Annotated in this window: 53 protein-coding genes (1 of these 53 cut by a window edge); 26 read left to right on the plus strand and 27 right to left on the minus strand. The window is 73.0% G+C overall.

Annotated features, from left to right (window positions below):
- Positions 1 to 136 precede the first annotated feature (136 nt).
- Positions 137 to 1,123 carry a carbohydrate kinase family protein gene (locus tag AB0C87_RS22145; RefSeq protein WP_345186179.1) on the minus strand — a complete coding sequence of 329 codons (987 nt, stop codon included), beginning with the start codon at positions 1,121 to 1,123 and terminating at the stop codon, positions 137 to 139.
- A gap of 204 nt (positions 1,124 to 1,327) precedes the next feature.
- Complete coding sequence (locus AB0C87_RS22150; protein WP_345186114.1) at positions 1,328 to 1,690, minus strand: iron-sulfur cluster assembly accessory protein; 363 nt, start codon at positions 1,688 to 1,690, stop codon at positions 1,328 to 1,330.
- A gap of 235 nt (positions 1,691 to 1,925) precedes the next feature.
- On the opposite strand from AB0C87_RS22150, the gene nadA reads away from it, so the two are divergent.
- A complete protein-coding gene (nadA, locus tag AB0C87_RS22155) occupies positions 1,926 to 3,080 on the plus strand; it encodes a quinolinate synthase NadA (protein WP_345186111.1) in 1,155 nt (384 codons plus the stop codon).
- 27 nt (positions 3,081 to 3,107) lie between these two features.
- On the opposite strand, the gene AB0C87_RS22160 is transcribed toward nadA, so the two are convergent.
- The 4 genes from AB0C87_RS22160 to AB0C87_RS22175 all read right to left on the minus strand — a co-directional run bounded on the left by AB0C87_RS22160 (position 3,108) and on the right by AB0C87_RS22175 (position 5,819).
- Positions 3,108 to 3,677, minus strand: coding sequence for a hypothetical protein (locus tag AB0C87_RS22160; protein ID WP_345186108.1), 570 nt, complete (start codon positions 3,675 to 3,677; stop codon positions 3,108 to 3,110).
- A gap of 3 nt (positions 3,678 to 3,680) precedes the next feature.
- Positions 3,681 to 4,598, minus strand: coding sequence for a zinc metalloprotease HtpX (gene htpX, locus AB0C87_RS22165; RefSeq protein ID WP_345186106.1), 918 nt, complete (start codon positions 4,596 to 4,598; stop codon positions 3,681 to 3,683).
- Between the two features lie 136 nt (positions 4,599 to 4,734).
- Positions 4,735 to 5,013, minus strand: coding sequence for a hypothetical protein (locus AB0C87_RS22170; RefSeq protein ID WP_345186102.1), 279 nt, complete (start codon positions 5,011 to 5,013; stop codon positions 4,735 to 4,737).
- The gene (locus tag AB0C87_RS22175) at positions 5,010 to 5,819 is read right to left on the minus strand and encodes a PspA/IM30 family protein (protein WP_345186099.1); all 810 of its coding nucleotides are present in this window, start codon (positions 5,817 to 5,819) and stop codon (positions 5,010 to 5,012) included. The genes AB0C87_RS22170 and AB0C87_RS22175 overlap by 4 nt, the downstream gene beginning before the upstream one ends.
- Before the next feature lie 133 nt (positions 5,820 to 5,952).
- Between AB0C87_RS22175 and AB0C87_RS22180 the strand changes: the two genes are divergently transcribed.
- Both AB0C87_RS22180 and AB0C87_RS22185 read left to right on the plus strand, forming a co-directional pair.
- Positions 5,953 to 6,528 carry a DUF3043 domain-containing protein gene (locus tag AB0C87_RS22180; RefSeq protein ID WP_353833723.1) on the plus strand — a complete coding sequence of 192 codons (576 nt, stop codon included), beginning with the start codon at positions 5,953 to 5,955 and terminating at the stop codon, positions 6,526 to 6,528.
- Between the two features lie 106 nt (positions 6,529 to 6,634).
- Positions 6,635 to 7,636 carry an aldo/keto reductase family protein gene (locus tag AB0C87_RS22185; protein ID WP_345186093.1) on the plus strand — a complete coding sequence of 334 codons (1,002 nt, stop codon included), beginning with the start codon at positions 6,635 to 6,637 and terminating at the stop codon, positions 7,634 to 7,636.
- 65 nt (positions 7,637 to 7,701) lie between these two features.
- On the opposite strand, the gene AB0C87_RS22190 is transcribed toward AB0C87_RS22185, so the two are convergent.
- Both AB0C87_RS22190 and AB0C87_RS22195 read right to left on the minus strand, forming a co-directional pair.
- Positions 7,702 to 7,899 (minus strand): hypothetical protein, encoded by a 198-nt coding sequence (locus AB0C87_RS22190; RefSeq protein WP_185023425.1) that lies wholly within the window; start codon positions 7,897 to 7,899, stop codon positions 7,702 to 7,704.
- Between the two features lie 37 nt (positions 7,900 to 7,936).
- Entirely contained in the window at positions 7,937 to 8,818 is an 882-nt protein-coding gene (locus tag AB0C87_RS22195) for a thioredoxin domain-containing protein (RefSeq protein WP_360579277.1), read from the minus strand.
- Positions 8,819 to 8,884: 66 nt separating this feature from the next.
- Here AB0C87_RS22195 and AB0C87_RS22200 point away from each other — a divergent pair, with 66 nt between their 5' ends.
- From AB0C87_RS22200 to lipB, 8 genes are all read left to right on the plus strand, one after another.
- On the plus strand, positions 8,885 to 9,829 hold the full coding sequence (locus tag AB0C87_RS22200) for a bifunctional adenosylcobinamide kinase/adenosylcobinamide-phosphate guanylyltransferase (protein WP_360579279.1): 945 nt from the start codon (positions 8,885 to 8,887) through the stop codon (positions 9,827 to 9,829).
- Positions 9,830 to 9,845: 16 nt separating this feature from the next.
- Positions 9,846 to 10,604: an adenosylcobinamide-GDP ribazoletransferase gene (locus AB0C87_RS22205; protein WP_360579281.1), complete on the plus strand. Its 759-nt coding sequence runs from the start codon at positions 9,846 to 9,848 to the stop codon at positions 10,602 to 10,604.
- 25 nt (positions 10,605 to 10,629) lie between these two features.
- Positions 10,630 to 12,162 (plus strand): leucyl aminopeptidase, encoded by a 1,533-nt coding sequence (locus AB0C87_RS22210; RefSeq protein WP_353835905.1) that lies wholly within the window; start codon positions 10,630 to 10,632, stop codon positions 12,160 to 12,162.
- A 151-nt stretch (positions 12,163 to 12,313) separates the two neighbouring features.
- Positions 12,314 to 13,705, plus strand: coding sequence for a dihydrolipoyl dehydrogenase (gene lpdA / locus AB0C87_RS22215; RefSeq protein WP_345187815.1), 1,392 nt, complete (start codon positions 12,314 to 12,316; stop codon positions 13,703 to 13,705).
- A gap of 36 nt (positions 13,706 to 13,741) precedes the next feature.
- A complete protein-coding gene (gene sucB / locus AB0C87_RS22220; RefSeq protein WP_360579283.1) occupies positions 13,742 to 15,238 on the plus strand; it encodes a 2-oxoglutarate dehydrogenase, E2 component, dihydrolipoamide succinyltransferase in 1,497 nt (498 codons plus the stop codon).
- A 127-nt stretch (positions 15,239 to 15,365) separates the two neighbouring features.
- Positions 15,366 to 16,253 (plus strand): TIGR01777 family oxidoreductase, encoded by an 888-nt coding sequence (locus AB0C87_RS22225; protein WP_345174737.1) that lies wholly within the window; start codon positions 15,366 to 15,368, stop codon positions 16,251 to 16,253.
- Positions 16,254 to 16,337: 84 nt separating this feature from the next.
- Entirely contained in the window at positions 16,338 to 17,075 is a 738-nt protein-coding gene (locus tag AB0C87_RS22230; protein ID WP_360579285.1) for a peptidase E, read from the plus strand.
- 37 nt (positions 17,076 to 17,112) lie between these two features.
- Positions 17,113 to 17,826 (plus strand): lipoyl(octanoyl) transferase LipB, encoded by a 714-nt coding sequence (lipB, locus tag AB0C87_RS22235; protein WP_345174733.1) that lies wholly within the window; start codon positions 17,113 to 17,115, stop codon positions 17,824 to 17,826.
- Here lipB and AB0C87_RS22240 read toward each other — a convergent pair.
- Positions 17,808 to 18,308, minus strand: coding sequence for a DUF1877 family protein (locus AB0C87_RS22240; protein WP_360579286.1), 501 nt, complete (start codon positions 18,306 to 18,308; stop codon positions 17,808 to 17,810). The two genes, lipB and AB0C87_RS22240, sit on opposite strands and share 19 nt — an antisense overlap.
- Before the next feature lie 205 nt (positions 18,309 to 18,513).
- On the opposite strand from AB0C87_RS22240, the gene lipA reads away from it, so the two are divergent.
- Both lipA and AB0C87_RS22250 read left to right on the plus strand, forming a co-directional pair.
- Positions 18,514 to 19,440: a lipoyl synthase gene (lipA, locus tag AB0C87_RS22245; RefSeq protein ID WP_345174728.1), complete on the plus strand. Its 927-nt coding sequence runs from the start codon at positions 18,514 to 18,516 to the stop codon at positions 19,438 to 19,440.
- Between the two features lie 46 nt (positions 19,441 to 19,486).
- Entirely contained in the window at positions 19,487 to 20,182 is a 696-nt protein-coding gene (locus tag AB0C87_RS22250) for a DUF4191 domain-containing protein (protein ID WP_345174726.1), read from the plus strand.
- A 64-nt stretch (positions 20,183 to 20,246) separates the two neighbouring features.
- On the opposite strand, the gene AB0C87_RS22255 is transcribed toward AB0C87_RS22250, so the two are convergent.
- Positions 20,247 to 20,723, minus strand: coding sequence for an RDD family protein (locus tag AB0C87_RS22255; protein ID WP_360579288.1), 477 nt, complete (start codon positions 20,721 to 20,723; stop codon positions 20,247 to 20,249).
- 154 nt (positions 20,724 to 20,877) lie between these two features.
- Between AB0C87_RS22255 and glnA (AB0C87_RS22260) the strand changes: the two genes are divergently transcribed.
- Positions 20,878 to 22,302, plus strand: coding sequence for a type I glutamate--ammonia ligase (glnA, locus tag AB0C87_RS22260; protein WP_345174721.1), 1,425 nt, complete (start codon positions 20,878 to 20,880; stop codon positions 22,300 to 22,302).
- Between the two features lie 189 nt (positions 22,303 to 22,491).
- Here glnA (AB0C87_RS22260) and AB0C87_RS22265 read toward each other — a convergent pair whose 3' ends face one another.
- Positions 22,492 to 23,661, minus strand: a complete 1,170-nt coding sequence (locus tag AB0C87_RS22265) for a hypothetical protein (protein WP_345174719.1) — start codon at positions 23,659 to 23,661, stop codon at positions 22,492 to 22,494.
- A gap of 196 nt (positions 23,662 to 23,857) precedes the next feature.
- Here AB0C87_RS22265 and AB0C87_RS22270 point away from each other — a divergent pair, with 196 nt between their 5' ends.
- The 5 genes from AB0C87_RS22270 (at position 23,858) to AB0C87_RS22290 (ending at position 26,333) form a co-directional block, all read left to right on the plus strand.
- The gene (locus AB0C87_RS22270) at positions 23,858 to 24,292 is read left to right on the plus strand and encodes an SRPBCC domain-containing protein (RefSeq protein ID WP_345174717.1); all 435 of its coding nucleotides are present in this window, start codon (positions 23,858 to 23,860) and stop codon (positions 24,290 to 24,292) included.
- The gene (locus AB0C87_RS22275) at positions 24,279 to 24,632 is read left to right on the plus strand and encodes a metalloregulator ArsR/SmtB family transcription factor (RefSeq protein WP_345174715.1); all 354 of its coding nucleotides are present in this window, start codon (positions 24,279 to 24,281) and stop codon (positions 24,630 to 24,632) included. The genes AB0C87_RS22270 and AB0C87_RS22275 overlap by 14 nt, the downstream gene beginning before the upstream one ends.
- Entirely contained in the window at positions 24,629 to 25,009 is a 381-nt protein-coding gene (locus tag AB0C87_RS22280; protein ID WP_353832826.1) for a VOC family protein, read from the plus strand. The genes AB0C87_RS22275 and AB0C87_RS22280 overlap by 4 nt, the downstream gene beginning before the upstream one ends.
- A gap of 104 nt (positions 25,010 to 25,113) precedes the next feature.
- Positions 25,114 to 25,455, plus strand: a complete 342-nt coding sequence (locus tag AB0C87_RS22285; protein ID WP_345174710.1) for a PadR family transcriptional regulator — start codon at positions 25,114 to 25,116, stop codon at positions 25,453 to 25,455.
- A complete protein-coding gene (locus AB0C87_RS22290) occupies positions 25,452 to 26,333 on the plus strand; it encodes a hypothetical protein (protein WP_345174708.1) in 882 nt (293 codons plus the stop codon). The genes AB0C87_RS22285 and AB0C87_RS22290 overlap by 4 nt, the downstream gene beginning before the upstream one ends.
- Before the next feature lie 50 nt (positions 26,334 to 26,383).
- Here AB0C87_RS22290 and AB0C87_RS22295 read toward each other — a convergent pair whose 3' ends face one another.
- From AB0C87_RS22295 to AB0C87_RS22305, 3 genes are all read right to left on the minus strand, one after another.
- Positions 26,384 to 27,067 (minus strand): hypothetical protein, encoded by a 684-nt coding sequence (locus AB0C87_RS22295; protein WP_345174706.1) that lies wholly within the window; start codon positions 27,065 to 27,067, stop codon positions 26,384 to 26,386.
- 81 nt (positions 27,068 to 27,148) lie between these two features.
- The gene (locus tag AB0C87_RS22300) at positions 27,149 to 28,342 is read right to left on the minus strand and encodes a helix-turn-helix transcriptional regulator (RefSeq protein ID WP_345174704.1); all 1,194 of its coding nucleotides are present in this window, start codon (positions 28,340 to 28,342) and stop codon (positions 27,149 to 27,151) included.
- A gap of 178 nt (positions 28,343 to 28,520) precedes the next feature.
- Positions 28,521 to 28,697, minus strand: a complete 177-nt coding sequence (locus AB0C87_RS22305) for a hypothetical protein (protein ID WP_345174702.1) — start codon at positions 28,695 to 28,697, stop codon at positions 28,521 to 28,523.
- Positions 28,698 to 28,939: 242 nt separating this feature from the next.
- On the opposite strand from AB0C87_RS22305, the gene AB0C87_RS22310 reads away from it, so the two are divergent.
- Both AB0C87_RS22310 and AB0C87_RS22315 read left to right on the plus strand, forming a co-directional pair.
- Positions 28,940 to 31,075 carry a DEAD/DEAH box helicase gene (locus AB0C87_RS22310; RefSeq protein ID WP_360579292.1) on the plus strand — a complete coding sequence of 712 codons (2,136 nt, stop codon included), beginning with the start codon at positions 28,940 to 28,942 and terminating at the stop codon, positions 31,073 to 31,075.
- A 61-nt stretch (positions 31,076 to 31,136) separates the two neighbouring features.
- The gene (locus AB0C87_RS22315) at positions 31,137 to 31,529 is read left to right on the plus strand and encodes an OsmC family protein (protein ID WP_353832820.1); all 393 of its coding nucleotides are present in this window, start codon (positions 31,137 to 31,139) and stop codon (positions 31,527 to 31,529) included.
- Between the two features lie 12 nt (positions 31,530 to 31,541).
- Here AB0C87_RS22315 and AB0C87_RS22320 read toward each other — a convergent pair whose 3' ends face one another.
- Positions 31,542 to 33,278 (minus strand): glycoside hydrolase family 3 N-terminal domain-containing protein, encoded by a 1,737-nt coding sequence (locus tag AB0C87_RS22320; RefSeq protein ID WP_360579294.1) that lies wholly within the window; start codon positions 33,276 to 33,278, stop codon positions 31,542 to 31,544.
- A 106-nt stretch (positions 33,279 to 33,384) separates the two neighbouring features.
- Complete coding sequence (locus tag AB0C87_RS22325) at positions 33,385 to 35,001, minus strand: alpha/beta hydrolase (RefSeq protein WP_360579295.1); 1,617 nt, start codon at positions 34,999 to 35,001, stop codon at positions 33,385 to 33,387.
- Positions 35,002 to 35,241: 240 nt separating this feature from the next.
- Between AB0C87_RS22325 and AB0C87_RS22330 the strand changes: the two genes are divergently transcribed.
- Positions 35,242 to 36,099, plus strand: a complete 858-nt coding sequence (locus AB0C87_RS22330) for a phosphatase PAP2 family protein (RefSeq protein ID WP_345174693.1) — start codon at positions 35,242 to 35,244, stop codon at positions 36,097 to 36,099.
- Here the strand turns inward: AB0C87_RS22330 and AB0C87_RS22335 are convergent.
- From AB0C87_RS22335 to AB0C87_RS22355, 5 genes are all read right to left on the minus strand, one after another.
- Positions 36,084 to 39,092, minus strand: a complete 3,009-nt coding sequence (locus AB0C87_RS22335) for a bifunctional [glutamine synthetase] adenylyltransferase/[glutamine synthetase]-adenylyl-L-tyrosine phosphorylase (RefSeq protein WP_360579296.1) — start codon at positions 39,090 to 39,092, stop codon at positions 36,084 to 36,086. The two genes, AB0C87_RS22330 and AB0C87_RS22335, sit on opposite strands and share 16 nt — an antisense overlap.
- A 27-nt stretch (positions 39,093 to 39,119) precedes the next feature.
- A complete protein-coding gene (gene glnA, locus AB0C87_RS22340; protein ID WP_345174689.1) occupies positions 39,120 to 40,481 on the minus strand; it encodes a type I glutamate--ammonia ligase in 1,362 nt (453 codons plus the stop codon).
- 126 nt (positions 40,482 to 40,607) lie between these two features.
- On the minus strand, positions 40,608 to 41,435 hold the full coding sequence (locus AB0C87_RS22345; protein WP_345174687.1) for an amino acid ABC transporter ATP-binding protein: 828 nt from the start codon (positions 41,433 to 41,435) through the stop codon (positions 40,608 to 40,610).
- Positions 41,432 to 42,301: an amino acid ABC transporter permease gene (locus AB0C87_RS22350; RefSeq protein ID WP_345174685.1), complete on the minus strand. Its 870-nt coding sequence runs from the start codon at positions 42,299 to 42,301 to the stop codon at positions 41,432 to 41,434. The genes AB0C87_RS22345 and AB0C87_RS22350 overlap by 4 nt, the downstream gene beginning before the upstream one ends.
- On the minus strand, positions 42,259 to 43,083 hold the full coding sequence (locus tag AB0C87_RS22355; protein WP_345174683.1) for a transporter substrate-binding domain-containing protein: 825 nt from the start codon (positions 43,081 to 43,083) through the stop codon (positions 42,259 to 42,261). The genes AB0C87_RS22350 and AB0C87_RS22355 overlap by 43 nt, the downstream gene beginning before the upstream one ends.
- Positions 43,084 to 43,244: 161 nt before the next feature.
- On the opposite strand from AB0C87_RS22355, the gene AB0C87_RS22360 reads away from it, so the two are divergent.
- Positions 43,245 to 44,276 (plus strand): terpene synthase family protein, encoded by a 1,032-nt coding sequence (locus AB0C87_RS22360; RefSeq protein ID WP_360579299.1) that lies wholly within the window; start codon positions 43,245 to 43,247, stop codon positions 44,274 to 44,276.
- On the opposite strand, the gene AB0C87_RS22365 is transcribed toward AB0C87_RS22360, so the two are convergent.
- Positions 44,216 to 45,241, minus strand: a complete 1,026-nt coding sequence (locus AB0C87_RS22365; RefSeq protein ID WP_345174678.1) for a DUF5937 family protein — start codon at positions 45,239 to 45,241, stop codon at positions 44,216 to 44,218. The two genes, AB0C87_RS22360 and AB0C87_RS22365, sit on opposite strands and share 61 nt — an antisense overlap.
- A gap of 54 nt (positions 45,242 to 45,295) precedes the next feature.
- On the opposite strand from AB0C87_RS22365, the gene AB0C87_RS22370 reads away from it, so the two are divergent.
- Positions 45,296 to 46,555: an MFS transporter gene (locus AB0C87_RS22370; RefSeq protein WP_353832814.1), complete on the plus strand. Its 1,260-nt coding sequence runs from the start codon at positions 45,296 to 45,298 to the stop codon at positions 46,553 to 46,555.
- 32 nt (positions 46,556 to 46,587) lie between these two features.
- Positions 46,588 to 48,378 carry an NAD+ synthase gene (locus AB0C87_RS22375; protein WP_353832813.1) on the plus strand — a complete coding sequence of 597 codons (1,791 nt, stop codon included), beginning with the start codon at positions 46,588 to 46,590 and terminating at the stop codon, positions 48,376 to 48,378.
- Positions 48,379 to 48,554: 176 nt separating this feature from the next.
- On the opposite strand, the gene AB0C87_RS22380 is transcribed toward AB0C87_RS22375, so the two are convergent.
- The 3 genes from AB0C87_RS22380 to AB0C87_RS22390 form a co-directional block, all read right to left on the minus strand.
- Complete coding sequence (locus AB0C87_RS22380; RefSeq protein WP_353832812.1) at positions 48,555 to 50,675, minus strand: SpoIIE family protein phosphatase; 2,121 nt, start codon at positions 50,673 to 50,675, stop codon at positions 48,555 to 48,557.
- A 140-nt stretch (positions 50,676 to 50,815) separates the two neighbouring features.
- Positions 50,816 to 51,403 carry a TetR/AcrR family transcriptional regulator gene (locus tag AB0C87_RS22385; RefSeq protein ID WP_345174672.1) on the minus strand — a complete coding sequence of 196 codons (588 nt, stop codon included), beginning with the start codon at positions 51,401 to 51,403 and terminating at the stop codon, positions 50,816 to 50,818.
- Positions 51,404 to 51,430: 27 nt separating this feature from the next.
- Positions 51,431 to 52,993 (minus strand): MFS transporter, encoded by a 1,563-nt coding sequence (locus tag AB0C87_RS22390; RefSeq protein ID WP_345174669.1) that lies wholly within the window; start codon positions 52,991 to 52,993, stop codon positions 51,431 to 51,433.
- Positions 52,994 to 53,146: 153 nt separating this feature from the next.
- On the opposite strand from AB0C87_RS22390, the gene panB reads away from it, so the two are divergent.
- Entirely contained in the window at positions 53,147 to 53,998 is an 852-nt protein-coding gene (gene panB, locus AB0C87_RS22395) for a 3-methyl-2-oxobutanoate hydroxymethyltransferase (protein WP_345174668.1), read from the plus strand.
- Positions 53,999 to 54,078: 80 nt separating this feature from the next.
- Here panB and AB0C87_RS22400 read toward each other — a convergent pair whose 3' ends face one another.
- Both AB0C87_RS22400 and AB0C87_RS22405 read right to left on the minus strand, forming a co-directional pair.
- Positions 54,079 to 54,828, minus strand: a complete 750-nt coding sequence (locus AB0C87_RS22400; protein WP_345174666.1) for a hypothetical protein — start codon at positions 54,826 to 54,828, stop codon at positions 54,079 to 54,081.
- Between the two features lie 10 nt (positions 54,829 to 54,838).
- Positions 54,839 to 55,107: the 3' portion of a hypothetical protein gene (locus AB0C87_RS22405; protein ID WP_353832808.1), read on the minus strand. Its footprint extends 55 nt past the window's final position; the window shows 269 of its 324 coding nt (coding positions 56-324); its start codon lies beyond the right edge, outside the window; it ends in the stop codon at positions 54,839 to 54,841.

Genomic DNA, 55,107 nt, shown 5'->3' on the forward strand with positions numbered 1-55,107 from the left:
GGCGCGGACACCCTGCGGCAGGGCGGGTGTGGCTTCCACACCCCCCGCACCTCCTCGGGGCGCCCACGGCCGCGTACCCGCGGACGCCGGCGCCGGAACGGCGCGGCCTTCCGATGTGCCCGTGTCAGGGGCGCGGCTACGGGGTCGGGCAGACGACGTGCGGCTCGATGTCGGCCGCGGCGTCGGCGCCGTAGGCGGCCGCGAAGCGGTCGAGGAACGCCCGGCGCCCGAGGGTGTACTCCTGCGGGCCGGCGGCTTCGAGGGCGTGCGCGGCGATGGCGTTGCCGACCTGGGCGGCGCGTTCGAGCGGCAGGTCCCAGGCGGTCGCCGAGAGGAAGCCGGCGCGGAACGCGTCGCCGACGCCGGTCGGGTCGACGACGGAGTCGACTTGGACGCAGGGGACGTGGACGCCCTCCTCGCCCTCGCGGTCGATGACGACGCCCTTGGCGCCGAGGGTGGTGACGCGGACGCCGACGCGGGAGAGGATCTCCTCCCCCGACCAGCCCGTCTTCTCCTCCGCCAGGGCCTTCTCGTACTCGTTGCTGAACAGGTAGGCGGCGCCGTCGATGAGGCGGCGGACGTCGGCGCCGTCCATCCGGGCGAGCTGCTGGGAGGGGTCGGCGGCGAACGGGATGCCGCGGTCGCGGCACTCGTCGGTGTGCCGCAGCATCGCCTCCGGGTCGTTCGGGCTCACCACGACGAGGTCGAGGCCGCCGACGCGGTCGGCCACGGGCCGCAGCTCGATGGAGCGGGCCTCGCTCATCGCGCCGGCGTAGAACGTGGCGATCTGGTTCTGGTCCTGGTCGGTGGTGCACAGGAACCGCGCCGTGTGGTGGATCTCGGACACGTGCACCGAGGCGGTGTCGACCGTGTGCCGTTCGAGCCAGGAGCGGTAGTCGGCGAAGTCGTCACCGACGGAGCCGACGAGGATGGACTCCTTGCCGAGACTGCCCATGCCGAAGCAGATGTTGGCGGCGATGCCGCCGCGGCGGATCTCCAGCTCGTCCACCAGGAAGGACAGCGAGACCCGGTGGAGCTGGTCGGGCAGGAGCTGGTCGGTGAACCTTCCGGGGAAGGTCATCAGATGGTCGGTCGCAATGGAACCGGTCACGGCGATGCGCACGGCGTCGCTCTCCTCGTCGTGGTCGTCCGGCTGTTTCACCGGCTGTTCGAACCCGTCAGGCTACCCACCATCGCACCACACATCACCGCCGCACGACAGTTCGCCGCGGGACGCCCGCAGGGCAGCATCGAGGGGCGGCCCCGACCACGGGTCCGGACCGCCCCTCCTGTGCTCGACGCTCGACCGCCGCGCGCTCGGCGCGCGTCAGTTGAAGGAGTCGCCGCAGGCGCAGGAACCCGACGCGTTCGGGTTGTCGATCGTGAAGCCCTGCTTCTCGATCGAGTCGACGAAGTCGATCGTGGCGCCCGTGAGGTAGGGCGCGCTCATCCGGTCGACGCGCACCGACAGGCCGCCGAAGTCCTGGATCTGGTCGCCGTCCATCTCGCGCTCGTCGAAGAAGAGCTGGTAGATCAGACCGGAGCAGCCGCCCGGCTGCACGGCGACACGCAGCGCAAGGTCATCGCGGCCCTCCTGCTCAAGCAGGCCCCTGGCCTTCTCGGCGGCGGCGTCGGTGAGGACGACGCCCTGCTGCGTGGTCTCCTGCGTGGTCTCGCCTGAAACCGTCATGTGTTCAGCTCCCGGGTCTCGCTGCGCCGCGCTAGCGGCGGACTGTCGCTTGTCCTCGAAGACGTCTGTGCCTCTTCCCGTAGGACAACGTACCTCGCCACATGGCCATTCCGCTTCTCGGCCGTCTTTAACGCCCCGGACGGGTGCGGTCTACGTCACACCGCCAACCCCCCGCCGCATATGCCATCATTAGTCGTCAAAGCGACGATAAGTCCCGTCGCGAAGGGAGACCGCCGTGACCACCCCAGTGCGCGACCTACCGCTGCTGCTGCTCGGCAGCGGCGCCGACCCCGCGAGCGAACGCGGCGTGGACTGCCCCGGCGAGCTGCCGGCGGCGTCCGACCCCGCCCTCGTCGAGCGGGCCCGCGCCGCCAAGGCGGCGCTCGGCGACCGCGTGTTCGTGCTCGGACACCACTACCAGCGCGACGAGGTCATCCAGTTCGCGGACGTGACCGGCGACTCGTTCAAGCTGGCCCAGCGGGCCGCGGCCCGCCCCGAGGCGCCCTACATCGTGTTCTGCGGCGTCCACTTCATGGCCGAGTCGGCCGACATCCTGACCGCCGCCCACCAGCGGGTGATCCTGCCCGACCTCGGCGCGGGCTGCTCGATGGCCGACATGGCGACCTTCGACCAGGTCGAGGAGTGCTGGGAGGTCCTGGAGGACGCCGGGATCGCCGACGACGTCGTCCCCGTGACCTACATGAACTCCTCCGCCGACATCAAGGGGTTCGTCGGGCGGCACGGCGGGGTGGTGTGCACCTCGTCCAACGCCAAGCGCGCCCTCGACTGGGCCTACGGCAAGGGCAAGAAGGTCCTGTTCCTGCCCGACCAGCACCTCGGCCGCAACACCGCCGTCCTGGAGATGGGCTTCTCCCTGGACGACTGCGTCGTCTACAGCCCGCACCGCCGCGAGGGCGGCCTCACGCACCGGCGGCTGCGGGACGCCAGGATGATCCTGTGGAGGGGCCACTGCTCGGTGCACGGCCGGTTCACCAAGGAGTCGGTGGACGACGTCCGCGCGCGGGTGCCGGGGGTCAACGTCCTCGTGCACCCCGAGTGCCGGCACGAGGTCGTCACGGCCGCCGACCAGATCGGCTCGACCGAGTACATCATCAAGGCGATCGAGGCCGCCGAGCCCGGCTCGTCCTGGGCCGTGGGGACGGAGCTGAACCTCGTGCGGAGGCTGGCGAACGCCCACCCGGACAAGAACGTGATGTTCCTCGACAAGACCGTCTGCTACTGCTCGACGATGAACCGGATCGACCTGCCGCACCTGGTGCTGTCGCTGGAGTCGCTGGTCGCGGGGAAGGTCGAGAACGTCATCGAGGTGGACGAGGAGACCGCGCACCACGCCCGCGCCGCCCTCGACCAGATGCTCGCCCTGCCCTGACCGGGCGCGGCCGGCCGCCGGACGGGATCACAGGCCGGGGGCGCCCCAGACGGGGAACCACCGGCCGAGGTCCTGCTCGAACCGCAGGTCCGCGCCGATCGCGCCGCGCACCTGGAGTTCGAGCGCGTTGTCGCGCTTGTCTCCGGGGAGCGGCGCGAAGGGGTAGAACGTCCCGCGCTTGTAGAGGTAGACGAGTGCGAGCCGGCGGCCGTCGGGGCCCTTGAAGCCGACCAGGGAGCACAGCAGGTGCGGGCCGAACCCGCCCGCCTCCAGCGTCGCGTTCACCGCGTGCAGGTCCGTGACGAGATCGGGCAGCTGGTCGGGGCGCTGCTCGGCGAGCAGCCACGTGTAGCCGTAGCCGTCGGTGCTGATCTGGACCTTGGGGCCCTCGTCGGCGTCCAGCAGCTCCTGGACGTCGGCCTGGAGGCGCGCGAACGCGCCGCCCTCGGCCGCGCGGAAGCACACGGATCCGAGCCCGGTCGGGGTGAAGCCCGTCGCCGCCTCCAGGGTGACGGCCGCGGTCGACAGCCCGAAGATCTGGTCGAGGTCGGGTTTGGCCGGCTTGGACCGGCCGAGCAGGGTGTCCAGGAACCCCACGGATCACACTCCCCTGCTGAGCTGCTCGGAGATCTTCGACAGCTGCGCGAGCCGCCGGTCCAGCGACGGGTGGGTGGAGAACAGCGCGGAGACGCTGACCCCCCTGCCGAGCGCCGGGGTGAAGAAGAAGGCGTTGAACGCCTGCGAGGAGCGCAGGTCGCTGGTCGGGATCCGCGCGATCTCGCCGCTGACCTTCGTCAGCGCGCTGGCCAGGGCGGAGGGGCGCCCGGTCAGCAGCGCGGCGGCGCGGTCGGCCGACAGCTCGCGGTAGCGCGACAGGGCCCGGGTGAGCAGGAAGCTGACCGCGTAGGCGAGCGCGCTGGCCGCGACGACCGCCAGCAGGATCAGCCCGGTGTTCTGGTCGTTGCTGCGGCGCCCGAACCCGCCCCACAGCCCCCACTGGAGCCCGAACCGGGTGATCAGGCCGGCGAGGATGCCGAGGAACGAGGCGATCGTCATGACCGCGACGTCCTTGTGCGCGACGTGCGCCATCTCGTGCGCGAGAACGCCCTCCAGCTCGACCGGGTCGAGCCGGCGCAGCAGGCCGGTGGTCACGCAGACCACGGCCTTCTTCTGGTTGCGGCCGGTGGCGAACGCGTTCGGCACGTCGGTGTCGGCGATCGCGACCCGCGGCTTCGGGGCGTCCGACATCGCGCAGATGCGGTCGATCACGCCGTGCAGCTCGGGCGCCTCCTGGGGGGAGACCACCCGGCCGTGCATGGCGAACAGCGTCATGCGGTCGGAGAAGAAGTACTGGGCGAGGAGGAACAGCACCGCGACGACCAGCGCGACGCCGGCCCAGTTCGGCACGAAGACGAAAAATGCCCCCACGAAGACGACGTACACCAGCCCCAGCAGGAACATCGTCACGAGCATCCGCGATGTCAGCCCCCGGTCGGAGGCGTAACGCGTTCTGGCCATCCGGCCACCCCCAGTCCTTACTGCTCTTCACTTGGACGAACGTCCAAGGCGCGGGTTTTGTGCCCGGATGTCCATAACGCGGCCCGGGCCCGCGCGGCCGGGGTCGTCCCGGAGGACGGCCCGAGCCCGCAGCCGGTCAGTCCGGGATGAGCCCCTCGTCGCCCAGCATGGAGCGCACCTCGTCGATGTGCGCGTCCGCCGGGGGCAGGATCAGCTCGGACGGCTCCAGGCTGTCGGGCGGAAGCGGCCTGCCCACCTTGCGGACGTTGTCCAGCAGGGCGTGCAGCGCGGCGCGGAACGCGGTCTCGTCGCCCGACTCGATCGCCGCCTCCAGCTCGGCGTCGAGGGAGTTGAGCGAGGACAGGTCGCCCTCGGCCACGTCGAGCTGGCCCTCGCCCATCAGACGAACGATCACTGGGCACCCCCGGGGTTCTGCGGCCACGGGGCCTGCTGGGGGGTGTCCTGCTGCTGGTGCTGCGGCTGGGCGGTCGGCGAGCCCTGGTTCAGCTCCTTGGGCGCGGGGCCCTGGCCGAGTTCGGCCTTGAGGCGCTCCAGCTCCAGGTCGACGCCGGGGCCGGAGCCCATCCGGTCGAGCTCGGCCTGGATGTCGTCCTTGGGACCGGAGAAGTCCTCCAGGGCGCCGGAGGCCAGCAGCTCGTCGATCGCGCCGGCGCGGGCCTTCATCGTGTCGGTCTTCTCCTCGGCGCGCTGGATCGCCAGGCCGACGTCGCCCATCTCCTCGGAGATGCCGGAGAACGCCTCGTTGATCTTGGTCTGCGCCTCGGCGGCCGTGTAGGTCGCCTTGATCGTCTCCTTGCGGGTGCGGAAGGAGTCGACCTTGGCCTGCAGCCGCTGGGAGGCGAGCGTGAGCTTCTCCTCCTCGCCCTGCAGCTGCTGGTACTGCCCGCGCAGGTCGTTGAGCTGGCTCTCCAGGCCGGAGCGGCGGGTCAGCGCCTCGCGGGCGAGGTCCTCGCGGCCCACCTGCAGCGCCTTCTTGCCCTGGTCGGTCAGCTTGCTCTGCTGCTGCTCGAGCTGGTTGATCTGCAGTTCGAGACGCTTGCGCGAGGTGGCGACGTCGGCGACCCCGCGACGGACCTTCTGCAGCATCTCCAGCTGGCGCTGGTAGGAGTAATCGAGGGTCTCCCGAGGGTCTTCCATCCGGTCCAGGGCCTTGTTCGCCTTGGACTTGAAGATCATCGACATTCGCTTCATCACGCTCATCGCGCGGCGCCGGTCCCTTCGTGCTGTCGCCTCAGTCGTGAACTGGGCTCAATGACCACTGCTGGGGTTCTTATCACCCTACGCGTTAACGCGCGAGGCAGCCACGATGTTCGCAGCCGGTAGGCTGATCCCTGTGTTCAAGCGTCGTACCCCGGAGGCCCCGCCGGATCCTCCTCAGGTAGTAAAGCCCGGCGGCAAGGGCCGTCCCACGCCCAAGCGCAGCGAGGCCGAGAAGCGCCGCCGGCAGCCGATCACGGCTCCGGCGACCCGCAAGGAGGCCTACAAGAAGGTGCGGGAGCGGCAGGCCGTCGACCGCGCCAAGGCGCGCGAGGGCATGGCCAAGGGCGACGAGAAGCATCTGCTCAAGCGCGACCGGGGCCCCGTGCGCCGGCTGGCCCGCGACTACGTCGACTCGCGCCGCACGGTCGGCTCCTACCTGATGTACGCGATGTTCGCGATCGTGCTGCTCAGCCTCCTGCCGATCCCGGCGGCCCGGCTGCTGGTCCTGTTCGCGCCGCCGCTGCTGCTCGTGGTGGTGTTCGCGGAGGGCTTCCTGCTGAGCCGCGGCATCAAGCGGCTCGCCGCCGAGCGCTACCCCGGCGAGGACGCCAAGGGCGTCGGCATGTACGCCGCGATGCGCGCGATGCAGATCCGCCGGCTGCGGATCCCGAACCCGCGGGTGCGCCTCGGCGAGAAGGACAAGGTCTGAGCGCGGGTACGGGCGAGGCCGGGGCCTGAGGGCCGGCTCCGGGACCGCGCCCGGCGGAGGCGTCCGCCACGCGCCGCACGCGCGGGGCGGGGCTAGGGTCGGGGCCATGGAGTTCCGAAACCTGGGCCGGAGCGGTCTGAAGATCAGCGAGATCGCGTACGGCAACTGGCTCACCCACGGCTCTCAGGTCGAGGAGGACGCGGCGCGCGCCTGCGTGCGGGCCGCCCTCGACGAGGGCGTGACCACGTTCGACACCGCCGACGTCTACGCCGGCACGCGCGCCGAGGAGGTGCTCGGGCGGGCGCTGAAGGGGCAGCGCCGCGAGGGGCTGGAGATCTTCACCAAGGTCTACTGGCCGACGGGTCCCGGGGTGAACGACCGTGGCCTCTCCCGCAAGCACGTCTTCGAGTCGATCCACGGCTCCCTGCGCCGCCTCGGGACCGACTACGTGGACCTGTACCAGGCCCACCGGTTCGACTACGAGACCCCGCTGGAGGAGACCCTCCGGGCCTTCGACGACCTCGTCCGGCAGGGCAAGGTCCTCTATGTCGGGGTGTCGGAGTGGCGGGCCGAGGAGATCGAGCGCGCCCTGAAGATCGCCGACGAGATGGGCTTCGACCGGATCGTCTCCAGCCAGCCGCAGTACTCGATGCTGTGGCGGGTCATCGAGGAGGAGGTCGTCCCGCTCTGCGAGCGCGAGGGCGTCGGCCAGATCGTCTGGTCGCCGATCGCGCAGGGCGTCCTGACCGGCAAGTACAAGCCGGGGCAGCCCCTTCCGGAGGGGTCGCGCGCCACCGACGACAAGGGCGGCGCCGACATGATCAAGCGCTACCTGGACGACGACCTGCTGACCCGCGTGCAGAACCTGCGGCCGGTCGCGGACGACCTCGGCCTGTCGATGGCGCAGCTCGCGATCGCCTGGACCCTGCAGAACCCGAACGTCTCGGCGGCGATCGTGGGCGCGTCCCGCCCCGAGCAGGTCGCCGAGAACGTGCGGGCGGCCGGGGTGAAGCTGGACGCCGACGTGATGAAGCGGATCGACGAGATCCTCGGCGACACCGTCATCCGCGACCCGGCCAAGACCGTCAGCCCGCGCAGGCGCCCCTGAGCCCGGCGGGCATCACCGGGGGCCGCGGAGCGCGACGCTTCGCGGCCCTCTCCCTTCCCGGCCGGTCACTCCGGGTCGTGCAGGCTCATCCCGTACACGATCGTGTCGCCGTCCAGGAGGGTCACCTTGTCGACCTCCTCGGTGCGCAGCCCCCGCCAGTTCTCCCCCAGCCAGCTCTCCGCGTCCGCCTGGGTGGAGAAGGTCTCCTCCGACATGCCGATCGTCCGCCCGTCGGCCTTCTCCAGCCGCCAGCTCCACGCCATCGCCCTCGACCTCCCTCGTCGCGGTGAGACTAGCCGGTCAGGCGGCGGCCTCAATGGCGCGGCGCAGCGCGTCCGGGCTCTCGGTGTCGGACTGGGCGAGCGTCCGCCCGTTGACCCGCACGCTGGGCGTCCCCTGGATACCGGACGATATGTAGCCCTGGCTGACGGTCTTCACGCCGGCGGCGTGGCGCTGGTTCTTCACGCACGACGTGAAGTCGTCGCCGGTGAGCCCCAGCGGCTCCGCGTAGGAGAGCAGGTCCTGGGTCAGGTAGCCGGTGGCGTTCTCGTTCTCGGGCTGATGGGCGTAGAGGGCGTCCTGGTAGGAGAGCCAGTGGGCGCCGTCGGTGACGCAGCGCAGCGCCGCCGCGGCCCGCAGCGAGTTGTCGTGGGCCGGCTGCGTGCCCGCACCGAAGATCAGCATCGGATGGAAGACGACCTTGGCGCGGCCCTCGACGGCCAGCTGCTTGAGCATCGGGTCGTGCCGGCGGTCGAAGGCGCCGCAGGGCGGGCAGGCGAAGTCCTCGTAGATGTCGACGACCGGGGCCGTGACGCCCGGGCGGGCCATGGTGAGGCTCCCGTCCGCGAGGGGCGTGGCCTCGGCGCCGCCGGCGATCTTGCCGACCCTCAGCCGCTCCCCGCCGCCGTCGCCTCCCCCGTCGTCGCCGCCCCGGACCACGAAGACGAAGACGGCGGCCACCGCGAGCACCAGGACGAGCCCTGCCCCGACCAGCGCGATCACCAGGCCGCCGCCGCGGCGTCCCGGCGGGGGCGCTCCGGGCATGCCGGGCGGGCCCGGCGGCCATCCCGGCGCGGGGCCCGGCGCGGGGCCGCCGGGCGGGAAGGGCGGCGGGCCGTAGGGCGGCTGCTGCCCGCCCTGACCCGGTCGCGGGGGCCAGGGCGCGTTCGGGGGGTTGCCCACCGGGACTCCTCCAGAGGGGGCGTCGTGATCCTTACGGCCGAGGGTAACCGTAGAGTTCGCGGCGGGATGAACATCGAACTTCGCGGCGTCGCCGCCGCACAGGGCTGGCCGGCGCCGGGGTGCCGGTGCGCGTCGTGCGGCCGGCTGCGCGCGGCGGGCGTCCGGCACGAGCCGTTCGCCGCCGCGGTCGACGGCGTCGCGCTGGAGGACCTGCCGCGGACGGACGTACCCGGCGGGTACGAGGTCCGCACGCCCGGCGGAGGGCGCGCGCTGGTGGCCGCGGGTCCGGGGGCCAGGCCGGAGCCGTCCGCGGGCGCCGTGTACGACGCCGTGCTGCTGGACATGGCCGGATCGCCGGACCATCTGGGATACCTGCGCCACACGGGGGCCGTGACGCCGGAGACGCGGGTCGTCGCCGTCCACGTCGACCACCGCCTGTCCTCGCCGTCCGAGCTGGAGCGGCGCATGGCCTTCTGGAACCGCTCGGAGCACGGCCCGTTCCGGACGCTGCTCCTCGGCGGAAGCCGGTCGGGCAAGTCCACCGAGGCGGAGGCGCGCCTGGCCGGGTGCTCGGACGTCCTCTACGTCGCGACCGGCCCCGTCCGCGGCGACGACCCCGAGTGGGCCGAACGCGTCGCCGCGCACCGGCTGCGCCGCCCGGCGTGGTGGCGCACCGTGGAGACGACCGAGCTCGCCGGCGTCCTCGCGTCGGCGACCGGCCCGGTGCTGGTGGACGGCATCGGCACCTGGCTCGCGGCCGCCATGTCCGAGACGGACGCCTGGGAGGAGCCGGCGCGGGTGGGGCCGCTCGTGGACGGCCTCGTCGCGGCCTGGCGGGGCACGGCGGCGCGGGTCGTCGCGGTGAGCGACGAGGTCGGCCTGTCGCTGGTGCCGACGACGGCGTCCGGGCGCGCGTTCCGGGACGTGCTCGGCCGGGCCAACCAGCGGCTCGCGGCCGAGTCCGAGGAGGCGGCGCTGGTCGTCGCGGGCCGCGTCATGGAGCTCCGGTGACCGTCCCGGACCCCGGATGACCGCCGGCCTGCGGCTGGCGGTGACGCTGCTCACCGTCGTCCCGCTGGGCACGGGCCGGGTCGACCGCGACGCCGCGCGCTCGGCGATGCTGCTCGCCCCCGCCGCCGGGCTGATCCCGGGCGGGGCCGCCGCGCTGGTCCTGCTCGCGGGCGGCCCGCTCGGCCTCTCGGGCCTGCTCGCCGCGGCGCTCGCGGTGGCCGCGTCCGCGGCGGTCACCCGCGCCCTGCATCTGGACGGCCTCGCCGACCTCGCCGACGGCCTCGGCAGCGGGCGTCCCGCCGCCGAGGCACTGGCGATCATGAAGCGGTCCGACATCGGCCCGTTCGGCGTCGTCACCCTGCTGCTGACGCTGATGGTCCAGGTGGCCGCCCTGGCGTCGGCGCCGCACCCCGCCTTCGCCGCGCTCGTCGCGTCGGTCACCGGACGGCTGGCGCTCCCGTGGGCGTGCCGCACGGGCGTGCCGCCGGCGCGGCCCGGCGGCCTCGGGGCCCTGGTGGCGGGCACCGTGCCGGCACGCGCGGCGCTCGCCGCCACGGCCGCCGTCCTGGCGGCCGCGACGACCGCGGGACTGGCCGCGGGCGGCCTCGGCGGCGCCCTGCACGGCGCGGCGGCGGTGGCCGCCGGGCTCGCCGCCGCCCTGCCGGTGCTCCGCCGCGCCGTGCGCCGCCTCGGCGGGGTGACCGGCGACGTGCTCGGCGCCCTCGTCGAGATCGCCGCGACGGCCGCGCTGGTCGCCCTCGCGGCGCTGCCCTGAGGGCGCGGCGGCCCCCCGGAGGGCAATGCTTGATCCAAAAGGACGAAACCGGTCACCGGGAGGACTAACATCGGGCTACGTGACGAGCATCAGCCTTGACAGCGCAGACCTGGCCGGCCTCGACGTCGACGCGATCGTGATCGGCGTCGCCCCCGCCGCGGCGGGCGCCGCGCCGGCCGACGGCGCGCAAGCCCTCGACCGCGCGATGGACGGCAGGCTCGCGGACGCGCTGGGCGCGCTCGGCGCCACCGGCAAGGCCGGCGAGGTGACCAGGCTGCCCTCGCTCGGCGCCGTCCCCGCCAAGGTCATCGTGGCCGCCGGGCTCGGCGAAGACCCCTCCGCCGAGGACCTGCGCCGCGCCGCCGGCGCCGCCGTCCGCTCCCTCGCGGGCACCGCCCGGGTCGCGGTCGCGCTCCCCGCCTCCGGCGCCGAGGGCGTCGAGGCCGTCGCGCTGGGCGCGCTGCTCGGCGCCTACTCCTTCGACGCCTTCCGCACCGGCGACGGCCACAAGAGCCCGGTCGAGGAGATCCGCCTGGTCGCCCCCGCGTCCGAGGAGGCCGCCCTCGGGCGCGCCCGCACCCTCGCCGCGTCGGTCCGGCTCGTCCGCGACCTGGTGAACACCCCGCCGTCCCACCTGTCCCCCGAGGACTTCGCCGGCGAGGCCGAGCGGGTCGCCGGCGAGACCGGCCTCGCCATCGAGGTGCTGGACGAGAAGGCCCTCGTCGAGGGCGGGTACGGCGGCATCGTGGGCGTCGGGCAGGGATCGGTGAACCCGCCGCGGCTCGTCCGGCTCGCCTACACCCACCCGGAGGCGTCCAGGACGCTCGCCCTCGTCGGCAAGGGCATCACGTTCGACTCCGGCGGCCTGTCCCTCAAGCCGAGCGAGGCGATGGACTGGATGAAGTCCGACATGGGCGGCGCGGCCGCCGTGCTCGGCGCGCTCGCCGCCATCGCCGAGCTGCGCCCCGCGGTCAACGTCGTCGGCTACCTCGCCCTCGCCGAGAACATGCCGAGCGGCACCGCGCAGCGCCCGTCCGACGTGCTGCGCATCTACGGCGGCACGACCGTGGAGGTCCTCAACACCGACGCCGAGGGCCGGCTCGTCATGGCCGACGCCCTCGTCCGCGCCGGCGAGGACTCCCCCGACCTCATCGTGGACGTCGCCACCCTGACCGGCGCGCAGCTCGTCGCCCTCGGCACCCGCACCTTCGGCGTCATGGCCAACGACGACGGCGTGCGCGAGAAGGTGGTCGCGGCGGCCGAGCGCGCGGGCGAGGCCTCCTGGGGCATGCCGCTGCCCCCGGAGCTGCGCAAGGGCCTCGACTCGGCGGTCGCCGACATCGCCAACATCAGCGGCGAGCGCTGGGGCGGCATGCTGGTCGCCGGGACGTTCCTCAAGGAGTTCGTGCCGGACGGCGTCAAGTGGGCCCACCTGGACATCGCGGGCCCCGCCTTCCACAAGGGCGAGCCGTACGGGTACACGCCGAAGGGCGGCACCGGAGCCGCGGCGCGCACACTGGTCCAGATCGCCGAGGACGTCGCCGCGGGAGTCCTGTAGGGGGCCACGGGAATTCCACGGGGGTCCCGCCCGCTGTGAGCGGGCGGGGAACAGAATAGGTTTTCTTGTGGCGTGGGGGCCCGGCTGCCGGTGCGCCCCGCCCAGGACGCCGCGATCCACGCGGCGCCACGACCGGGAAAGGGAGCGTCCAGTGGCCAACAACGGCCCCTTCGACATCGTCGTCCTGGGTGCCGGCAGCGGCGGGTACGCGTGCGCGTTGCGCGCCGCCGAGCTCGGCAGGTCGGTCGCGCTCATCGAGCGGGACGAGTCGCTCGGCGGAACGTGCCTCAACCGCGGCTGCATCCCCACCAAGGCGCTGCTGCACGCGGCCGAGGTGGCGGACCAGTCCCGCGAGGCGGCGAAGTTCGGTGTGAAGGCCACCTTCGAGGGCATCGACGTCGCCGGGGTGAACGCCTACAAGGACAAGGTCGTCTCGACGACCGTCAAGGGCCTCACCGGGCTGATCAAGTCCCGGGGCATCGAGGTCGTGCACGGCACCGGGCGGCTGGCCGGCCCCACCGCGGTCGAGGTCGAGACCGCCGAGGGGATCCGCCGCATCGAGGGCGGGCACATCGTCCTCGGCACGGGGTCGGCGCCGAAGTCGCTGCCCGGCCTGGAGATCGACGGCGAGCGCGTCATCTCCAGCGACCACGCGCTGCGGCTGGAGCACGTCCCCGGCTCGGTCGTGATCCTCGGCGGCGGCGTCATCGGCGTCGAGTTCGCCAGCGTGTGGCGCTCCTTCGGCGCCGACGTCACGATCGTCGAGGCGCTGCCGCACCTGCTCCCGCTGGAGGAGGAGACCAGCTCCAAGCGGCTGGAGCGCGCCTTCCGCAAGCGCGGCATCAGGTTCGAGCTCGGCACCCGGTTCCAGAGCGCCAAGACGACGCAGGGCGGCATCTCCGTCACCCTCGAAGACGGCAAGACCATCGACGCCGAGCTGCTGCTCGTGGCGGTGGGCCGCGGACCGGTCTCCGACGGCATCGGCCTGGCCGAGGCCGGCGTCGAGACCGAGCGCGGGTTCGTCAAGGTCGACGAGTACTGCCGCACGAGCGTCCCCACGATCTCCGCGGTCGGCGACCTGATCCCGACGCCGCAGCTGGCCCACGTCGGCTTCGCCGAGGGCATCCTCGTCGCCGAGCGGCTGAGCGGGCTCACCCCGCCGCCGATCGACTACGACGGCGTCCCTCGCATCACCTACTCCGACCCCGAGGTGGCCTCGGTCGGCATCACGTCCGCCGTGGCCCGTGAGCGCGGGTACGAGATCAAGGAGGTCACCTACGACCTCGCCGGCAACCCCAAGAGCAAGATCCTGGGGACGCAGGGCGAGGTCAAGGTGATCGCGGCCGTGGACGGCCCCGTCCTCGGCCTCCACATGGTCGGCGCACGCGTCGGCGAGCTCATCGCGGAGGGGCAGCTCATCTACAACTGGGAGGCCCTGCCCGGCGAGGTCGCCCAGCTGATCCACCCCCACCCGACCCAGTCCGAGGCGGTCGGCGAGGCGCATCTCGCCCTCGCCGGCAAACCACTGCACGTGCACGGCTGAGAAGCCGCACAAGTATTCCGAAGGAGTCGCTGGACCATGCCGGTCTCCGTCACCATGCCCCAGCTCGGCGAGAGCGTCACCGAGGGCACCGTCACCCGCTGGCTCAAGAAGGAGGGCGAGCGCGTCGAGACCGACGAGCCGCTCCTGGAGGTGTCCACCGACAAGGTCGACACCGAGATCCCCTCCCCCGCCTCGGGCATCCTCACCAGCATCACCGTCGCCGAGGACGAGACCGTCGAGGTCGGCGCCGAGCTGGCCGTCATCGGCGACGAGGGCGAGGCGCCGTCCGGCGGCGGCGCCCCGGCCGCCGAGGAGCAGCAGGCGGAGCCCCAGCAGGAGGCCCCGCAGCAGCAGGAGGCCCCGCAGCAGGCGCAGCAGCCCCAGGCGCAGCAGGCTCCCCCGCCCGCCGCCTGGCCGCCGCCGGCGCAGCAGCAGCCCGCGGCCCCGCCCTCCCCGGCGCCCGCCCCGGCGCCGCAGCCGCAGGCCCAGCAGCAGCCGCCCGCGCCGGCCCCGGCGGCCCAGCCCGCCCAGCAGCAGGCGGAGCCGGGCGACGGCCCGTACGTCACGCCGATGGTCCGCAAGCTCGCGGCCGAGCACGGCGTCGACCTCGGCACGGTCAAGGGCACCGGCGTCGGCGGCCGCATCCGCAAGCAGGACGTCCTGGAGGCGGCCCGCGCCGCGCAGCAGGCCGCCCAGCAGAAGGCCGCGCCCGCCGCCCCCGCCGCGCCCGCGCCCGCCCCGGCCCCGGCGCCCGCCGGACGGCACGCCGCCCCGGCGCCCGCCGGCGCCCCCGCCGAGCAGATGGCGCTGCGCGGCCGGACCGAGAAGATGTCGCGGATGCGGCAGACGATCGCCCGCCGCATGGTCGAGTCGCTGCAGGTGTCCGCGCAGCTCACCACCGTGGTCGAGGTGGACATCACCAAGATCGCGCGGCTGCGGGAGCAGGCCAAGGCCGACTTCCAGGCCCGCGAGGGCGTCAAGCTGTCGTTCATGCCGTTCTTCGCGCTGGCGACGGTCGAGGCCCTCAAGGCCCACCCGAAGCTGAACGCGGTCATCAACGGCGAGACCAACGAGGTCACCTACCACGAGGTGGAGAACCTCTCCATCGCCGTCGACGTGCCCGAGCGCGGCCTGATGGTCCCGGTCGTGCACAACGCGGGCCAGCTCAACCTCGGCGGCCTCGCGCAGCGGATCGCCGACATCGCCGAGCGCACCCGCACCAACAAGGTGAGCCCGGACGAGCTGGCCGGCGGCACGTTCACGCTGACCAACACCGGCAGCCGCGGCGCCCTGTTCGACACGCCGATCCTCAACCAGCCGCAGGTCGCCATGCTCGGCACCGGCGCCGTCGTCAAGCGCCCGGCCGTCATCGACGACCCGGAGCTGGGCGAGGTCATCGCGGTCCGGTCGATGGTCTACCTGGCGCTGACCTACGACCACCGCCTGATCGACGGCGCGGACGCGGCCCGCTTCCTCGCCACGGTCAAGCACCGCCTGGAGGAGGGCAACTTCGAGGCCGACCTCGGCCTCTGACCCCTCCCGCACGTCCACCGGACCCCGCCGCGCCCGCAGCGCCGGCGGGGTCCGGCGCGTCCGGGGAAACGCGGGACCCGCCCGGGAGTGTCGGCGTCCGGCGGCGCCGTCCCTCTACGCTGGGGGTATGAGGGTCACCGTCACGGGCTCGTCGGGCCTCATCGGCTCGGCGCTGGTGCAGTCGCTTCGCGAGGACGGCCACGACGTCGTCCGGCTGGTGCGCCGGGAGCCGTCCCGCCCCGACGAGGCGCGCTGGTCGCCGGCCGACGGCTGCGTCGACAAGGAGTCGCTGGAGGGCGCCGACGCCGTCGTGCACCTGGCGGGCGCCGGGGTCGGCGACCGGCCGTGGACGAAGGCGTACAAGCAGAAGATCCGCGACAGCCGCCTGGTCGGCACCCGCACGCTCGCCGAGGCGATCGCGGCGGCCTCGCCCCGGCCCCGCGTGCTCGTCTGCGGGTCGGCGATCGGCTACTACGGCGACACCGGCGACCGCGAGGCCGACGAGGACTCCCCCGCCGGAGAGGGCTTCCTCGCCGACGTCGTCCGCGACTGGGAGGCCGCGGCCGCGCCCGCGCGCGAGGCCGGGGTCCGGGTCGTGCACCCGCGGACGGGCGTCGTGCTGGCCCGCGAGGGCGGCGTCCTCGGGCGCACCCTCCCGCTTTTCAGGTTCGGCCTCGGCGGCGACCTCGGCGACGGCCGGCAGTGGACGAGCTGGATCTCCCTCCCCGACGAGGTCGCGGCGCTGCGGTTCCTCATCGACACCGAGATCGCCGGACCGGTCAACCTCACCGCCCCGAACCCGGTGACCAACGACGCCTACACCAAGGCGGTCGGCCGCGCCCTGCACCGGCCGGCACGGCTGCCGGTCCCGAAGTTCGCGCTGCGCGCCGCCCTCGGCGGCTTCGCCGACGAGGGGCCGCTGGTCAGCCAGCGGGTCCTGCCGCGCCGGCTGCTGGAGGCCGGTTTCCGGTTCGCGCACGAGGACGTCGACGCGGCGGTCGCCGCCGTCCTGTGAGTCCCAAGAATCGTCAAAGTCCCGCCCGATCCCGTTCGGTAGTCATACGGTGACAATCAGACGGACGGCCTACGAGGGGGATGCATGAGCACCGACGGACAGCCGCACATCCTCGCGATCGGCGGGGGCACCTTCGTGCCCGACGGCCGGGAGAGCCTGGCCCCGAGCCCGCTGCTGCGCTACGCGTTCGACCTGACCGGCCAGGACCGCCCCCGGGTGTGCTTCCTGACGACGGCCGTCGGCGACGGCGCCGAGTACATCGCGCGCTCCTACGCCGCGTTCTCCTCGATGGACGCCGAGGTCAGCCATCTCGCGCTGTTCCCGATGCCGAACGTCGCGGACGTCCGGGCGCACCTGCTCGCCCAGGACCTGCTGTACGTGTCGGGCGGCAGCGTCGCGAACCTGCTGGCGCTGTGGCGGCTGCACGGCCTCGACGAGATCATGCGCGAGGCGTGGCAGGAGGGCGTCGTGCTGTCCGGGCAGAGCGCGGGCGCGCTGTGCTGGCACGCCGGCGGCAACACCGACTCGTTCGGGCCGCAGCTGCGCCCCCTCACCGACGGCCTCGGCTTCCTGCCGTACTCGTGCGGCGTCCACTACGACAGCGACCCGCAGCGGCGGCCCCTGCTCCAGCAGCTCGTCGGCGAGGGGACCCTGCCGGGCGGGTACGCGGCCGACGAGGCGGTCGGCCTGCACTACGTCGGCACCGAGTTCGTTCAGGCCGTCTCCTACCGCCGGGAGGCGGGCGCCTACAGGATCGAGCCTGACGGCCCGGGCACGGCCAAGGAGTACCGGCTGGAGCCCCGGCTGCTCGCCGCCTTCTGAGGAGCGGTCCGGGCGATCACGGCATAAGCTGGCCCGTGTGAGCGATGTGGACGTACGCGAGCTGGTGGTCGTGCACGCGGGGTTCGGCGAGGCGGCCGTCCCCTACGAGGACGGGTGGGAGCTGCAGAAGCGCACCCACGCGCTGCGGGTGGACGACGCGATCCCCGACACCGTCCTGCTGCTGGAGCACCGGCCCGTCTACACGGCGGGCAAGCGGACGGAGGCGCTCGACCGGCCGTTCGGCGACCCCGGCGCCCCGGTCGTCGACGTCGACCGCGGCGGGAAGATCACCTGGCACGGTCCGGGGCAGCTCACCGGCTACCCGATCGTCCGGCTGCCCGACCCGGTGGACGTCGTCGGCTACGTGCGGCTCCTGGAGCGGATGATGATGGACGTCTGCGCCGACCTCGGGCTGGAGACGGAGACGGTGGAGGGGCGCAGCGGGCTGTGGGTCCGCGGGACCCCCGACCGCAAGATCGGCTCGATCGGGATCCGGGTGGCGCGCGGCGTCGCGATGCACGGCTTCATGCTCAACTGCGACAACGACATGGGCTGGTTCGACAAGATCGTCGCCTGCGGGATCCGCGACGTCGGGTCGACCAACCTCAGCCGCGAGCTGGGCCGGCAGGTGACGGTCGCCGAGGTCGTCCCGCTGGTCGAACGGCACCTGGCCGGGGCGCTGGGCGCGGCGGAGACGTTCCACCGCACCACGGCGCAGCTCGGGATCCTCGGTCAGGCCATCACCTTGTAGACGGCCTGGCCCTCGGTCGCGGCGAGCCGGAAGAACTCGCCCAGCCCCGCGTAGGCGGGCTGGAAGACCCGCTCGCGGGCCGCGTCGTCCAGCCGCCCGGCGTCCTGGACGCCCGCCCGGACCATCGCGGGCGGGTCGAAGCGTCCCGCGATCGCGGCGAACGGCGCCGCGGCCAGGTGGTCGGCGGCGGGCTTGACCCGCTCGGGGGCGAGATAGATCACGTCCATGCCGAGCTCGTCGGCGCCGTCCTCGGTGAGCAGCCGGCCGCCGCACACGACGTCGGCCTCGGGCTGGCGGCCCTCCCACGGGTCGCCGGTGACGAGGTAGTGCATCGCCTGCCACGCCCAGCCGAGCTCGAACAGCACGGCCGAGCCGCGCCGCCGCCAGTTCGCGTCGCCGAAGACGTGGCGCGCGATCCGGCCGGGGTCGGGCTCTCCCTCCAGCACGGGCGGCACCCTGAGGTACGACATTGCCAGACCCACGGTGGTCCTCCTGCTGAGCTGTTGCGTGACGACAGGGAGTCACCCTAGAGAGATCCATTGGCGGAGATGGCCGAAACACGCGAATCGGCTGCACCGGCGGAGTACCGTCATACGTTCGAGATCGGTCCGATACGGCTTCGATGCTGCTCCCTCCGGCGTGCCGCCGGTGTGCCGGTACCGCTGATCGCGACGTACCCTGGGACCCGTGACGACGGTGACACCTGAGGGACGCAAGCTCCTGCGCGTCGAGGCGCGCAACAGCCAGACCCCGATCGAGCGCAAGCCCGAGTGGATCAAGACCCGGATGAAGATGGGCCCGCAGTACCGCGAGCTCACCGGCCTGGTGAAGTCCGAGGGCCTGCACACGGTGTGCCAGGAGGCCGGCTGCCCCAACATCTTCGAATGCTGGGAGGACCGCGAGGCCACGTTCCTCATCGGCGGCGACCAGTGCACCCGGCGCTGCGACTTCTGCCAGATCGACACCGGCAAGCCCGCCGCGCTGGACCGTGACGAGCCGCGCCGCGTCGCCGAGTCCGTCGCCACGATGGGGCTGAAGTACGCGACCGTCACCGGCGTCGCCCGCGACGACCTGGAGGACGGCGGCGCCTGGCTGTACGCCGAGACCGTCCGGCGGATCCACGCGGCGGTCCCCGGCTGCGGCGTCGAGCTGCTGATCCCCGACTTCAACGCCGTCCCCGAGCAGCTCGCCGAGGTGTTCTCGTCCCGGCCCGAGGTGCTCGCGCACAACGTGGAGACCGTTCCGCGGATCTTCAAGCGGATCCGTCCAGGGTTCCGCTACGAGCGCTCCCTGGAGGTCATCACCCGGGCGCGCGAGGACGGCCTGGTCACCAAGTCGAACCTGATCCTCGGCATGGGCGAGACCCGCGAGGAGGTCTCGCAGGCGCTGCGCGACCTGCACGAGGCCGGCTGCGAGCTCATCACGATCACCCAGTACCTGCGGCCGAGCCCCCGCCACCACCCGGTGGAGCGCTGGGTCAAGCCCGAGGAGTTCGTCGAGCTGGCGGCCGAGGCCGAGGAGATCGGCTTCGCGGGCGTGATGTCCGGGCCGCTGGTGCGCTCCAGCTACCGCGCCGGCCGCCTCTACAAGCAGGCCGTCTCCGCGCGCGGCTGACGACCGGCTGTCGGGACGGCCGTCCGACCGGACTATCCTGGGACGCATGTCGAAAAAGCCCACGGACGGGGCCCAGGAGAGTCCAGGGCGCCTCAAGCAGATCCGCATGGTCGCCCAGGTGCTCCGCCAGGCCGACCCGAAGGCCCTGCCGATCGTGTTCGCCTCCGCGATCGGGGCGCTGGTCGTCGTCATCCTCATCGGGCTGCTCATCGGCCAGCTGTGGTTCTTCATCCCGCTGGGCGTCCTCGCCGCGTTCGCCACCGGCATGATCGTCTTCGGGCAGCTGGCGCAGCGCGCGCAGTACAAGGTGATCGCCGGTCAGCCCGGCGCCGCCGCCGCGATCCTGAAGAACATGCGGGGCAACTGGTCGGTGACCGAGGCGGTCAGCGGCAACCGCAACCTCGACATGGTGCACCGCGCGGTGGGGCGCGCCGGCGTGGTGCTCGTCTCGGAGGGCCCGCGCAGCCGCGTCGGCCCGCTCCTCGGCGCGGAGAAGAAGCGCATCTCCCGCGCGGCCCAGCAGGTGCCGATCTACGACGTGCAGGTCGGCGACGACGAGGGCCAGATCCCGGTCGACAAGCTCCAGCGGCACCTGATGAAGCTGCCCCGCAACCTCACCAAGGGGCAGGTCGCCGAGCTGAACGACCGGCTCCAGGCACTCCCCCGTTCGATGCAGATGCCGAAGGGCCCGATGCCCAGGGGCGCGAAGATGCCGAAGGGCCCGAAGCCCAAACTGCGCTGACGCCCAAAGGAAAAGCGCCCCTTCGGGGGCGCTTTCTCGTTCCCGGCGGTGCGCCGGCGCCGGGCTAGTTGGAGACGACGACCGTGTTGCTCGCCCGGTCGTGCATGCCGCGGTAGTCGCGGTCCCAGATCAGCGCGGGGAGGACCAGGAGCAGCAGCAGCGTCCTCGCGAGGGCCCAGCCGAGGCCGACGGGGCGCCCGTCCAGCCGGGCCACCCTGATGCCGCACAGCCGCTTGCCGATCGTCGTGCCGAGGAACGCGGTGAGCACCCACGCCTGCAGGCCGAAGATGAGCAGCGTCCAGGTGCTGCGCTCGGCGGGGTCCCACCCAAACGAGCGCGCGAGCAGGCTCGCGACCAGCATCGACAGGCCCCAGTCGAGGAACAGGGCGAGGAGCCGGCGGCCGTAGGGCGCGACGGAGCCGCTGCCGCTCTCGGGCAGGCCGATCCGCTTCCCGGGCTCGCCGAGGTCGACCCCGGCCGAGCGCGCCCCGCCGAGCCACGTCTGCGTCCACCGCGGCCCGGCCGCCTTACCACCGCTCATGCCCCCACGCTATCCCGTCCTTCCGGAGGTTCGGACGCGGCTCCCACGGGGAGGCCCGATGTGACCCGTAACACAGCGGAAACATACGAGACATGGTCGGGAAACGGCGCGGACATACCGTCGGGGAAGCCGAGAACCGCCCTGAGGAGGCTGGATGTTCAGCAGCGCCGAAGAGGTCCTGAGCTACATCAGGAACGAAGGTGTTCGATTCGTCGACTGCCGGTTCGTGGACCTGCCGGGCAAGATGCAGCACTTCACCTTCCCCGTCGAGAGCTTCGGCGAGAACGTCTTCACCGACGGGCTGATGTTCGACGGGTCGTCGGTCCGCGGCTTCCAGGAGATCCACGAGTCCGACATGCTCCTGCTGCCGGACCCGAGCACCGCCGTCGTGGACCCGTTCCGTCAGCACAAGACGCTGATCCTGAACTTCTTCGTGCACGACCCGCTGACGGGCGAGCCCTACAGCCGCGACCCGCGCAACATCGCGCGCAAGGCCCAGGACTACCTGCGCGGCACCGGCATCGCCGACACCTGCTACTTCGGTCCCGAGGCCGAGTTCTACATCTTCGACGACGTCCGCTTCGAGACGAAGCAGAACGCCGGCTACTACTACCTCGACTCGATCGAGGGCGCCTGGAACACCGGCCGCGAGGAGGCCGGCGGCAACCTCGGCGCCAAGCCCCCGTACAAGGGCGGCTACTTCCCCGTCCCGCCGATGGACCACTACACCGACCTGCGCTCGGAGATGGTGGCCCAGCTCCTGGAGTCGGGCATCCACGTCGAGATGCAGCACCACGAGGTCGGCACCGCCGGCCAGGCCGAGATCGACTTCCGCTTCGACACGCTGCTGAAGACGGCCGACAACCTCATGCTCTACAAGTACATCGTGAAGAACGTCGCGCGCGCCGCGGGCAAGACCGTCACGTTCATGCCGAAGCCGATCTTCGGTGACAACGGGTCGGGCATGCACTGCCACCAGTCCCTCTGGAAGGACGGCTCGCCCCTCTTCTACGACGAGGTCGGCTACGCGGGCCTGTCCGACAACGCCCGCTACTACATCGGCGGCCTCCTCAGGCACGCGCCGTCCCTGCTGGCGTTCAGCAACCCCACGGTGAACAGCTACCACCGCCTCGTCCCCGGCTACGAGGCCCCGGTCAACCTGGTCTACTCCCAGCGCAACCGCTCGGCCTGCATCCGCGTCCCGATCACCGGCTCGAACCCGAAGGCCAAGCGCATCGAGTTCCGCGTGCCGGACCCGGCCTGCAACCCCTACCTGGCCTTCTCCGCCATGCTGATGGCCGGCCTGGACGGTATCAAGAACAAGATCGAGCCCCCGGAGCCGGTCGACAAGGACCTCTACGAGCTGCCGCCCGAGGAGGCCCGCGCCATCCCGCAGGTCCCCGGCAGCCTTCCCGAGGTCCTCGCCGCCCTGGAGACCGACCACGACTACCTGCTGGAAGGCGGCGTCTTCACCCCGGACCTCATCGAGACCTACGTCACGATGAAGAACGAGTTCGAGATCGACCCCATCCGCCTGCGCCCCCACCCCCACGAGTTCGAGCTCTACTACGACATTTAAGAGCACCGCAGGCCAGAGTGGTTTTTCCCTCTGCCGGGCCGTCTGCGGGTCGTCGGCCGTGTCCTTCCCATCGCGGAGGGCGCGGCCGACGGCCTTTCCGGCGGGCGGCACTCAGGCGGCGGCCCGCGCGCACGAAGAAGTGGCCCTTCCCGAAGATCCGGAAAGGGCCACCCCAGCGTGGGACACCGCTTACGCGGCACCCCCGGATGCGTAGACGTCCACGATCGCGGCGAAGTACCGGCCCGTGGAGGCCTGCCTGTCGGACGTGGCCCCGAAGAACCCGTCCCTGAACCTGACCTGGAGCGTGGCGCCACGGCCGAGTCGCCAGGTGAGGCGCCGACGCGCCTCACGAAGCGCCTCGCGCTCCAGTTGCTTCTTGCTGTTCCCCCAGATCGTGTCGTGGAGGGTCAGCACGTGGTCGCCTGCGGGCTCGTCGGCCTGCGCGGCACTGCCCAGGATCACCTCGACGTCCACCGAACGGGCGTAGAAGCGGTCCGTGGTCTCGATGTAGTACGGCGTGCTCTCCACGCCGTCCACACCGTCCCTGAACACCACGCGGTACATGGCGTCAGGACCGAAGAACTGGCGCGCCCTGTGGAGCACCCTCCGCTCCATCTGCCGCATGCTGTTGCCGGAGACCTCCCCCGCGCGGAACGTCGTGCACGGCTGCTCGTCGAACTGCGGGGGTCCGCTGAGGACCGCCTCGACCTCCACGTACATGGAGAAGAAGCGGTCCTTGGTGCCCAGGCGTTCGGGCGTCGTGCACACGTCCCTGAACGTGACGCGGAGCTCGGCGTCAGGACCGAAGAACTGACGGCCTTCGTGCCGCGCCCTGCGCTCCATCTCCCCGATGCTGTTCCCCGTGATCACGTCCACGAGGGTGAGCACGCACCTGCGCGTCCCCGCAGCGGACTGCGGGAACGACGCGATGTCGAACTCCCCGAGGTAGGGGTTGTGCGTCGCGTCCGGGCCTTCGGGCGCCTGCTCCACGCGGCTGGCCACCACACGGAGCTCGGCGTCAGGGCCGAACAGCTCGAGCGCCCGTACCAACGCCCCACGCTCCATGTTCCCCATGGCGTTTCCGGTGAGACGGACCTTCGTCGCACAGTCGACGTGCTCGTCGGCCTGCGGTGACGTGGCGCTCAGGACCGCCGCGACGGAGATCAGGGAGGTGCGGCCAGGGGGGTTGATCCTGCTGCTGACGACGTTGAGCACGGCGTCAGAGCCGAAGCAGTCACGCGCCTCGGCAAGGGCCACGGCCGACATCGCCTCGGGGCGGACCCCGTTGAGCCAGGCAGTGAAGATGACCGTCTTGCCGGTTGCGCTCTCGACTCGCGAGGGCTGCTGCATGATCGTCACGGATTTCTCCCGACAGTTGGGGGACGTCAGACGTCCCTTTGAGTTGTGGGGTCCGAGGACCCGGCTGGTGTTGCTCTAGGAACCGTCCGGCTACGCCGTGGCTTCGCAATCAGCCCGCCTGGGGCGCGCGAACTTATCGCAACCAGTTGGTTGTGATATCGTCAATGGCAACCAGTCAGTTGCTATAGGGGGTGCCGTGGCCGTCCCGGATCGCATCGAGCGGACGCTCGAACTCGCCCACCCGCCCGCGCGGGTGTGGGCGGCGTTGACCACCGCCGAAGGGCTCGGCGGCTGGTTCGGCTCCCACGCGGAGGTCGACGACCTGCGGCCCGGTGGCGAGATCCGGGTGCGGTGGGACGACCAGGGCGAACACACCCTCTGGATCCAGGTCGTCGAGCCGCCCCGCCGGTTCGCCTTCACGTGGGCGATCGAAGGGCTGCCGGCGGACGATCCGCGGCGCACCTACGTGGAGTTCACGTTGGAGCCGACCGGCACGGGCACCCGGGTGACGGTCGTGGAGAGCGGCTTCGCCCAGCTGCCGGACCACCTGGCCGGCGCCTACGAGAGCAACACCAACGGGTGGCGGATGGAGCTGGCCGAGCTGACCGGATACCTCGATGCCGCACCCTGACCAGCCCGAACTCGTCGCCCAGGCGGTCTTCAGCGCGCTCGCCGACCCGACCCGGCGCGGCATCCTCGCCGAGCTCGCCGCGCACGGCCCGGCGACCGCGACCGACCTGGCCGCCCGGCTCCCCATCTCGCGCCAGGCGATCGCCAAGCACCTCGACCTGCTGGCCGATGCGGGACTGGTCCGGGCGGAGCCCGGGGAGCGGCGACGGATCCGCTACCGGTTGCAGACCGGGCCGGTGGCCGTGGCCCAGTCGTTCCTCGCCGCGCTGGCACGCGACTGGGACGGCCGCCTGAGCGCACTACGCGACCATCTCGAACACAACGAGGGGAACGAAGCATGAGTCCGACATTCCGCGGCGGCCACAACATCGCCATGAAGCTGCCCAAGGCACAGTTCGACCGCACCGTCGCCTTCTACCGCGACGTGCTGGGCATGGAGGTCACCGACGAGAGCAGCGGAGGCGTCGTGGACCAGTGCGCCTCGGTGCAGCTCGGCCCGGTGAAGCTGTGGTTCGATCGCGTCGACAACTACGCGCGGGCCGACCTGTGGCTGGAGCTGTTCACCGATGACGTCGACGGCGCCGCCAGGCACCTGGCCGCGCACGGTGTCGCCGTCCAGGACGAGCTTGAGCCGTTCCCCGCCGGCATGGACGCCCACTGGATCAGCAACCCGGTCGGCATCCCGCACATCGTCCGCCTCGCCGACGAGGACCAGTGATCTCGTGCGCGCCGACCGGCAACGTTCGTCGATGAGTCGATGAACGCCTCTTTCTGTGCTCGACTCGTGGACAATACTTCGTTAGACGATATATCGTCTCCCGTATGGTCAAACGAACCACGATGAGCGAGCCCACGTACTTCGTGCTTGCCGCCCTCCTGGACGGGCCCGTGCACGGATACGGGATCATCAAGAGGGCGCAGGAGCAGTCGGGCGGGCGGATCCGGCTGGCCGTGGGCACCCTCTACGGGGCTCTGGACCGGCTGGCGAGCGACGGGCTGATCGTCGTCGACCGCGAGGAAACCGTCCAGGGCCGTCCGCGTCGCTACTACCGGCTGACTGAAGACGGGCGCCTGGCAGTGACCCGCGAGGCTCTGCGGTTGGAGCAGGCCGCCCGCGTCGTCACGGGTCGCACCTCCCTGATGCCGGGGGAGGTCGGAGCATGAGCACGGCATTCACCGAAGGGTGGTATCGGCTATTCCTGCGAGCGTTCCCGCGAGGTCATCGCAGGGAGTACGGCGCTGAGATCATCGGCACGTTGCTGACCGGCACCTCACGCCGCGCTCCCTCGCTGCGGGAGACGGCCGGGCTCCTCGCTGCGGGCTTCGTCGCGCGTGCCCGCACGACCACCGCCGCGCCCTGGTGGGCCGACGGGCTGCAACTCGGCCTGCTGATGCTGGCGCTGGCGAATCTGGCCTACGGCATCGCCGACCATTCGTCCCCCTGGTGGCTGGTCGCCTCGGCAGCGCTGGTAGGGGCGTTGCTGCGCGGCTGGGCACTGGTGGCCCTACCACTCGCCCTGGCCGTGGCGCTCTCGACCGGCCGGGCCATGCTGCTGGGGACTCAGGCCACCTTCTCGCCGTCACAGATCCTCGGACCGGCGAACCACAACTGGGTCTCACTGGCCCCCTACGGCGTCCTGGCGGTCGGGGCCGTTGCACTCGCGGCCGGCCGGTGGGCCCGCCCGCGGCGTCTGCGTCTGCGCGCGCGGCCGTTGTGGTGGCTGGTGATCCCCGCGGCCTCGTTCGCGCTCACCTACATGCCGGGGAGCCGAGAGTACGGCGAGACCTGGCAACTGGTCAGGGCGGGCACGGAGGGCATCCTCCTGCTCTCCGGGATGCTGGCCACCGCGATCGCCCGCAGCCCACGCTGGGCACTGGCGGCCGCCATCTACGTCCTGCCCGGCGTGGCCTCCCCGCTGACCCACCCGCCGTCGAACCCGCAAGGCACCGCCTACTGGTTGACTCTCACCGGGCTCCTGCTGGCCATGGTCACGACGGCATGGCGACCCCAGCCCATCCCCGAACGTCGCCATCCCCAATAGCCGAACCGCGCAACGCAGAGCCACGCCGCCGACCGGGCGTGAGCGCCGTATCATGCGCGAGCCAGCAGCCCGACGAGCGCGACCTCCGCGCCGGTGATGTCGTCGGCCTGGGCGAGCGGGTCGCCCCAGTGCGTCCAGAACCAGTCGCGGTCGTCGTCCTTCGGCCGGGGCTCACACGTGATCCGCACGGCGCGGGGCGTGCCGCCGCCCGTGGTCGTGACGGTGACCTCGGGGGCGCCGATGTCGACCTTGTAGCCGCGCACGCCCATGCGCCGGGCGAGCGTCGCCAGCTGCGGGTGGAGCTCCAGGCCCAGGAGTCGCGTGATCTTCAGGGCGACCTCGTCCACGGCGGAGAAGGAGCCGAGGTCGTTGCCGGAGTCCCAGATGAACCGCCCCCTGCCGGCGCCGACCGACCGGGCGGTCCCCGTCCGCGTCCTCGTCAGAAGGCCGCCGCCGTGCTGGACGACCTTGGCGCCGCGTTCCTCGAGCGCCGCGCCCAGCGCCAGAAGGGCGCGCTCGCAGTCGGCCTCGTCCTCCTCGGACAACAGCCCCCAGAGCCCGTCGCAGGTACCGGCGACGAGGACGAGCGACTTGTCGTCGCCGCCCTCCCGGACCGCGCGGTAAGGGAGGGACGGCATGTCGCTGTACTCGATCGTCCAGCCGGGGAACTCTGCTCGTAACGCGGCAAGGCGGCCCTCGTGATCCTCGACGCTTGGTGATTCTGAGTGACTCATGCGTCACACAATGGAGCCGCCTCACTTACGCAGTGTTCCAAGTTGGAACCGTGGCGAGGTTGCGGCACAGGGCCCGGCGGATCAGGTGGTCATGCGTGCGTGGATGCGGCGCAACGGCTCCGGGAGGGTGCGGCGCGCGTCGACCAGATGGGACACCACCGACCGCGCGGTCGGATGGAACGTGATCATCTGGGGGGCGATCCGGTCCGCGAACGCGATGCGCCTCTCGGCTCTGGCGAGGTCGCCGACCTCGGTCATGACGCGGGACATGTCGATCTCATGGTGCGCGCGGCGTTCCGGGGGCAGCCCCGCGAGCGTCTCGTCGCCGATGCGCTGGTCCCGGCGGGCCGCCTCGTCCATGTCGCCGAGCTCGACCGCGACCGCCGCCCCGTGGATCGCCACGTTCGCCGCCGTGAACTCCAGCCCGTGAACGGGCACGCCGCACCCGCCGCGCCTGACACGCTCGGCCGCGCGCCCGAAGTACTCCCACGCCTGCGCGCCGTTCCCACCACGAGCGGCGCGCGCGGCCACTATCGCGGACCGCAACTCGATCGCCCCCGCGACCTCGCCCGCGTCCGGCCGATCCTGCCGGACACCCGCCGCAGCCCGGTCGAGCAGCGTCAGAGCGGGCCGGTACTGGTCCATGCTCATCATGAGGAGCGCACGCGCCATCATGACCAGGTGAGGCAAGTTCGGGTCGCCGGACCGGCGGGCCGCCTCTGAGCCGCGTTCGAGTAGCGCCAACGCATCCCCGGTGTAACCGAGTCTGCGTGTGAGGCTGACAGCGTGGCCGAATCCGCGGCTCAGTAACAGCCACGCCCGGGGGTCCCCGGTCTCGTGCGCCCAGTAGGTGAGTTCTTCGATCACCGCGGGTAGGCGTCCCGCGAGTTTGGTCAGCTGTGCCTTGTGGATCTGCCTCCCCGAGGTCGCGATCTCGGCCGCGAGCACGTCCAGTGCGCGGGGCGGCCCGGCAAGCTCGGGACCGACGTCAACATAGGCGAGCGTGCGGCGAAATTCAGGGATGACGGAGTGGACGGCGTAATCGTGACCGTAGACGCGGTAGGGCTGCCCGTAGAGTTCGGAGGGGTCGACGCCGAGCGCGGCGGCCGCAGCCGACACGAACGCCGGTGTTGCCACCTTTTTCCCGGTCTCCACCTGGGCGATGTGGCTGCGGCTGTAGACCGACAGCTGCGCCAGCCCCGTCTGCGTCAGGCCGCGTCTCTTGCGTGCCCTGGCCAGGCGCGTTCCGACAGTGTCGAGAGTTTCGTCGGACATTGGGCCCTGCCCTTCTCCCGGAAGCCTCGCGGCTTCCCAGGCTAGGCGCGGGGCCTTCGCGTGTCTTGAGAGGCGGCAAGGCCGCGTCCCGCGCTGCGGCGGAACGGGCGGCGCGAGGTGTACGAGAGGCGGCCCGGGGGCCGCCTCTCGTGGCTCAGGTGATCAGAAGATCAGCCGATCATCCCCACGAGAGGGGGTGCGGCGGCTCCTCCGGGACCACCGTGCCGTTCGCGACGGCCTCGTCGAGCTCCGCGATCTTCTCGCGCTGGTAGGCCTGCTCACCGGCCGCGTACGACCGGTTGTGGGTCTGAGCAGGCTGCTCCTCGGGCTTCTGCCCGGAAGTGTTGGCGGTCATCTGTGTTGCGCTCCTTCGGTGAAATGGGACCGAAAATGCAATGACAGCCCGGCTGAGCCGGGTCGCCGGAGACCGTCCGGTGAAGCGGGTGGCCCGCAACCTGCTTTCCGAGTGACCGGGCCGGGGTGTCGGTGGGGCGGCCTACGGTGGGGGGTCGTGAGAGGTCGGCTTGCGCCGGGGCGGCCGGGGCACCGGGGCGCGGCTGGCATCATGTGGGCCGAGCGCGCGGGTTGGGAGTCGGGATGGCGCATGAGGCCAAGGACGTCCTGAGGGGCGGGTACTCGCTGCTGGAGGCCGCGCGGGACCTGGTCGCCGACCATCGGCGGGCGCTGGCCGACGTGCACGCGGCGCTGGCGCCGCTGCGGGCCGAGGCGGCGCGCGAGCAGCTGACGACGATCCCGCTGGCCCGGTTGAAGGACGTCACCGACGGGCGGCTCCGGCTCGGGCCCCTGGAGGAGGCCGGGTTCACCAGCGTCGTCGACGTGCTGGACTCGACCCCGTACAAGCTCCAGCTCCTGCCCGGGGTCGGGCCCCAGACGGCGCAGCAGCTCCACGCGGCGGCCGGGAGCCTCGCGGAGGCGGCGGAGAGCTCGGTCACGGTGCGGATCGACGTCGACCGGCGCGACGAGGCGATGACGCCCGCGGTCGTCGCGCTGCACCGGCTGGTGAACGCGGGGCCGGAGCTGCCGCGGGCACGCGCGGTCGCCGAGGAGGTCGACGAGCGCATCGGGCCGCTGGTGCAGGACGCGCGGCCCGCCGGGTCGTGGTGGCGCAGGCTCCTCACACCGCCGGCGCGGCGCGAGCGGGCGCGGGAGGCGGTCGGCGAGCTCGCGGACGCGCTCGCCGCCGAGGAGGAGCGCGGCGCCCGGCTGCTGATGTCCCAGGCGTCGGTGGACCTGCTGCGCCCGCACGTGTCGCCGGACGAGGCGTGGATCGACTTCGAGCTGCGGGCGGCCGACTACCAGACCCTCCTGGCCGAGCTCGCGGCGTCGGACCCGGAGCGGGAGGCCGCCGAGGGGTTCCTGCCGGGCGACCTCGCGGCGCGGGTCAAGGCGCAGCCGGTCGACGACGAGTTCCGCCGGGTGTCGCTGCGCGGGTACCAAGCGTTCGGGGCGCGGTTCGCGCTCGTCCAGAAGCGGGTGATCCTGGGCGACGAGATGGGGCTCGGGAAGACGGTCCAGGCGATCGCCGCGATGGCGCATCTGCGGGCGCGGGGCGCGACGCACTTCCTGGTGGCGTGCCCGGCGAGCGTGCTGATCAACTGGGTCCGGGAGATCGAGACCCGCAGCGCGATCGCCGCGCACCCGCTGCACGGGTCCGGGCGCGCGGGGGCGCTGCGCAAGTGGGCCGGCGACGGCGGCATCGCCGTGACGACGCTCGCCACGCTGCACTCCCTGAACGTCCCGGAGGACGTGGAGATCGGCATGTTCGTGGTGGACGAGGCCCACTACGCCAAGAACCACGAGACGCGCCGCGCCCGCGCCGTGGCGCAGTGGTGCCGCAGGACCGAGCACGTGCTGTTCCTCACCGGGACGCCGATGGAGAACCGGGTCGAGGAGTTCCGCAGCCTCGTCGCCCACCTGCGGCCCGACGTGGCCGAGCGGGTCCGCCCGCACGACGCGGCGATGGGGGCGCGGGCGTTCCGGTCGGCCGTCGCGCCAATGTACCTGCGGCGCAACCAGCGGGACGTGCTCGTCGAGCTGCCCGAGGTCGTGCACGTCGACGAGCTGGAGGAGTTCAGCCGCGCGGACGCGGCCGCCTACCGCAAGGCCGTGGCGGCGGGGAACTTCATGGCGATGCGCCGGGCGGCCTACGCCGTGCCGAAGCGGTCGGCGAAGCTCGACCGGCTGAAGGAGCTGGTGGACGAGGCCGCCGAGAACGACCTGAAGGTCGTGGTGTTCTCCTACTTCCGGGACGTGCTGGCCGCCGTCGGGGAGGCGCTCGGCCCGCGGAGCCGCGGGCCGATCTCGGGCGAGACGCCGGCGGCGCGGCGGCAGGAGATCGTGGACGCGTTCACCGCCGAGCCGGGGCACGCCGTGCTGCTCGCGCAGATCCAGGCCGGCGGGGTCGGGCTGAACCTCCAGGCGGCGTCGGTGGTGATCCTCTGCGAGCCGCAGGTGAAGCCGACCATGGAGACGCAGGCGATCGCGCGGGCGCACCGGATGGGGCAGGTGCGGACCGTCCAGGTGCACCGGCTGCTGACGCCCCGCAGCGTGGACGAGCGGATGCTGGAGATCCTGCACGTCAAGACCATGCTCTTCGACGAGTACGCGCGGCGCAGCGACCTGGCGGAGCAGACGCCCGACGCGGTCGACATCTCCGAGCGCGACCTCGCCCGGCAGATCGTGGCGCAGGAGCAGGAGAGGCTCGGGACGTAGGGAAGAACGCGGGAGGCGTCCGCGTTCATGCGGGCGAGACCAGCCGAACTAAGGGGATTTCATGGCGGACGTCAGGGTGGAGCGCACCGAGGACGGCTTCCGGGCCGTCAACGGCCGGGGCGCGGCGGTCGCGATCGGCGACGGGGACACCGAGGGCGCCTTCACGCCGGTCGAGCTGCTGCTGGCGGCGCTCGGCGGCTGCGAGCTGGTCACCGTCGAGCCGCTGACGGCCAAGCGGGGGCACCGGATGGCGCGGCTCGCCGCGACCGTCCAGGCCGACAAGGTCGCGACGAGCACGCTCGGCACGATCACGGTCACCTACGACGTCGAGCTGCCCGAAGGGGACGGCGAGGCCGAGGACGTCCTGAAGGCCGTGGCCGCGCGCGTCCACGAGAAGTACTGCACCGTCGGCAACGCGCTGCGGGAGCCGATGAAGGTCGATCAGGTGGTGTAGCGGGTCCGCCCTTCAGTAGCGCAGGCCGTGCCCGTAGGGGTACAGGCCCTTGATCGTGACCGGCAGGCGCCCGCCCGGCTGCGCGCCGAAGACGACGCGGGCGGCGGCCCTGTGCATCGTCAGGTCGATGCGCCGGGTCCGCGCGGTCGTCCCGTAGGTCGCCAGGTAGGCGCGGACGGACGGGTACGAGGCGATGTCGTACGGCAGGCCGGTCGCCACGGCCGCGACGGGCCGGCCCGTGGCCTGCAGCGCCCTGACGAGCCGCGCCTGCCCTTCCGGCAGCGTCCCCGAGGAGTAGGTGGCGACGAGGATCCGGTCGGCGGCGCGGGCTCGGCGGACGGCCTCGGCGATCTCGGCGTCGGTGGGGTCGGTGGTCGCGGCCTGCCAGCTCGTCACGGGGCCGCGGGCGACCGCGGCCACCTCGTTCGCGAACTCCCCGGTCTGCACCACGCCCGCGACCAGTGTCCGCGCGTTCGAGGCGGGATCGAACGGGAGCACTCCGTCCTCGTTGCGCACCAGCGTCGTGGCTGCGACGCCCATCGCCAGGGCCCGCCGCAGGAAGGCGGGGTTGCCGGAGATCCGCTCGGCGGCCGCGGGGTCGGCGTAGCGGTGGTCGAACACGCGGTACCGGCACTTCAGGCCGAGGACGCGGCGGACGGACGCATCGACCCGCGCCCGGCTCAGCGTCCCGTCGCGCAGGGCGTCGCGCAGGGCGTCCACGGCCTGCGCCTGGGCCGCGTAGTCGCCGGTCGACATGACGACGTCGGCGCCCGCCCGGACCGCCATCACGGTGGCCTCGCGGGTGCCCCAGTTCCTGTCGATCGCGTCCATGTCCATGGCGTCGGTGACGATGACGCCGCCGAACCCCATGTCCCGCCGCAGCAGGCCGGTCAGCACCTTCTCCGACAGCGTCGCGGGCAGGTCGGGGTCGACGGCCTTCACCACCACGTGCGCCGTCATGATCGCGTCGGCGCCGGCCGCGACGGCCCGGCGGAACGGGGGCAGGTGGACGCGGTCGAGCGTCGCGCGGTCGTAGGTCACCGACGGCAGGCCGAGGTGGCTGTCGGTCTCGGTGTCCCCGTGGCCCGGGAAGTGCTTCGGCGTCGCGATCATCCCGGCCCGCCGGTAGGCGCGGACCTGCGTCTCGACGAGCCCGCCGACCAGGTCGGCGCGCTCCCCGAAGGACCTGACGCCGATGATCGGGTTGGCGGGGTTGGTGTTGACGTCGGCGACGGGCGCGTAGTTCCAGTGGAAGCCCATCGCGCGGGCCTCGGCGGCCGTGACGGCCGCCGCGTCGCGGGCCTGCGCCGGGTCGCGGGCGGCGCCGAGCCCCATGGCGTTCGGCAGCGGGGTGGTGCCCTCGCGGACGTTGTGGGTCGTCCCGAACTCGAAGTCGCCGGAGACGAGCAGCGGCAGGCGGGACGGGGTGTCCCGCGCCCAGCGCTGGAGCCGGTCGGCGTAGCGGGCGGCGATGCCCGGCGTGCGCGGCTCGGAGGTGATGACCGAGCCGATCTTCAGGTCCTGGACGGCGCGGCGGGTCCGCTCGGACGGCATGCCGTCCGGGCCGTCCTCGGTGACCGCCATGACCAGCTGGCCGATCTTCTCGGCGTCGGTCATCCGGGCGAGGATCGCGCCGGGGTCGCAGCCGCGCCCCGGCGGCGCCTGCGCGCGGGCCCGGGCGGGCGGGGCGAGCGCGAGCCCGAGCGCCGCGATCGTGATGACGGACGTGATGGTCCGGCCGCCGTTCATCCGGCCTCCCTCGATAGGCGTCGCGGTCTAGACCAGTCCGAACCGGCGGCCGGTTCAAGGGGCAGATGTTGACGAGATCGGCGCGGGTGGGCGGGCCCGCCTTCCGCTAACCGCAGGTGGCGCCCGCGGCGGGGACCGCGCCGTCCAGGAGGTAGGCGTGCACGGCCTCGCGGACGCAGGGGTCGCCGGTGTCGTAGGAGCCGTGCCCCTCTCCCCTGAGCGTGAGGAGGGTGGCCCGGCCGCCGAGCGCCTCCGTCAGCGCGGACGCCCACGCGTACGGGGTGGCGGGGTCTCCGGTGTTGCCGACGACGAGGATCGGCTCGGCGGACGGGGCGGACACCTCGCGGGCGGCGGGGTCGCCCTGCACCGGCCAGCCCGTGCACTGCAGCAGGCCCCACGCCAGCGACGCCCCGAAGATCGGCGAGGCCGCGCGGAACCGCGGCAGCAGCCGCCGCACGTCGCTAGCGGTGGGCCGGTCGGCGCCGTCGGCGCAGGTGATGGCGGTGTTGGCGGCGGAGAGGTTGCTGTAGGTGCCGTCCCCCCGCCGCCCGTTCTGGGCGTCGGCGAGCATCAGCAGCAGCGACCCGTCGCGGCGCTTCACCGCGTCGACCAGGCCCTGCGCCAGGTACGGCCAGGCGTCCCGGGAGTAGAGCGCGGCGGCGACGCCGGTCGTGCCGAGGCTCTGGGTGAGCCCGCGCCCGGACTGCGTGCGGAGCGGGCGCCGGTCGAGCCCCGCCAGGAACCGGCCGACGGACGCCACGACGGACGGGCCGTCGGTCCCGAGGGGGCATGCCTTCTTTCCGAGCCGCGCACAGGCGGCGCCGAAGCCGCCGAGGGCGCGCTGGAACGCGGCCGCCTGCTGGAGGGCCAGGTCCGCGCTGCCGAGCCTGGTGTCGACGGCCCCGTCGAGGACGGCCCGCCCCACCCTGGCGGGGAACTGGTGCGCGTAGTTGCCGCCGAGCCAGGTGCCGTAGGAGATGCCGAAGTAGTGCAGCCGCTCGTCGCCGACGGCGGCGCGGACCAGGTCGAGGTCGCGGGCGGCGTCGGCGGTGCCGACGTGCGGCAGCAGCCGCCCCGACCGCGCCTCGCACCGGCGCACGTAGTCGGCGCGGCCGGCCGCGTACGCCCGCTCCTCGGCGGCGGTGTCGGGGCTGTCGTCCAGGGCGGCGAGCGCGTCCATGCGGCGGTCGTCCACGCAGGTCACCGGGCTGCTGCGGCCGACGCCGCGCGGGTCGAGGCCGATCAGGTCGTAGCGGGCGCGCAGGTCGGCGTACTGGTCCGCGGCCTGCGCGAGCGTCTCGACGCCCTCCCCGCCGGGGCCGCCGAAGTTGAACACCAGCGAGCCGATGCGCCGGCGCGGGTCGGTCGCCGGCACCTTGATCAGCGCGAGTTCGATCTTCTCGCCGGACGGCCGGGCATGGTCGAGCGGCACCGGGAGCGCCGCGCACCGGAGCCCGCGGGGCGGCTTGCTCTTGGGCGGCGGGGACGGCAGCCCGGTGCAGCGTCCCCACGACAGCCGGGGGACGGCTCCCGCCGGGGCGGGGGTCGCCGCGCCCGGGGCGTCGCCCGCCGCGGGCGCGGTGGCGGTGGCGGACGCCGCACGGGCTCCACCGGGTGACGAGCGCGCGACGCCCGTCCCTCCCGAGAGGGAGAGGAGCGTTAAGGCGGCCAGAGTCGCGGCGCCCGCCGGCACCACGCCAGTGATCCCCCGGTACCTGGCCATTCGTCCCTCCGATCGCATCGCCTGAAGCGATCGGGACCTACCCATGGCCCTCTATGCTGACTCCTGATCAACCCATCGGGCTCCGCCAGGGGGGCCGGCGGCGCGGGGATACCCCCGCTGTCCCCGAGGCCCTCCCCCGAAAGTCCGGATACCGCATCAGGGTCGTACTACTCAGGTCTGAGATGAAGACCATTCGTCGCGGTGATCTCATTCAGGAACCCGACGGCAAAGATAGGTAGCATGGCTCAATCCGCCCCCCCAGCGGCCCGCAGAAGCGAGGCCGGCGCCACCGGAATCCGGCGCCGGGTCACCGCGCCCCCCGTATGGCGCGAACTGCTGCTGGTCGTCCTGTTCTACACCGGCTATACGCTGACGCGGATCGTCCTGGTTCAGGACGGCACCGGGCCGGCGTTCGCGCACGCCGACGAGATCCTGCGCGCCGAACGCTTCCTGGGGCTGGACGTCGAGCTGCACCTCAACCAGACGCTGCTGACCGTGCCGTGGCTGGCGCGGACCGCGAACGTCTTCTACGCCACGATGCACTTCATCGTGACGCTCGCCATCGTCGTGTGGCTGTACCGCTACCGGCCGCAGCACTACCGGTGGCTCCGCACGTCCATCATGGTCGCCACGGGTGTGGCGCTGATCGGCTTCTGGCTGTACCCGCTGGCGCCGCCGAGGTTCCTGCACAGCGAGGGCTTCGTCGACCCGGTGACCGCGCTGCACTCGCTCGGCCTGTACGCCAGCGACGCGTCCGGAAGCCTGACCAACCAGTACGCGGCCATGCCGTCCATGCACGCCGGATGGTCGCTGTGGTGCGGGCTGGTGCTGGTCAGGCTGGCGTCGCAGAACTGGGCCAAGCTGCTCGGCGTGCTCTACCCCGCGACCACCGTGATCGTGATCCTGTCCACCGCCAACCACTACGTGCTGGACGCGGTGGCGGGCATGGCGCTCATCGGCGGCGCGCTGTGGGTCTCGTGGATCCTCTACACGCGCTGCCCCGCGCCCCTCCTCCTCGCCCGGGCCCGCGTGATGCACCGGTTCCACCAGCGGTCCGGCCGGCGGACGGAAGGCTCCGGGGTTCACTCGGCTCCGTAGAACACCCGGTCCACGACGGTGCGGGCGCGGCGGGCGTGCCTGCGGTAGTCCTCCAGGAGGTCGCCCGTCCCGGGGTAGCCGAGGACGCGGGCGACGGAGCTGCGCTCGCGGTGGTGCTCGGTCGGCAGCAGGTCGGACGCGCGGCCCCGCACCAGCATGAGCGCCCCCCGGACCCGGGTGGCCATGCACCACGCCTCGGCCAGGATCTCGGCGTCCTCGGCGTCCAGGAGGCGGGCCTTGACCGCGGCGTCCAGCGCGTCCAGCGTCCGGGTGGTGCGCAGCGCCGGGACCTCGTGGGCGTACCGGAGCTGGAGCAGCTGCGCGACCCACTCCACGTCCGCCAGCCCGCCCGGCCCGAGCTTGGTGTGCAGGCGCCGCTCGACGCCGCGCGGGAGCCGTTCGGACTCCATCCGCGCCTTCAGCCGCCGGATCTGCCGGACGGCGTCCTCGCCGATGCCGTCCTCCGGCCAGCGGACGGGATCGATCAGCGCGCGGAACCGCTCGCACAGCCCCGGGTCGCCGATCATCGGGTCGGCGCGCAGCAGTGCCTGCGCCTCCCAGGGCTCCGACCAGCGCGCGTAGTAGGCGGCATAGGACGCGAGCGTGCGCACGAGCGGCCCCTGCCGCCCCTCGGGGCGCAGGTTCGGGTCGATCACCAGCGGCGGGTCGGGGGCGGGCAGGGCGAGGAGGCGGCGCAGCTCCTCGGCGACGGCGTGCGCGGCCCGCCCGGCGGCGCGCTCGTCCGCGCCGGGCAGCGGGTCGTGGACGAACATCACGTCGGCGTCGCTGCCGTAGCCGAGCTCGTGCCCGCCGAACCGGCCCATCGCGACGACCGCCACCCGGGTCGGCAGCGGCCCGCGCGACTCCATCTCGATCTTGTTGACGGCGACCTGGAGCGCGGCCTCGACGGTGACGGCGGAGATGCCGGTGAGGGCCTCCCCGACCTCCCGGACGTCCACGAGGCCGAGCAGGTCGGCGACGGCCACGCGGAACAGCTCGCGGCGCCGCAGCGCCCGCACCACGCCGGCCGCCTCCTCGGCGGGGCGGTCGCCGCCCCCCTCCCTGTGGCGGCGGACGGCGGCGAGCGCCTCCGTGCGCAGCGCCTCCTGCGGGCGCGGGACCAGGCCCGTGTCGCTGCCCAGCAGGGCCACCGCCTCGGGGGCGCGCAGCAGCAGGTCGGTGGCGTAGCGGCTGGAGCCGAGCACCCACGCCATCCGCTCGGCGACGGTCACCTCGTCGCGCAGCAGCCGCAGGTACCAGGGCGTGGTCCCGAGGGCGTCGCTGACCTGCCGGAACCCGAGCAGGCCCGCGTCGGGGTCGGGCGCGTCGGCGAACCAGCCGAGCATGACCGGCAGCAGCGTCCGCTGGATCGCGGCCCGCCGCGACACGCCCGCCGTCAGCGCCTCGATGTGCCGAAGCGCGCCCGCCGGGTCGGCGTACCCGAGCGCCTCCAGCCGGACCCGGGCCGCCTCCGGGGTGAGCCGGGCCTCCTCCCCGGGCAGCCGCGCGACGGCCCGCAGCAGCGGCCGGTAGAACAGCTTCTCGTGGATGCGGCGGACCTCCCGGGCGTGTCGCCGCCACAGCGCGGTGAACTCCCCCACCGGGTCGGTGCGCAGGCCGAGGGCGCGGCCGAGGCGGCGCAGGCCGGCCTCGTCGTCCGGGACGAGGTGGGTGCGGCGCAGCCGGTGCAGCTGGACGAGGTGCTCCACGCGCCGCAGGAACCGGTACGCCGACGCCAGCGCCGCCGCGTCGTCGCGCGCGACGTAGCCGCCCCGGGACAGGTCGGCCAGGGCGTCCAGCGTCGTCGGGCTGCGGAGCGTCTCGTCGGCGCGGCCGTGGACGAGCTGGAGCAGCTGGACCGCGAACTCGACGTCGCGCAGCCCGCCCGGCCCGAGCTTGAGCTGCCGCTCGGAGTCGGCGGTGCGCTGGTTCAGGTCGGCCTCGACGCGGCGCCGCATGTCCTGGACGTCCTCGACGAAGCCCTCGCCCTCGCCCGCCTTCCACACGATCGGGGTGATCGTGTCGAGGTAGCGGGCGCCGAGGTCGGCGTCGCCCGCGACGGGACGGGCCTTCAGCAGCGCCTGGAACTCCCACGTCTTGGCCCACCGCTCGTAGTAGGCGCGGTGGCTGGCGAGCGTCCGCACCAGCGGCCCGGACCGGCCCTCGGGGCGCAGCGCCGCGTCCACCTCCCACAGCGCGCCCTCCTCGGTCGTGGCCGAGCAGGCCCGCATCATCGCCGACGCCAGCCGGGTGGCGGTGCGCAGCGCGGCGTCCTCGTCCTGCCCGTCCCGCGCTTCCGCCACGAAGACCACGTCGACGTCGCTGACGTAGTTGAGCTCGCGGCCCCCGCACTTGCCCATGCCGATCACGGCGAGCCGGCACGCCTCGTGCCCGGGGACCTCGGCGCGGGCGACGGCGAGGCCGGCCTCCAGCGCGGCCGCGGCGAGGTCGGCCAGTTCGGCGGCGACCTCCGCGACGTCCGCCGCGCCGATCAGGTCGCGTCCCGCCAGCGCCAGGAGGCGGCGACGGTAGGCGACGCGGAGCGCGACGAGCGCGTCCTCGCCGAGGGCCACCGGCTCCGGCGCCGCCGGATCGGCGCCCACGGCGGCCAGCAGGTCGGTGCGGGGGCTTCCGAGCGGGCCCGCGACGCCGTCGCGCAGCACGCGCCAGTGGTCAGGGTGCCGCGCCAGGTGGTCGCCGAGCGCCGCGCTCACCCCGAGCACCGCGGTCAGCCGCTCCCGCGTCCCCGGCTCGGCGGCCAGCACCGCGCGCAGCTCGCCGCCGGCGGCGGGCAGCAGGCGCAGCAGACCGTCCAGGGCGAGGTCGGGGTCGGCGGTGCCGCCGAGGGCGTCGAGCAGGGCGTCGCCGGGCCCCGCGCCGTCCCGCTCGGCCTCCGCGAGCAGCCGCTCCGCCCGCGCCGCGTGGGTGAACCCGAGCCGCGCCAGGCGTCCGGCGAGCGAGGGACGGCGGTCGGAAGTCCAGGACTCGGTCACAGGACCAACCGTAATCCGGAGCGGGCCTCAGAGGACGGCCAGGAGGCGCTTCCGCTCGAATTCGGTCACCTGGCGGCGGTAGTCCTCCCACTCCTGGCGCTTGTTGCGCAGGAAGAAGTCGAAGACGTGCTCGCCGAGGACGTCGGCCATCAGCTCGCTGCGCTCCATCGCGCGGATGGCCTCGTCCAGGTTCTGCGGCAGCGGCTCGATGCCGAGGGCGCGCCGCTCGGCCACGGTGAGGGCCCAGACGTCGTCCTCGGCGCCCGGCGGCAGCTCGTAGCCCTCCTCGATCCCCTTGAGCCCGGCGCCGAGGATCGCCGCGAACGCCAGGTAGGGGTTGGCGGCGGTGTCCAGCGACCGGAACTCGATGCGGGTCGAGTGGCCCTTGTGCGGCTTGTACATGGGGACGCGGACCAGCGCGGACCGGTTGTTGTGCCCCCAGCAGATGTAGGACGGGGCCTCTCCGCCCAGGCCCGCCGCGGAGCCGACGTTGCCCCACAGCCGCTTGTAGGAGTTGACCCACTGGTTGCACACCGCGGTGATCTCCGCGGAGTGCCGCAGCAGCCCGGCGATGAACGCCCGCCCCGCCTTGGACAGCTTGTACTCCGCGCCCGGCTCGTAGAAGGCGTTGCGGTCGCCCTCGAACAGCGACATGTGGGTGTGCATGCCCGAGCCGGGGTGCTCGGTGAACGGCTTCGGCATGAAGGAGGCGTGCACGCCCTGCTCCAGCGCGACCTCCTTCATGACCAGCCGGAACGTCATGATGTTGTCGGCGGTGGTGAGCGCGTCGGCGTACCGGAGGTCGATCTCCTGCTGGCCGGGGGCGCCCTCGTGGTGGCTGTACTCCACCGAGATCCCCATCGCCTCCAGCATGGTGATGGCGTTGCGCCGGAAGTCGTGCGCGGCGCTGTGCGGGGTGTGGTCGAAGTAGCCGCCCGCGTCGGCCGGCTCGGGCTCGCGGCCGTCCTCCGGCTTGTCGTTGAAGAGGAAGAACTCGATCTCGGGGTGGGTGTAGAAGGTGAACCCGAGGTCGGCGGCCCGCGCCAGGGAGCGCTTGAGGACGTAGCGGGGGTCGGCGAAGCTCGGCGCCCCGTCCGGCATGAGGATGTCGCAGAACATGCGGCCGACGCCCGGGGACTCCGACCGCCAGGGCAGCACCTGGAAGGTGGACGGGTCCGGTTTGGCGATCATGTCGGCCTCGTACACCCGGGCGAAGCCCTCGATCGCCGAGCCGTCGAAGCCGATGCCCTCGCCGAAGGCGCCCTCCAGTTCGGCGGGGGCGACGGCCACCGACTTCAGGAACCCGAGCACGTCGGTGAACCACAGCCGGATGAAGCGGATGTCGCGCTCCTCAAGCGTGCGGAGCACGAACTCCTGCTGACGGTCCAATGCCCTCTCCCTCGGTACTGCCCTGTCGGCGAGACTGCGTTCGTCGGCGACGCGGGCCCGGCATGCCGGCCGCGCTGAGCCGGTCCGGCTGTATCTGCAGTATGCCCGGACGCTGTTACCGCGACGTTACGCGTCCGGGGCCGGTGATCGGAACATATCCGACGGCGGACCGTCCTCGATCCGCGCGGCGGCCGGGTCGAGGACGCGCGAAAGGAAGGTCCGGGTCCGCTCGTGCGCGGGCGCCCCGATCACCTGGTCGGGCGGGCCCTCCTCCACGACCACGCCGCCGTCCATGAACACCACCCGGTCGGCCGCCTCCCGGGCGAAGCTCATCTCGTGGGTGACGACGAGCATCGTCATCCCCGCCTCCGCGAGGCCGCGCATGACGCCGAGGACGTCCCCGACCAGCTCGGGGTCCAGCGCGGACGTCGGCTCGTCGAACAGCATCACCTCCGGGCCCATCGCGAGCGCGCGGGCGATGGCCACGCGCTGCTGCTGTCCGCCCGACAGCTGCGCCGGGTAGGCGTCGACCTTGTCGGCCAGCCCGACCCGCTCCAGGTTCTCCCGGGCGATCCGCTCGGCCTCCGCCCTGCCCCGCCGCAGCACCTTCCGCTGGGCGATCATGACGTTGCCGAGCGCGGTCAGGTGCGGGAAGAGGTTGAACGCCTGGAAGACCATGCCGATCCGGCGGCGGACGGCGTCGATGTCGACCTCGGGGTCGGTGACGTCGGCGCCCGCGACCCGGACCGTCCCGGAGGAGGGCTCCTCCAGCAGGTTGACGCAGCGCAGCAGCGTCGACTTGCCGGACCCGGACGGGCCGATCACGCAGACGACCTCGCCGGCCCCGACGTGGAAGTCGATGCCGCGCAGCACCTCGTTCGCCCCGAACGACTTGTGGAGGCCGCTGATCTCGATGGCCGCCGGGGCCCCGGTGTCCTTGGCAAGGCTCGTCATCGCCGCCCCCTGCGCTGCCGCGCCTCCAGCCGCCGGGCCAGCAGGCTCAGCGGGATCGTGATGAGCAGATAGCAGATCCCCGCCACGATGATCGGGGTGGTGTTGCCCTGCTCGCCCGCGAGGTCGCGGCCGAACTTCGTGAGCTCCCGCTGTTCGAGCGTGATGCCGAGGAACAGCACCAGCGAGGAGTCCTTGCAGAGCAGCACCAGCTCGTTGGTGAGCGGCGGGATGATGATCCGGAACGCCTGCGGGATGACGATCGAGCGCATCGCGCGGGTGTGCGACATGCCGAGCGACCGCGCCGCCTCCAGCTGCCCCTTCGGGACGGCCTCGATCCCGGCCCGGATCGTCTCGGCCATGTAGGCGGTCGCGGCGAGGCCGAGGGCCAGTCCCGCCTGTCCGGCGGCGCCGCCGGGGATGTTGGTGCCCGGGAAGGCCAGCGGCACGCCGACGCCCACGAAGATGAAGATCAGCAGGAGCGGCAGGCCGCGGAAGATCTCGATGTAGGCGGTGGCGAACCACCGGTACGGGGGCACCGACGACAGCCGCATCAGTGCGACGACCAGCCCGCCGCCGAGGCCGATCCCGAACCCGACCGCGGTGTAGAGGGCGGTGTTGCGCAGCCCGACCGTGATGATGTCGGGGAACAGGCTCTTGGCGACCTCCCAGTTGGCGAAGTTGAGCCGCAGGGTCCCCCAGTCGGCGAGCGCCAGCAGCAGCACCACGACGACCACGAAGATCCCGTACTGGCCGCCGAGGGAGAGCTGCCGGCGGCGCCGGCGGGTCAGCCCGCCCGGCGCCGCCGCACCCGCCGGTTCGGCGGTCACGAGCCGCCGCCGGCGCTCGGCGGCATCGGACCGATCCACTTCTCGTAGATCCGCTTGTAGGAGCCGTCCGCCCGCGCCTTCGCGATCACGTCGTTGGTGATCTTCACCAGCTCGGGGTTGTGGCCCTTGCGCATCCAGAACCCGTACTGCTCGCCGGTGTTCAGGTTGGCGGCGATCTCGAAGCCGGCGTTCGCCGGGTCCTTCAGCCAGCCCTTGACGACCGGGTCGTCCTGCACGATCACGTCGACCTGGCCGGTGCGCAGGCCGTTCAGCTCGGCGTTGGAGTTGTCGAACGAGCGCGGGTCGAAGCCCTTGCCCTTGACGAAGTCCTCACCGGTCGTGCTCGCCTGCGAGCCGAGCTTGAGCTTCCTGGCCTTGACGTCGTCGAGCGCGGTGATCCCGCTGCCCTTCTTCGCCATCAGCGACTGCGTGGCGTCGAAGTAGGGGCTGGAGACGTCCATGAACTTCACCCGGTCGGGCTTGATCGTCATGCCGCCCATCTGGATGTCGCACTTGCCGGCGTTCAGCGCCGAACCCGTCTTCATCGTCTCGAACGGGGTGTCGACGATCTTCTGGGTGACGCCGAGCCGCTTGGCGACGAGGTCGATGAGCTCGACGTCGAAGCCCACGACCTTGCCCGACTTCTTGTCCTCCGACTGGAAGGGCGGGTAGGGCAGGTGCGTGCACGAGGTGAGCGCGCCCTTCTCGATGAGCTTCACGCCCTGCACCGTCGCGCCCTTGTCACCGCCGCACGCCGACGCCGTCAGCGCCAGGGCCGCGAGCCCCGCGCCGAAGGCCCGGAGCGTCGTCCGTCTCGACACGTTTCCTCCTGATCGTGCTCGCTTCCGATCACCGCACTATCGCACGTCCCCCCGGCCGGGGGCAGGGGGCGGGCGGCTGACTCGCCCATGACCGTCCCCGGATATCCGTTTCCCGGAAATTGACGTGGCGATCATGGTCGTCCGGCAAGGTGATCGTTAGCGTGGATCGCGTCGTGGACATCTCACTTCTTCTCTCGATGACCGACCGGGTGACCGCGCTGGCCACCCCGTCGGCCATGCACCCGGAGTCGTGGCAGCTGTGCGCGCAGGTGGAGGCCTGGGCACGCGGCCGCGGGCTGGTGCTCGGAGATCCGGACACCTCCCCGCTCGGCCGGGCGCGCTGCGAGCGGCTCGCCGCCCGCGTCCTGCCGTCCGCCGACCTGGCCGCCGTGGACCTGTTCGCCCGCTGGCTGACCTGGACCCTCGCGCTGGACGACACGCTCGACCACCCGCCGCTCGCCGACAGCGGCAGCGCCGTGCACGGGCTGTACGACGACCTGCTGCGCGCGATGCGCCGCGGCCACGCCCGGCCCGGCGCCCGGCCGCTGGAGGCGGCGCTGGTCGAGCTGTGGCACGCCACGTCCAAGGACATGAGCCGCGACTGGCGCCGGCGGTTCATGCTGCACCTGGAGGCGCACCGCGACGGCTGCGCCGAGGAGGCCGTCAACCGGCGGATCAGCCACGTCCCGACCGAGCAGGAGTACCCGGCGCTGCGCCGGCGGGCCTGCGGCCCGTTCCTGTTCGACCTGGTGGAGGCCGTCCTCGGCGTCGAGCTGCCGGCGCGGCTGCTGCGCACGCCCCGCTGGAAGACCCTCGCCGACGGCGTCGCCGACGCGGTCGCGTGGGCCAACGACCTCGCCTCGCACGACCTGGAGGCCGCGCGCGGCGACGTGCACGACCTGCCCGCCGTCCTCGCCAGGGCGCACGGGGTGGACGAGGCGCGGGCGGCCCACCTGGTCGCCGAGCGGATCGCCGACCGGCTGGAGGAGGCGTGGGCGGCGGCGCGCAGGCTGCCGGAGATGCTCGACCGGCTGGACCTGACGGTCGCGCAGCGCGCCGCCGCCGCGCAGGTCGTCAAGGTCCTGCTGGACACGCCGCGCGCGCACATGGACTGGCTCGCCGAGTCCGGCCGCTACGGACCGGAGGCCTCCCCCGCCCCGCCGCGCCTGGACGCGCTCGCGTCGCTGCGCTGAGCCCCGGCGAGGGCGTCCCCGGCCGGGGTGCGGACGTACAGGACGCGGCGGCCCATGCGGTGCCCGGTGACGAGGCCGCAGGCGCGCAGGACGCCCAGGTGCTGGCTGACGGCCCCCGCGGTCACGCCCGTCCGCCTGGCGAGGTCGGTGGTGGACGCGGGCGTGGCGAGGGCCGTGAGCAGCTCGGCGCGGCGGCGTCCGATCAGCGCGGCCAGGGCGCCGGCGCGCGGCTCGTCCGGCGGCCCGGTCTCCCACAGCGTCGCCGCGCCGCGCGGCGGGTAGCTGACCATCGGCTGGTAGGGCGGCACCATCACCGACACGTTCGGCCACACGTACGCGCTCGGGACGAGCAGGATGCCGCGCCCGGCGAGCTCGCCGCGGAAGTGCCAGTGGCGGTCGACGGAGAGCGTCCCGGCACGCCAGGAGACCGCCTCGTGCAGGTCGCCGAACACGCCCTCGGCGCCCTCGGCGGCGAGCGCGCCGCTGCGGCGCAGCACTTCCCCCTCCAGCAGGTCGCGGATGCGCGGCCAGAACGGCTCCACGGCCACCTCCCAGTACCGTTCGAGCAGGTCGGCGAGGTCGTCCCGGGTGCGTTCGGGGTCGGCGGCCATGGCGCGGCGGGTGGGCCGGGGCGGGGCGCCGGGCGCGGCCCAGCTGAGCTCGGCGGCGACGACCTCGGGCGGCGTGGCGCGGACGGTCGCGATCTCCGCGCCGAGGTCGGGCAGCGGCGTGCGCGGGGGCGGGGTGAGGAAGTCCGGGATGTACCCGGCGGGCAGGACGACGTCCAGCAGCGGCTCGAAGCCGAGACCGCGCAGGCGGGGCCGGACGGTGCGCACCCACGGCAGGTGGAGCGCGTGGCCGGACGGGTCGGCGAGCACCCGCAGGCTGCGCACCATCTCCCACAGCGGCGAGAACGCGAACCGGACCCGCGCCACGTCGTCCGGCGCGAGCACGAACTCGATCATTTAGCCCAGGCTAAATGATTATCTCGGAGCGCGGGCCGCCTCCACCATCGTCACGTGACCCTTCTGGAAGAACCTCCCATCGGTCCCGCTCCCGGCAGGTTCGCGGCTTTCCTCCGCCCCCGGGTGGGCGGCTTCCCCCGGCCCTTCTGGGTGCTGTGGGCGGGCACCCTGCTCAACCGCCTCGGGACCATGGTCGAGCCGTTCCTCGGCCTCTACCTGACGACCATGCGCGGCCTGTCGCTGGCCCAGGCCGGCGTGACGATGGCCGTGCTCGGCGCGGGCTCGCTCGCCGGGCAGCTCGCGGGCGGCATGCTCGCCGACCGCATCGGCCGCCGCGCGACGCTGACGCTCGCGACCGTCGGCACCGGCGCGGCCATGCTCGCGCTCGGCTACGCCCAGGGCCTCGCCGCGATCCTCGCCGCCGCGCTGGTGCTCGGCCTGCTCCTGGACATGTACCGGCCCGCCGCCCAGGCGATGGTGGCCGACATCATCTCCCCGGCCGAGCGCCCGCGCGCGTTCGGGCTGCTGTTCTGGGCGATCAACCTCGGCTGGGCCTTCGCCATGGTGCTCGGCGGGACGCTCGCACAGCAGGGCTTCCTGTGGCTGTTCTGGATCGACGCCCTCACCTGCGCGGCGTTCGGCCTGCTCGTGTGGCGGGCGATCCCGGAGACGCGGACCCGCGAGGCCCGCGCCGAGCGGGCGGGCGGGTTCGGCCGCGTGCTGCGCGACCGGGTCATGGTCGGCTACGTGCTGGTCACCCTCTTCTACACGTTCGTGCTCATGCAGGGCATGACGACGATGCCGCTCGCCATGAAGGAGGACGGGCTCGGCCCGCAGTCCTACGGCCTGGCGATCGCGGCGAACGGCACGCTGATCATCATCGTCCAGCCGCTGGTGAACGCGTGGCTGGCGCGGCGCGACCACAGCCTGGTGCTGGCGGCGGGCTTCGCGCTGGTCGGGGCCGGCTACGGGCTCACCTCGCTCGCCTCGTCCGTGGCCGCCTACACCGCGACGATCCTGGTGTGGACGCTCGGGGAGATCATCGCCGCGTCCGTCCTGCAGGCCGTGGTCGCCGACCTCGCCCCCGCCGACCTGCGCGGCCGGTACGGCGGCCTGTACGGGATGGCGTGGTCGGGCGGCTTCCTGCTGGCGCCCCTCGGCGGCACCCAGCTGCTCGGCGCCGGAGGGGCGCCCGCGCTGTGGCTGACCTGCGCGGGTCTCGCCCTGGGCGCCGCCGCGGCGCAGCTCGCGCTGGCTCCCGCGATCCGGCGGCGGCGCGCCGCCGCGCTCGCCGCCGACTTCTCGTCAAAGTGACGAAACTGGGCGGGACGCTCTACCCTTGGACCGTGGCACAACTCAGGCTCGCGCTCGCACAGGTGAACTCGACCGTCGGCGACCTCGACGGCAACGCCGACCAGATCGTGACGTGGACGCGCCGCGCCGCCGAGGCGGGCGCGCACCTCGTCGCATTCCCGGAGATGATGCTGACCGGCTACCCCGTGGAGGACCTCGCGCTGCGCGCGTCCTTCGTGGCGGCGTCCCGCGACGCCCTCCTGCGCCTCGCCCGCCGGCTCGCCGACGAGGGCCTCGGCGACCTCCCCGTCGTCACCGGCTACCTCGACTGCCCGCCGGCCGGCGCGGCCCGCTCCGGCCGGGCCGGCGGCCTGCCGCTGAACGCGGCCGCGTGGCTGCACGGCGGCGAGGTGCTCGTCCGCTCCGCCAAGCACCACCTGCCCAACTACGGCGTGTTCGACGAGTACCGGATCTTCGCGCGCGGCGACCGGCTGCCGGTCGTCCGGCTGCACGGCGTGGACATCGCCACCGCCATCTGCGAGGACCTCTGGCAGGACGGCGGCCCGGTCAGCGCCACCGGCGCCTCGGGCGCCGGGCTGCTGCTGGTGATCAACGCCTCCCCCTACGAGCGCGACAAGGACGACGTCCGCCTCGACCTGTGCGCCGGCCGCGCCCGCGAGGCCGGCTGCGCGCTCGCCTACGTCAACCTGGTCGGCGGCCAGGACGAGCTCGTCTTCGACGGCGACTCGCTCATCGTCGGCCCGGACGGCTCGCCGCTGTCGCGCGCCCCCCAGTTCGTCGAGCACCTCCTCGTCACCGACCTCGACCTCCCGGCCGCCGGCCCCGCCGCCGACGAGGGCCCCGTCCGCGTCGACGCCCAGGACGGCACCACGATCGCCATCGACCGGCACGTCCTGTCCGCCGACCCGCTGCCCGCCTACCCCGCCGAGCCGGGCACGGTCGCGCCGCCCCTGGAGGACCTCGCCGAGGTGTACGCGGCGCTCGTCCTCGGCACCCGCGACTACGTCCGCAAGAACGGCTTCCGCTCCGTCGTGCTCGGCCTGTCCGGCGGCATCGACTCGGCGCTCGTCGCCACCATCGCCTCCGACGCCATCGGCCCGGAGAACGTGCACGCCGTCCTGCTGCCGAGCCGCTACTCCTCGGAGGGCTCCGTCGTGGACGCCGAGGAGCTCGTCAAGCGGCAGGGGATCAACTCGCGCCTCGTCCCCATCGCCGGCATGGTCGAGGCGTTCGAGGAGCAGCTCGACCTGCACGGCCTCGCCGCCGAGAACCTCCAGGCCCGCATCCGCGCCAACGTGTGGATGGCCCTGTCCAACGAGGACGGCCACCTCGTCCTCACCGGCGGCAACAAGAGCGAGCTGGCGACCGGGTACTCCACCCTCTACGGCGACTCCGCGGGAGGCTTCGGCCCCATCAAGGACGTCTTCAAGCTCACCGTCTGGGACCTCGCCCGCTGGCGCAACGCCCAGGCGGGCAAGGACTCGCCGCTCCTGCACCCCTTCACGCAGGAGCCCATCCCCGAGGCCATCATCGTCAAGGAGCCGTCCGCCGAGCTGCGCCCCGACCAGCGCGACCGCGACAGCCTCCCCGAATACGCCCTCCTGGACCCCATCCTGACCGACTACGTCGAGCGCGACATGGGCCGCGACGCCCTCGTCGAGGCCGGCCACGACCCGGCCCTGGTCGAGCGCGCCATCCGCCTCGTCGACATCGCCGAGTACAAGCGCCGCCAGTACCCGCCCGGCCCCAAGATCACGCCCAAGAACTTCGGGCGCGACCGCCGCCTCCCCATCACCAACCGCTGGCGCGAGAAGCTGAGCTAGCTGTGTCTTCCCAGGGGGGCGACCCCCTGGAACCCCCGTCGCGAGCCGGACGATCCTCACGCCACAGTGCGGGCGTGTTGTGTCCGTGCAGGTTTGCCGGTGGCGCTGCGGTCGCCCGGCTCGCGCCCTCGCTCAGGTCACCCCGTCGCCCCTGGGAAGGGGTCGCTCCCCCTGGGCTATTCGCGGTGGTGGAGTTCGCCGGGCCAGGCCTCTTCGGGCCAGGCGGGGACCTGCTCCGAGGCGTCGGGGTCGACGCCGGGGACGATCTGCTCGCACCAGACGACCTTGCCCGCGGCGGTGCGGCGGCTGCCCCAGCGGTGGGCGAGCTGGCTGACGACCAGGAGGCCGCGGCCGTTCTCGTCGTCGTCCTCGGCGCGGCGCAGGCGCGGAAGGGCGGCGGAGCGGTCCAGAACCTCCAGGACGAGGGTGCGCTCCAGCAGGAGGCGCAGCTCGATCGGGCCGTGGGCGTAGCGGAGCGCGTTGGTGATGAGCTCGGAGGCCAGCAGCTCGGTGGTGTAGTCGAGGTCCTCCAGGTCCCATTCCGCCAGGCGGGTGCTGACGAGGCCGCGGGCGCGGCGGACGGCGGCCGGGTCGGCGGGCAGCGTCCAGGAGGAGTACCGGTCCTGGGGAAGGCGGCGCAGCCGGGCGATCAGGACGGCGATGTCGTCGCGGTGCTGGTCGGCGTAGACGCCCGCGAGGGTGGTCTTGGCGAGGTCCTCCATGGAGCGGTCGACCGAGTCGCGGCCGAAGATCTTCTGGAGGCGGGCGAGGCCGTCGTCGATGTCGCGGCCCCGGTTCTCGACCAGGCCGTCGGTGTAGATCACGAAGAGGCTGCCGTCCTCGACGGGGAACTCGCGGCTCTCGATGGCCGAGCCGCCCGAGACGCCGAGCGGCGGCGCGGGCGGGACCTCCAGGTACTCGTTGTCGCCGGTCGGGCTCGCCAGCAGCGGCGGCAGGTGCCCGGCGGAGGCGATCTCGATGGTGCCGCTGGTCGCGTCGTACACCGCGTAGACGCAGGTGGCGAAGTGCGGCTCCTGCTCGCCCAGCTCGATCATCAGCTCGTGCATGACGTGCAGGGCGTCGGCGGGCGGCAGCTCCAGGTTCGCGAGCGTGTGCAGGGCGGTGCGCAGCCGCCCCATGGTGACGGCCGCGCGGACGCCGTGCCCGGCGACGTCCCCGACGATCAGGGCGACGCGGGCGCCGGGCAGCGCGATCGACTCGTACCAGTCGCCGCCGACCTCGACCAGCTTGCTGCCCGGCAGGTAGCGGTGCCGGACCTCGACCGAGGACGGCGCGGACAGCCGCATCGGCAGCAGGCTGCGCTGGAGCGCGAGCGCGGTCGCCCGCTCGCGGCTGTAGCGCCGGGCGTTGTCGATGACGATGGCGGCGCGGGCGGCGAACTCCATGCCGATCTCGACGTCGTAGGCGTCGAACTTGCGGAAGCCGGGGACGCGGGTGCAGGCGATGAAGCCGAGCAGCGTGTCACGGGCGATCATCGGCAGCAGCACCATCGACACGTTCGACAGCAGCTCGCCCGCAGGGCCGCGCCGCCACAGGCGGCCGATCTCACTCGCGCGGTCCACCTCGATGTGCGGCAGGTGGACGGGCCGGGCGGTCTCCATGACCTGCCGGTACGGCGTGCCCTCCGGGAAGACGAGCACCTCGCCGACGGGGAACGTGGACGTCCAGGCCGGGTTGCCGTCGTCGGAGGTGACGGCGATGCGGCGCAGCACCGCCGAGCCGGACTCGGCGTGCACCTCGTCGGCGGCGACCAGGCTCTCCAGCACCAGCACCGACGCGACGTTGCAGAAGTGCGGGACGACGACGTCGACGAGACCGCGGGCGGACTGGTCGAGGTCGAGCGTGGCGCCGAACCGGGTGAGCGGGTCGTCCATCAGGGCGCGCCGCATGAGGGCCGGGTCCTGGTAGCGCTCGCTCGGCGGCAGCTCGACGCGGATGAACAGCAGCGCGGCGGGCGCCGCGCCCGGGCCGCCTCCGAGCATCGGCTGCACGGTGAGGAGGGCGTCGGCGGGCGCGCCGCCGTCGCCGCGCAGCACGCCCATCACGCCGTTGCGCTCCTGCCCGCCGCCGTTGGCCTCAAGGAGGGTCTCCAGCTCGGCCTTCGCCTCGTCGCCGACCAGGTCGGTCGCGGGCCGGCCGATCAGCTCCTCGGGGGCACGGCCGAGGACGGCCTTGGCGTTCGGGCCGCACTGCACGATGTGCCGAGCACCGTCGATGCCCAGGACCAGGGTCCGGGACGCCGAATCGGTGGCTGGCGCATCGCCTCGCGGCGCCATGACGGATCTCACCTGACGCGCTCCAGACAGCCGGTCGTCTCAGCACTACCCAGCGACAGTATGGGGCATGAGCCAGCGGTAAGGGGAGAAGATCGCGCTTACCGCGCCTAAAACCGCCCGTCGTCCGCTTCCGGACGGCTTTACCGCGCGCTCTCGATGCCCCGCAGGAGGGTGTCGACGACCGCGTCGGCGTACCCCTCGGGGAACGTCTCCTGCGGCCGCTTGGCGGTCAGGGAGCCGAGCAGCAGCGACATCGCGACCTCCACGTCGAGGTCGGGGCGCAGCTCCCCGGAGTCGACCCCGCGCTGGATCACCCTGCGGATGACGTCCCGCCGCGGCTCGATGACCTCCTGCCGGTAGCGGGCGTACAGCTCGGGGTGCTTCTCCGCGCCGCCGACGACGTTCCAGAAGCACCGCGAGTACCGTCGGTGCCGGTCGCCCGCGAACCGCCGCGCGATCGCGGTGAGGTCCTCGCGGGCGGACGCGCCGGACGGTTCGGGCAGCGGCTCCTTCACCGCGCCGAGCGCGTGCACGATCAGCGCCTCCTTGCTGGGCCAGCGCCGGTAGATCGTCGTCTTGCCGACGCCGGCGCGGGCGGCGACCGCCTCGATGGAGACGCCCGCCACCCCCGACTCCTCGGCCAGCAGGTCCAGGGTGGCCTCGACGATGGCCTTCTCGGCGCGCTCGCTGCGCGGCCGCCCCGCCTGCCGCCGCTCGGTCCCGGTCATGATTCCCTCACCCTGCCACACCGGCCGTCACACGGCGGCCTTCTCCGGCCGCCGCTCGGCCGGAGCCTGCTCGGACGGCGCCGCGGCGCGTCCCGGCATCCACTTCAGGACGACCAGGGCGCCGATGAGGGAGACCACGGCGGCGGCGACGGACGCGGCGTGCATGGCGTGCACGAAGGCGGCGTCGGCGGGGCCGACGAGGCCCTGCCCGGCGGGGCCCATCCGGGCGGCGACGGCGTGCGCGCCCTCGATCGACTCGGCGGCGGCCTGCCGCGCGCCGGCGGGCAGCGCGGCGAGCTCGGCGCGCAGGTCGCCGCGGTAGACGGAGGCGACGACCGAGCCGAGCACGGCCACGCCCATCGCGACCGCGACCTGGCGGGCGGTGTTGTTGATGGCCGATCCGGCGCCGGCCTTCTCGCGGGGCAGCGCGGACATGACCGACTCGGTGGCGGGCGGCATCACGTTGGCCATCCCGACGCCCTGCACGAAGAAGATCGCGCCGAGGATCCACAGGGAGGTGTGGACGCCGACGAACTGGTAGCTCGCCAGCGCGACGGTGACCAGCAGCAGCCCGACGGTGCAGACCGCCTTGGCGCCGAACCGGCGCACCATCGCGGCGCTGCGCGGGGCGAAGGCGAGCTGCGCGACGGCGAACGGCAGCACCATGGCCCCGGACTGGAGCGGCGTCAGGCCCCGCACCGACTGCATGTAGAAGTTGGCGAAGAAGAACACGCCGGTGGCGGCGAAGAAGCACAGCGCGATGGAGGCGACGGCGGCCGACATGCGCGCGTCCTTGAACAGCCGGACGTCGAAGGCCGGGGACGCGGTGCGGGCCTCGTGCCACACGAACAGGGCGAGGACGGCGGCGCCGGCGAGGATCGGGCCGAGCACGGGCGCCTGCAGCCAGTCGCCCTTCTCACCGCCCTGGATGATCCCGTACGACAGGACGACCAGGCCGATGACCGACAGCACCACGCCGACCGGGTCGAGCCGGCCGGGGGCGGGGTTGCGCGACTCGGGGACCAGGAACGCCATCAGCGTGACGCCGACCGCGATGACCGGCACGTTGATGAGGAAGACCGAGCCCCACCAGAAGTGGGCGAGCAGCAGGCCGCCGGTGAGCGGGCCGATGGCGACGCCGAGGCCGACCGCGCCGGCCCAGATGCCGATGGCGCGGGCGCGCTCGTGCGGCTCGAAGACGTTCGTGATGATCGACAGCGTCTGCGGCATGACCGCGGCGCCGCCGAGGCCCATCAGGGCGCGGGCGTAGATGAGCTGCTCGGGCGACTGCGCGTACGCCGACACCAGCGAGGCGAGGGCGAACACCGCCATGCCGCCGACGAGCACGCGCTTGCGGCCGATCCGGTCGCCGATCACGCCGAAGGTGAACAGCAGGCCGGCGAAGACCAGCGTGTAGGAGTTGATCGCCCATTCGAGCTGGCTCTGCGTGGCGCCGAGGCCCTTGTCGGGGTCGGCGATGGTCTTGAGCGCGACGTTGAGGATGGTGTTGTCCAGCACCACCACCAGCAGGCTCATGGTCAGGACGCCGAGGATGTACCACCGGCGCCGCTGGATCGTCTGGGGGTCCATGTCGATACGCAACGGTATCGTTTCGGAATCTGTTCCCGGCCCGGCGGAGAAAATTCTGGAATGGGGAGGGGTACCCGAATCGTTGGCCAGGTGGCACCATCGGTTTCGTCTGGGTACGCCGCAGTGGCGCCTCAAGACCAGCGGAGGTTCTGCATGTCTTCATCCGTCGCACCCCCGGCACAGCCGACCGCACTCTACGGCGGTACGAGCGGGCGCAGGGTGACCGTACGCGACATCGCGGCGGCGAAGCAGCGGCACGAGAAGTGGCCGATGCTCACCGCCTACGACGCCCTCACCGCACGGATCTTCGACGAGGCCGGCATCCCCGTGCTGCTCGTCGGCGACTCCGCCGCGATGGTGGTCTACGGCTACGACTCGACCATCCCCGTCACCGTGGACGACCTGATCCCGCTCACCGCGGCCGTCGTCCGCGGCTCCAAGCGCGCCATGGTGGTCGCCGACCTGCCGTTCGGCTCCTACCAGACGGGCGTCACCGAGGCGCTGACGGCCGCCACCCGGTTCCTCAAGGAGACCGGCGCCCACGCGATCAAGCTGGAGGGCGGGCGCCGCGTCATCCCGCAGGCCGAGGCGATGGTCGCGGCCGGCATCCCGGTGATGGGCCACCTCGGCCTCACCCCGCAGTCGGTGAACGCGTTCGGCGGCTACCGGGTGCAGGGCCGGGGCCAGGACGGCGACGAGCTGATGGCCGACGCCAAGGCGCTGGAGGCGGCGGGCGCGTTCTCCGTCGTCCTCGAATGCGTGCCCGAGGAACTCGCCGCCCGCGTCACCGCGTCCCTGTCCATCCCGACGATCGGCATCGGCGGCGGCAACCAGACCGACGCGCAGGTCCTCGTCTGGCAGGACATGGCCGGCCTCACCCCGCACACCGCGAAGTTCGTCAAGAAGTTCGCCGACATGAACACCCTGCTCGGCGAGGCGGCCCGCGCCTACGCCGACGAGGTCGTCAGCGGCGCCTACCCGGCGCCGGAGCACACCTACCACTAGCGGGCACGGGCCCCAGCGCCGAACCAGGCCCACCCCCGCACGGCCGCGCCGCCCCCGGCGCGGCCGTGTGTGGTTTCCGCCTACTGGTCGGGGTCGGAGCGGACGGGCGAGGGCCGTGCTCCGGCGCCGGACCGGCCGCCCTCGTGGCCCTGGCCGTCGCGCGGCGGCGGGACGCGGCGCGGGGCCGCGCCGTCCGCCGTGATCTCGTCGCGGAGCGTCTCCACGGCGGAGCGCAGCACGTCGGGACCGGCGACGTTCATCAGCAGCAGCCCGAGGTTGAGGGCCATCTGGCCGTCGGTCATCTCGCTGCCGGCGAGCGCGTCCACGGCCGTGCGCAGGTCGGCCTGGTCCTCGGCGGAGACGTTCTGCAGCAGGCCGAGGCAGTACGTCGGCAGCGCGAGCCGCGACCGGGCGAACGAGACGCCCCGCATGATCTCGCCCGCCTCGTGCGCGCGGGTCTTGGCCTGCATCCGGTCGACGCCCCGGTCGGCGGCGGCCAGCAGCGAGGTCAGCAGCGTGCTCGGCCCGACGGCGACGTCCTCGTCGCCGACCCGGACGGTGAACACCGCGCTGCGGAACACCATCATCGAGCCGAGGCTCGCCACGAGCACCTGCGTCGCCTCGGCGACGTGCGGCGACTGGACGCCGAACCGCCAGCCGAAGGTGTGCAGGAGCAGCAGCGAGCCCGCGCCCGCTCCCCCGTTGATCAGCACGTACGCCCAGGTGCTCGGCACCCGGACCAGCGTGGTGGGCCGGTCCCGGTACCGGCTGACCAGCTCGGCGATGCCGACCAGGCAGCTCAGCGAGACCGCGACGACGTATCCGATCATCGGGCCGCGGTCACTCCCCGGTCAGCCGGACGACCTCGTCGATCTCCCGTTCCACCGCGACGAGGCCGCGCTCGCGCAGCACGTCCACGGCGTCGGCGACCTCCAGCAGCCCGAGCCGGGTGGCGTGGTGGATCTGCTCCAGCGACAGCGGGCCGTTGGCCGCCCGCAACTGCGCCAGCACGCGGCGGCACGCGTCCTCCGCGCCCGGCTCGGCGTACCCGGCGGCGCGGCCGGGCTCACCGGCGGGCGCCGCGCCCGGCGGCCGGGCGCCGCCGCTCC

The sequence above is a fragment of the Actinomadura sp. NPDC048021 genome, from assembly GCF_040653135.1.
Taxonomy (GTDB): Bacteria; Actinomycetota; Actinomycetes; order Streptosporangiales; family Streptosporangiaceae; genus Spirillospora; species Spirillospora verrucosospora.

What these genes read in the sequence shown, in the direction of transcription:
- panB (WP_345174668.1), top strand. Translation starts at nt 53,147, where the DNA reads ATGTCTTCATCCGTCGCACCCCCGGCACAGCCGACCGCACTCTACGGC.
- glnA (WP_345174721.1), top strand. Translation starts at nt 20,878, where the DNA reads ATGTTCAGCAGCGCCGAAGAGGTCCTGAGCTACATCAGGAACGAAGGT.
- AB0C87_RS22290 (WP_345174708.1), top strand. Translation starts at nt 25,452, where the DNA reads ATGAGCACGGCATTCACCGAAGGGTGGTATCGGCTATTCCTGCGAGCG.
- AB0C87_RS22300 (WP_345174704.1), bottom strand. Translation starts at nt 28,342, where the DNA reads ATGTCCGACGAAACTCTCGACACTGTCGGAACGCGCCTGGCCAGGGCA.
- AB0C87_RS22230 (WP_360579285.1), top strand. Translation starts at nt 16,338, where the DNA reads ATGAGCACCGACGGACAGCCGCACATCCTCGCGATCGGCGGGGGCACC.
- AB0C87_RS22175 (WP_345186099.1), bottom strand. Translation starts at nt 5,819, where the DNA reads ATGAGCGTGATGAAGCGAATGTCGATGATCTTCAAGTCCAAGGCGAAC.
- AB0C87_RS22380 (WP_353832812.1), bottom strand. Translation starts at nt 50,675, where the DNA reads ATGGCGCCGCGAGGCGATGCGCCAGCCACCGATTCGGCGTCCCGGACC.
- AB0C87_RS22225 (WP_345174737.1), top strand. Translation starts at nt 15,366, where the DNA reads ATGAGGGTCACCGTCACGGGCTCGTCGGGCCTCATCGGCTCGGCGCTG.
- AB0C87_RS22200 (WP_360579279.1), top strand. Translation starts at nt 8,885, where the DNA reads ATGAACATCGAACTTCGCGGCGTCGCCGCCGCACAGGGCTGGCCGGCG.
- AB0C87_RS22250 (WP_345174726.1), top strand. Translation starts at nt 19,487, where the DNA reads ATGTCGAAAAAGCCCACGGACGGGGCCCAGGAGAGTCCAGGGCGCCTC.
- AB0C87_RS22275 (WP_345174715.1), top strand. Translation starts at nt 24,279, where the DNA reads ATGCCGCACCCTGACCAGCCCGAACTCGTCGCCCAGGCGGTCTTCAGC.
- AB0C87_RS22310 (WP_360579292.1), top strand. Translation starts at nt 28,940, where the DNA reads ATGGCGCATGAGGCCAAGGACGTCCTGAGGGGCGGGTACTCGCTGCTG.
- AB0C87_RS22365 (WP_345174678.1), bottom strand. Translation starts at nt 45,241, where the DNA reads ATGATCGAGTTCGTGCTCGCGCCGGACGACGTGGCGCGGGTCCGGTTC.
- htpX (WP_345186106.1), bottom strand. Translation starts at nt 4,598, where the DNA reads ATGGCCAGAACGCGTTACGCCTCCGACCGGGGGCTGACATCGCGGATG.
- AB0C87_RS22385 (WP_345174672.1), bottom strand. Translation starts at nt 51,403, where the DNA reads ATGACCGGGACCGAGCGGCGGCAGGCGGGGCGGCCGCGCAGCGAGCGC.
- AB0C87_RS22280 (WP_353832826.1), top strand. Translation starts at nt 24,629, where the DNA reads ATGAGTCCGACATTCCGCGGCGGCCACAACATCGCCATGAAGCTGCCC.
- AB0C87_RS22320 (WP_360579294.1), bottom strand. Translation starts at nt 33,278, where the DNA reads ATGAACGGCGGCCGGACCATCACGTCCGTCATCACGATCGCGGCGCTC.
- AB0C87_RS22400 (WP_345174666.1), bottom strand. Translation starts at nt 54,828, where the DNA reads ATGATCGGATACGTCGTCGCGGTCTCGCTGAGCTGCCTGGTCGGCATC.
- AB0C87_RS22305 (WP_345174702.1), bottom strand. Translation starts at nt 28,697, where the DNA reads ATGACCGCCAACACTTCCGGGCAGAAGCCCGAGGAGCAGCCTGCTCAG.
- sucB (WP_360579283.1), top strand. Translation starts at nt 13,742, where the DNA reads ATGCCGGTCTCCGTCACCATGCCCCAGCTCGGCGAGAGCGTCACCGAG.
- AB0C87_RS22255 (WP_360579288.1), bottom strand. Translation starts at nt 20,723, where the DNA reads ATGAGCGGTGGTAAGGCGGCCGGGCCGCGGTGGACGCAGACGTGGCTC.
- AB0C87_RS22205 (WP_360579281.1), top strand. Translation starts at nt 9,846, where the DNA reads ATGACCGCCGGCCTGCGGCTGGCGGTGACGCTGCTCACCGTCGTCCCG.
- AB0C87_RS22285 (WP_345174710.1), top strand. Translation starts at nt 25,114, where the DNA reads ATGGTCAAACGAACCACGATGAGCGAGCCCACGTACTTCGTGCTTGCC.
- AB0C87_RS22210 (WP_353835905.1), top strand. Translation starts at nt 10,630, where the DNA reads ATGCTTGATCCAAAAGGACGAAACCGGTCACCGGGAGGACTAACATCG.
- AB0C87_RS22150 (WP_345186114.1), bottom strand. Translation starts at nt 1,690, where the DNA reads ATGACGGTTTCAGGCGAGACCACGCAGGAGACCACGCAGCAGGGCGTC.
- AB0C87_RS22330 (WP_345174693.1), top strand. Translation starts at nt 35,242, where the DNA reads ATGGCTCAATCCGCCCCCCCAGCGGCCCGCAGAAGCGAGGCCGGCGCC.
- AB0C87_RS22390 (WP_345174669.1), bottom strand. Translation starts at nt 52,993, where the DNA reads ATGGACCCCCAGACGATCCAGCGGCGCCGGTGGTACATCCTCGGCGTC.
- AB0C87_RS22190 (WP_185023425.1), bottom strand. Translation starts at nt 7,899, where the DNA reads ATGGCGTGGAGCTGGCGGCTGGAGAAGGCCGACGGGCGGACGATCGGC.
- AB0C87_RS22315 (WP_353832820.1), top strand. Translation starts at nt 31,137, where the DNA reads ATGGCGGACGTCAGGGTGGAGCGCACCGAGGACGGCTTCCGGGCCGTC.
- AB0C87_RS22295 (WP_345174706.1), bottom strand. Translation starts at nt 27,067, where the DNA reads ATGAGTCACTCAGAATCACCAAGCGTCGAGGATCACGAGGGCCGCCTT.
- AB0C87_RS22345 (WP_345174687.1), bottom strand. Translation starts at nt 41,435, where the DNA reads ATGACGAGCCTTGCCAAGGACACCGGGGCCCCGGCGGCCATCGAGATC.
- AB0C87_RS22185 (WP_345186093.1), top strand. Translation starts at nt 6,635, where the DNA reads ATGGAGTTCCGAAACCTGGGCCGGAGCGGTCTGAAGATCAGCGAGATC.
- AB0C87_RS22325 (WP_360579295.1), bottom strand. Translation starts at nt 35,001, where the DNA reads ATGGCCAGGTACCGGGGGATCACTGGCGTGGTGCCGGCGGGCGCCGCG.